We start from the raw sequence: 56065 nt of genomic DNA, 5'->3' as shown, positions 1-56065 counted from the left end.
TGTCGTCTGCGCACCACGCCCATCCTCACCTTCATCAATAAGATGGACCGCGACGTGCGCGACCCCGTCGAGGTGATGGACGAGGTCGAGGAGGTGCTCAACATCCAGTGTGCGCCCATGACCTGGCCGATCGGCATGGGCCGTCACTTCAAGGGCGTCTATCACCTCTACAACGACGTGATCCACCTCTATACCCAGGGGCAGGGCAGCCGCATCCCCGAGGACCACCGCATCGAGGGGCTCGACAACCCCGAGGTGGAGGCAGTGCTTGGCGAGGAGCTGGCCGAGGAGTTGCGCATGGAGGTGGAGCTGGTGCGTGGCGCCTCCCACGCCTTCGACCACGAGGCCTACCTGCGGGGCGAGCTGTCGCCGGTCTACTTCGGGACCGCCATGGGCAACTTCGGGGTGCGCGAGATGCTTGACGGCTTCGTCGAGTTTGCACCGCCGCCCCAGCCGCGAGAGACTGATACCCGCACGGTGGCGGCCGAGGACGAGCGTTTCACCGGCTTCGTCTTCAAGATCCAGGCCAACATGGATCCCAACCACCGCGACCGCATCGCCTTCCTGCGGGTCTGTTCGGGCAAGTACGAGAAGAACATGAAGATGCGTCACGTGCGCATCGGCAAGGACGTCAAGATCGCCGATGCCCTGACCTTCATGGCCTCGGACCGCTCTCATGTGGAGGAGGCCTGGCCCGGCGACATCATCGGCCTGCACAATCACGGCACCATCCAGATCGGCGATACCTTCACCCAGGGCGAGGATATGCGTTTCACCGGCATTCCGCACTTTGCCCCGGAGCTGTTCAAGCGCGTGCGCCTCAAGGATCCGCTGAAGATGAAGGCGCTGCAGAAGGGCCTGCAGCAGCTCTCCGAGGAGGGGGCCACCCAGGTGTTCATGCCACTGGACAACAATGACCTGATCCTCGGTGCCGTGGGGACCCTGCAGTTCGACGTGGTCGCCCACCGCCTCAAGGAGGAGTACAAGGTCGACTGTGTCTACGAGGGGGTGAACGTCAACACCGCCCGCTGGATCTACAGCGACGACGCCAAGAAGCTCGAGGAGTTCAAGCGCAAGGCCAGCACCAACCTGGCCATCGACGGGGGTGGCTACCTGACCTACATCGCCCCTACGCGCGTGAATCTGCAGATGACCCAGGAGCGCTGGCCGGAGATCCGCTTCCAGCCCACCCGGGAGCATTGAAGCTTTGGCTGCATGTCGCCGGATCGCTCGTGGCTGATCCGGCGGCGGGCCCTTCGAGGAGGCGCTGTGAACCCCTCCCTGGGCGCTACCGATGCCATCCCTGGCATAGGACCTCCTCTTCGGCCCGCCCCCGGGCGCCCCTCGCTTCGAGCGCTCAACAAGGCCGGTGTTTTTTCCTTGCTCCTTGCTCCTTGTAGCTTGTGCCCATGCTTATCGACGCCCACTGCCATCTGGACTTCCCCGACTTCGATGCCGACCGCGAGGCGGTGATCGCGCGTGCCCGGGCGGCGGGCGTCGCGCGTTTCGTGGTACCCGGGACCACCCGGGCGCGCTGGCCCAATGTGCTGGCGCTGGGCGAGCGCGACGACGTCAGCGTCTGCCTGGGGCTGCATCCCTACTTCATGGCGGAGCACCGGGAGGAGGACCTGGAGGCACTGGACGCAGCGCTCGATGCCAATCCGCAGGTCGTGGCGGTGGGGGAGTGCGGCATCGATGCGCGTTTCGAGGCGAGCTGGGACGCCCAATGGCACTATTTCGATGCCCAGCTCAGGCTGGCCAAGGCGCGCGAGCTGCCGGTGGTGATCCACTGCGTGCAAGCCAACGACAAGGTGGCCAAGCGACTGCGACAGCTCGATCTGCCGGCCGGCGGGCTGATCCACGCCTTCGCCGGCTCTCCCGAGCAGGCGCGCAAGTTTCTTGACCTGGGCTTCACGCTGGGCCTTGGCGGGGCGGTCACCTTCGACCGGGCCAAGCGGCTTCACCGGGCCGTGGCGACCCTGCCCGACGACGGCTATGTGCTGGAGACGGATAGCCCCGACATGCCGCTGGCCGGCTGTCAGGGCCAGCGTAACGAGCCGGCCAGGGTCGCCGAGGTCTGTCGCGCGGTGGCCAGGCTGCGGGACGAGGCGACAGCGCAGGTGGCGGCGGCCAGCACCGCCACTGCTCACCGCCTGTTCGGCGGGTGATCGACTCACCTACTCCCTGGTCGCGAGGCTCTCGGGGTCCAGGCGCTCGACGAGGTAGGGCAGCTTGAGCAGCTTGAGCTTCTGGCCGGCGCAGCGCAGGGGCAGGGCGGGCTCCCGGGTGCTCATCACCGCCAGCACCTCGGCCTCCCCGTAGGCGTCGAGCTCAGCACACAGCACCTCGCCGAGCCGCTTGTCGTTGGCGTCCTCGATGGCGCTGCCGGGTTCCGGCAGCAGGCCGCCGTCGAGCTGGGCGCGCACCAGCCGCTTCTTCACCTGGCCGCGGAAGTGCGCACGGGCGACCACTTCCTGGCCGGTATAGCAGCCCTTCTTGAAACTGATGCCGCCGAGCGCCTCCCAGTTGATCATCTGCGGCAGGTAGGTGTCGCGCTGGTCGGCCTCGAGCCAGGCCAGCCCCGCCTGGATGTCGTGCAGTCGCCACACGGCGTTGTCGACCGGTGTGGCGTGCGCCGCAAGCCAATTCCAGGCCGCCTCGACCCGCTCGGCCGGCAGGCAGACCAGCAGGCGCGGGCGCGGCCCGGGGTGGGCCAGCAGCTGGATCGTCTCGTCGCCGGCCTGGTGCCAGGGCCGGGGCGGCAGGACATCGAAGTGCACCTCGGCGAGCGCGGCGGCCTCGTGGCCGATCAGCCCCAGCAGCGCCAGGTCGTCGCGCTCGCGCAGTTCGACCTTGTAGAAAGGAGCGAACTTCTTCAGGTGCTCGGCCAGCGAGGCCACCAGGCTGGCGTGCATCAGCAGGCGGAAGTGCCCCGGGGCGACGCGCAACAGCTGGGCGTTGGCCAGCATCCGGCCCTTGGGCGTGCAGAAGCAGGTCAGCGGGGCCAGGTCGCCGTCGGCCAGCGAGACCTGGGCGCTGGTCTGGCCCTGCAGGAACCGCTCGGCATCGGGGCCCTCGACGTCGAGGGCCCCGAGATGGGCGAGCGGGGTCATCACGGTGGCATCCAGGGCCAGCCGCGGCGCATCGGGGGTATCGAACGTCACCCGGTATTCGGCCTCCTGCCGACCGCCGGTGGCAGCGATCCAATCCAACATCTCCGGGCTCCTCGTGGTTCGGGTTCTGGCATGCTCATGTGCACTAGGTGCGGGCGGGGAGGCGGCATTGCAAGCGCTGCTCGGCGCCCGGGTGGCATGCTAGACTCGTCGGGCCTTCCCTCTCATCCATGCCAGGTCAGGAGCCGCCCATGGTCCACCAGTCACTGAGTTTTCAGGGCGTCGAGAGCGCCGATCAGGTCAACCGCATCACCACTGCCCTGATGATGCTGGACGGCGTCGACAGTGTCGAGGTCGGCCGCCACGGGGCCGAGGTGGAGGGGCGCGCCAGGCGCGAGGCGCTGATCGAGGCGGTGCAATCTCTCAAGCTGGGTATCGAGGTCAAGTGATGAAGAAGACCATTGAAGTCGTCAGCGAACGCAACCATATCTACCGCCAGCGGGTCGAACTGGACGGCTTCGACGACCTCTTCGTCGACGTGCCCGAGGCCTATGGCGGTGAGGGGAGTGCCCCGGACCCTCATGACTACTTCGACCTCTCGCTGGGTGCCTGCAAGGCGATCACCTCGATGATGTATGCCCGGCGCAAGCAGTGGCCGCTGACGGGGGTGAGCGTCACGGTCAATCGGGACGACAGCCAGGAGCGCCACGGGACCTACCGGCTCGACGTGGCGATGACCTTTCATGGCATCGAGGCTCCCGAGCAGCAGGCCCGCCTGGAGGAGATCAGCCACAAGTGCCCGATCCACCGGCTGATGACCACCTCCACCGTGGAGGTGACCACCCGCACCGCTGACCTCAGCGTCAACAACAGCGCCGACGCCTGAATCCCGCGCCCGGCGTCGTTTCACCCCCGGGCGCCGACGGCGCCCGGTTCGTCATTGGAGCCGCCATGAGCAAGCCCTTCCGTCTGCAGTCCAAGTTCCAGCCCGCCGGCGACCAGCCCACTGCCATCCGGGATCTGGTCAGCGGACTGGAGTCGGGGCTGGCGCATCAGACGCTGCTCGGCGTGACCGGCTCCGGAAAGACCTTCACCATGGCCAACGTGGTCGAGCGCCTGCAGCGTCCGACCATCGTCATGGCGCCCAACAAGACCCTGGCGGCCCAGCTCTATGGCGAGTTCAAGGCGTTCTTTCCCGACAACGCCGTGGAGTACTTCGTCTCCTATTACGACTACTACCAGCCCGAGGCGTACGTGCCCTCGTCGGATACCTTCATCGAGAAGGACGCCTCGATCAACGACCACATCGAGCAGATGCGCCTCTCGGCGACCAAGGCCTTGCTGGAGCGCCGCGACGCGATCATCGTGGTCTCGGTGTCGGCGATCTACGGCCTGGGCGATCCCGACCAGTACCTGAAGATGCGCCTGCACGTCACCCGCGGCGAACTGATCGACCAGCGCAAGTTCCTGCGCCGCCTGGCGGAACTGCAGTACACGCGCAACGACATGGACTTCAAGCGTGGCACCTATCGGGTGCGTGGCGACGTCATCGACATCTTCCCGGCCGACGCCGAGGACGAGGCGGTTCGCGTCGAGCTCTTCGACGACGAGATCGATACCATCAGCCTCTTCGACCCGCTTACCGGCGAGGTGCGGGGCCGAGTGCCGCGCATGACCATCTACCCCAAGTCACACTATGTCACGCCCCGGGAGACCATCCTCGGTGCCATCGACGAGATCAAGGCGGAACTGGTGGAGCGCCTCGACTGGCTGCGCAAGCACGACCGACTGGTCGAAGCCCAGCGCCTGGAGCAGCGCACCCTCTACGACATCGAGATGATGCTCGAACTCGGCTACTGCAACGGCATCGAGAACTATTCGCGTTACCTCTCCGGTCGCAACCCGGGCGAGCCGCCACCGACCTTCTTCGATTACCTGCCCAATGACGCTCTGCTGTTCATCGACGAGAGCCACGTCAGCGTTCCTCAGGTGGGCGGCATGTACAAGGGCGACCGCTCACGCAAGGAGACCCTGGTGGAGTACGGTTTCCGGCTGCCCTCGGCGCTGGACAACCGCCCGATGACTTTCCAGGAGTGGGAGCGTATCTGTCCGCAGACGATCTTCGTCTCGGCCACCCCGGGGCCCTATGAGGCCGAGCATGCCGGCCAGGTGGTCGAGCAGGTGGTGCGTCCCACCGGGCTGGTCGATCCGGAGATCGAGGTACGCCCGGCGACCACCCAGGTGGACGACCTGCTCTCGGAGATTGGCCTGCGCAGCGAGGTGGGCGAACGGGTGTTGGTGACCACCCTGACCAAGCGCATGGCCGAGGATCTCACCGAGTACCTGGATGAGCACGGCGTGCGAGTACGCTACCTGCACTCCGATATCGACACCGTGGAGCGGGTGGAGATCATCCGCGACCTGCGCCTGGGCAAGTTCGACGTCCTGGTGGGGATCAACCTGCTGCGCGAGGGGCTCGACATCCCCGAGGTGTCGCTGGTGGCGATCCTCGATGCCGACAAGGAAGGCTTCCTGCGCAACGAGCGCTCGCTGATCCAGACCATGGGCCGTGCCGCGCGCAACGCCCACGGCAAGGCGATCCTCTACGGCGACCGGATCACCGACTCCATGCACCGCGCCATGGACGAGACCCGGCGGCGTCGCGACAAGCAGATCGCCCATAACGAGGCCCACGGCATCACGCCGACGACGGTGACGCGCTCGGTGGCCGACATCATGGAGGCCGCCCAGGCCCCGGGCAAGAAGGGCAAGGGGCGCCGCGGCGAGCGCAAGGTGGCCGAGCGCGAGGCCCTTTACGACCCCGCCGAACTGTCGCCAAGCGAGCTGCTCAAGGAGATCTCGCGGGTCGAGGACGGGATGCATGAGGCGGCGCAGAACCTGGAGTTCGAGGCCGCCGCCCGTCTGCGCGACCGCCTGCACGAGCTCAAGGAGCGCCAGCTGCTGCTGGGCTCCGCCTGACGGCGCCTGCCATGCCCGGAAAGGTCCGGCGATCCTCCTGCCGCCCGCTCCCGCGGGCATTGGCGTCAGCCGGTGAGATGTTTGGCATACCAGTTTATACCGTTATCTTCACTTTGTACTATATTCGCATGATCAGGCCTTGAGCGAGGGGAATGTCGACAGCGGGGAGGCTAGGGTATAATGCTCGCCGTTCAAGCCCGCCGCTGCGCCCTTCGATCGCCTCGCCGCGGGCATGCCGACAACGCCTAGGAGCTCCTTGCCCATGACCGTGATTCGCCAGGACGACCTGATTCAGAGCGTCGCCGATGCCCTGCAGTACATCTCCTACTACCACCCGAAGGACTTCATCGACGCCATGGCGGCCGCCTACGAGCGCGAGGAGAACCCGGCGGCCAAGGACGCCATCGCCCAGATCCTGATCAACTCGCGGATGTGTGCCTTCGGCAAGCGCCCGATCTGCCAGGACACCGGCATCGTCACGGTCTTCGTGCATGTGGGCATGAACGTGCGTTTCGAGGCCGACATGAGCCTCGACGACATGATCAACGAGGGCGTGCGCCGCGCCTATCAGCTGCCCGACAACGTGCTGCGCGCCTCGGTGCTGGCCGACCCGGACGGCACCCGCAAGAACACCGGCGACAACACCCCGGCCGTCATCCACCACAAGCTGGTGCCCGGCGACAGCGTCGAGGTGCATGTGGCGGCCAAGGGCGGCGGCAGCGAGGCGAAGTCGAAGTTCGCCATGCTCAACCCCTCCGACAGCGTGGTCGACTGGGTGCTGGAGCAGCTGCCCAAGATGGGCGCCGGCTGGTGCCCGCCGGGCATGCTCGGCATCGGCATCGGCGGTACCGCCGAGAAGGCCATGGAGATCGCCAAGGAGGCGCTGCTCGACCCCATCGACATCCAGGAGCTCCAGGCTCGCGGCCCCGCCAATCGTGCCGAGGAGCTGCGTCTGGAACTGTTCGACAAGGTCAACAGGAGCGGCATCGGCGCCCAGGGTCTCGGTGGTCTGACCACGGTGCTCGATATCAAGGTCAAGGAGTTTCCGACCCACGCCGCCAACAAGCCGGTGGCGATCATTCCCAACTGCGCCGCCACCCGCCACGCCCACTTTACTCTCGATGGCTCCGGGCCCGCAGCCCTGCCGGCGCCGAAGCTCGAGGACTGGCCGGCGGTCACCCGCGAGGCGGGCGACAACGTCAAGCGCGTCGACCTCGACAGCGTGACCCCGGAAGAGGTCAAGACCTGGCAGCCCGGCGACACCCTGCTGCTCAACGGCAAGCTGCTCACCGGCCGTGACGCCGCGCACAAGCGCATGGTCGACATGATCGCCAAGGGCGAGCCGCTGCCCGTGGACATGCAGGGGCGCTTCATCTACTACGTGGGGCCGGTGGATCCGGTGCGCGACGAGGTGGTGGGGCCGGCCGGCCCCACCACGGCGACCCGCATGGACAAGTTCACCCGCACCATGCTCGAGGAGACCGGCCTGCTGGGCATGGTCGGCAAGGCCGAGCGAGGCGAGGCAGCCATCGAGGCGATCCGCGATAACCAGGCGGTCTACCTGATGGCCGTGGGGGGCTCCGCCTACCTGGTCGCCCAGGCGATCAAGAAGGCTCGCGTGGTGGGCTTTGAGGATCTGGGCATGGAAGCCATCTACGAGTTCGAGGTGGAGGACATGCCGGTGACCGTGGCCGTGGACAGCCAGGGCACCTCGGTGCACCAGACCGGCCCCGCCAAGTGGAAGGAGATCATCGCCGAGCGCGCCTGAGCGTCCCGTGCTGACGACGGCCCCGCCATCTGGTGGGGCCGTCGTCGTTGGGCGTATGCTGGGCGGGTGCGTTAGGGCATTGTTTTCACGGACGGCCACGCCGTCGTCCCACGGAACGGGGATCCGACCATGACCTCCTGGCTGATCGGCCTGGCGATCTTCCTGACTTACCTGCTGGGCTTCGTCTCGGCGGTGCTGGCCCTGATGTCCAGCCGTACCTCCCAGGGGGCCATCGCCTGGATCATCTCGCTGATCACCATGCCCTACGTGGCAGTACCGGCCTACTGGATCTTCGGCCGGCCGCGCTTCTACGGCTATGTCTCGGCCCGCGGCGAGCGCGATACCGTGCTGCGCCGACAGCTGGAACGCTACCGCGACCGCTTCGATCCCTATCTGTCTGACAACGTTGATGCGAACATCCGCGCCGTGGAACAGCTGGCGATGATGCCGTTGACCCGCGGCAATCGGGCGGAGCTGCTGATCGATGGCCAGGTAGCCTTCGACAGCATCTTCGCCGGCATCGATCAGGCAGAAGAGTACGTGCTGGTACAGTTCTTTATCGTCCGTGACGATGCCCTGGGCATCGAGCTCAAGCATCGGCTGCAACGGGCCGCCGAGCGCAATGTGCGCATCTACTTTCTGTATGACGAGATCGGCAGTCGCGGGCTCGGTGACCGCTTCCTCCGCGACCTCGCCGAGGGCGGCGTGGAGGTCAGCGCCTTCCGCTCCTCCCGCGGTTTCAAGCATCGCTTTCAGCTCAACTTCCGCAACCATCGCAAGGTACTGGTGGTCGACGGCCGGGAAGGGTGGCTGGGAGGCTTCAACGTCGGCACCGAATACCTCGGGCAGCATCCCCGCCATGGCCACTGGCGCGACACCCATCTCAAGCTCACCGGCCCCAGCGTGCTGGGCCTGCAGGAGGCCTTCTGGGAGGACTGGCACTGGGCCACCGGCGAAATGATCTGCCTGACCTGGACGCCCCGGCCGAGCGGGGACGCCAACCAGAACGTGGTGATCGTGCCCTCCGGGCCGGCGGACTCGCAGGAGACGGCGAGCCTGCTGGTGCAGCATGCAATCCACAGCTCCCACGAGCGCTTCTGGGTCACCAGCCCCTATTTCGTGCCCGATCAGGGGGTACAGGATGCCCTGCGCCTGGCGGCGATGCGCGGCGTGGATGTGCGCATCATGATGCCCGAACGCCCCGATCACCTGCTGGTCTTCCTCTCGACCTTCTCCTTCCTGCCCGACATGCTGCGCGCCGGGGTCAGGGTCTATCGCTACCAACCAGGGTTCCTGCACCAGAAGGTGATGCTGATCGACGATGCCGCCGCCAGCGTGGGTACGGTCAACCTGGACAACCGCTCCTTCCGGCTCAATTTCGAAATCACCGCCGTGGTGCCCGACCGGCAGTTCGCCGCCGAGGTGCGTCTGATGCTCGAGCATGACTTCACCGACTGCCGTCGCGTGGCCCTGGAAGAGCTGACCCGCCGCCCTCTGTGGCGCAAGCTGCTTTCCCGGGCGGCCTACCTGCTCTCGCCGATTCAGTGAGGCGGCTTGGGTCCCGCCCGTCGCTGGGGTACATTAGCGGTCTTCGAAGGCTCCCCGGCGGGAGTCGTGGACGCAGACATCCGGGGGAGTCCTGGTGAACCTCGAGACCAAGTGGCTGGAAGACTTCGTCGCCTTGGCCAGTACGCGCAGCTTTTCCGCCTCGGCCCGTCAGCGGCATGTCACCCAACCGGCCTTCAGTCGCCGCATCCGTTCCCTGGAGCAGGCGGTCGGCGTGACCCTGGTCGACCGCTCGACCACCCCCGTGGACCTGACGCCCGAAGGGCAGCTGTTCCTGGTCACTGCCCGCAACATCGTCGAGCAGCTCAACGAGAGCCTCGGCCACCTGCGTGGCCTGGCCATGGCCAACGAGGCGCTGGATATCGTCGCCGCCCACTCCCTGGCGCTGAGTTTCTACCCCCAGTGGATCTCCCGTCTGCAGAAGGGCCTGGGTGAGCTGCCGACCCGGTTGGTGGCCATGAACGTGGGCGACGCGATCCATGTGCTACGCGAGGGCAACTGCGACCTGATGCTGGCCTACTACGATCCCTACGCCAGCATGCAGCTCGATGCCGAGGTCTTTCCCTCCTTCTCCATCGGCCAGGTCAAGATGCTGCCGGTCTGCCTGCCCGACGAGCAGGGTAGACCACGCTTCCCGCTGGAGGGCCAGGAATCGCTTCCCTACCTGGCCTATACCCAGGGCGCCTTCCTGGGGCGCAGCGTGCGCATGCTGCTCAAGAACGATCCGGTACGCATGCGCCTGAGAACCGTCTATGAAACGGCCATGGCCGAGGGCCTCAAGGGCATGGTGATGCAGGGCATGGGCCTGGCCTGGATCCCCGACTTCTGCATTCGTCAGGAGCTCAAGGATGGGCGCCTGATGCGGGCCGGTGGCGAGAAGTGGGACGTGCCGCTGGAGATTCGTCTCTATCGCTGTTCGCTGGTGCACAAGCCGGGCGTCGAGAAGCTGTGGCGGCAGATGATGAAGTTGCCCCGCGACTTCCTCCAGGCCTGATGGCGCCGGCTTGCGGCGCGTGGCCATGTCGCATCAGGCGCGATCGAAATCCGCCGGCAGTCCCAGGAAGTCCTGGATGATGAAGAAGTGGTCCTCGAACAGTCCTTCGGGGTCGAGGTCGGCCAGGGGGACCCAGCGCGCATGGTCACCGCCCCGCACCGGCTTGAGCTGGGGCAGCTGCTGCTCGGGACGCAGGGCGAAGTAGAAGGCCTCTGCCAGGGTGCGTCCCCGCCAGCTGCGATGGGGTTCGTCGAACAGCCGCTGGCCGCGCAGCGAGCCCTTGAGCACGGCCTCGGGCACCTTGAGGCGGACCCGCTCGCGCAGCTCCCTCAAACAGGCGTCCATCAGCCGTTCATGGGGACTGATGAAGCCGCCGGGCAGGGCGTAGAGCCCCTTGCCGGGCGCGGCCGTGCGCCTGACCAGCAGCACGTGGCCGGATTGCACCACGACGGCATTCACGGTGACGAAGATCGGCGGGTAGGGGGCCTGGGCCCATGCCTGGCGGTACTGGTCCAGCAACTGCTGTTCCTCGACCAGCTGACCATAGGGCGCCTCCTCCAGGAAGTCGCGGATCCACGCCACCACGCCGGGGGGCAGGTCATGGGTAGCGTGGGTGCTCAGGTAGTCCTCCGCCGAGGAGCCGGAACGGAACAGCCGTTCACGGATGCGGCTGGCCGAGATGCCCTCCACCAGGGGCACGCTGACCGATTCCCACTGCGGGAAGAGGGCGAGGTAGTAGCTGGACTGCCCCCGACTGGCGCCGATCAGGCCGATGCGCGGCAGCCGGGCGCGCTCGGGGGAGGCGATATCACGCACCTTGCGCTGGACGTCGCGCACCCAGACGTCGTTGTTGTAGAGGGCGTCGAGCAGCGGCACGACCTCGAGCCGGGCATTCTCCTCCTCCTCGAAGGCGCTGCGCAGCATGCGCAGGCGCTCCTCGTAGCGCCAAGGGTTGCGCAGCGAGCGGGCCTGCCAGGCGGAACCTACCAGCACGATGACCTGGCGCGCGTGGCGCAGGGCCTCGCGGATCACCGCCAGGTGCCCCAGGTGGGGAGGCTGGAAGCGGCCGATGAACACCAGACAATCGAAGTCAGGCGTGTTGTCGGCGTCCGGTGGTGCGGTCATGAGCACTCCTGTCAGAGAGGGGCAGGGAGGGGCGGTGTCCATTATGGTCAGGCCCGCCGGCCGCTGCAATTGGGTCTGGTCTCGGCGAATACGGCTATATTTGGGTATGCTGAAGGAAACGACAGGAACGCGGGGAACGGGATGATCACGGCGAGCATGACGACGATCCAGCAAGCAGCGTTGTTCTGGTGGGGGGTAGTGCGGGACGCAATGAAACTCTGGCTCGAGCGCAACGCCTTCAGTTATGCCGGCTCGCTGGCCTTTTACACGCTCTTCTCCCTGGCGCCCATCATGATCATCGCCGTCACGGTGATTGGCGTGGTGCTTGGCGAGGAGGCCGCCCAGGGACAGGTCGTCGCCCAACTGCAGGGCACCATGGGTCATGACGCCGCCGCCGCCATCGAGCGAGCGGTTGCCCAGTCACGCATTGAGGAGTCCGGCCTGCTGCCGACCCTGCTCGGGGTGGGGGCCCTGCTGGTCGGTGCCACCACCGTCTTCGCCCAGATGCAGTTTTCGCTGAATACCCTCTGGGGCGTGACGGCCAGGCCCAGCAGCAACAGTGCCCTCAAATTCCTCAAGAACCGCCTGCTGTCGCTGACCGTGGTGCTGTCCATCGGCTTCATCCTGCTGGTGTCGCTGGTGCTCGGGGTGGTGATACGGGCCATGCTGCAGGCCGCCGATGACCTGCTGCCCTTCGTCGGGCTGCTGACCACTGGTGCCGAGTTCCTGGTCTCGCTGGCGGTGATCGCCGCGCTCTTCGCCACCATTTTCAAGGTATTGCCGGACGTGGTGCTGCGCTGGCAGGACGTGCTGGTCGGTGCCGTGGTCACCGCCGTGCTGTTCGCCATCGGCCGTTCGGGCATCGCCATCTATCTGGCCTATACGGCCACGGCCTCCACCTACGGCGCGGCCGGTTCGGTGGTGATGATCCTGCTGTGGGTCTACTACAGCTCGCTGATCCTGCTGTTCGGCGCCGCCTTCACCAAGTGCCACCTGCTGGCGTCGGGCAAGGCGGTGGTGCCGCGCAATTCCGCGGTTCTGGTGCGCCACGAACTGCTCGATCACCACGACCCCGTCGAGACCTGAACCGCCCCTCACCCGCGAACACGAGGAAGGCCGGCGATCGCCGGCCTTCTGCATCGTGCCCACGGGCGGGATCAGCCGGCGGGACGGAAACGCTCCCGGGCCAGGTCGTTGGCCACGGTGGCAGGACTGAGGCCCTCGCGGTCGGCGCGGGCGAAGATCTGGTCCAGGGTGGCCCCGATCCCCTCGATATGCCCCATGACGGCATCGCGGCGATAGTCGTCGCGACGCTGCCAGGCGATCTCGATCACCCCGCCCGCGTTGGCCACGTAGTCCGGGGTATAGAGGATGCCGCGGGCCATCAGGCGCTCGGCGATCGCCGGAGCGGCCAGCTGGTTGTTGGCGGCGCCGCAGACCACCCTGGCCTTCAGCCGGTCGACCACCGATTCCGAGAGGGCGGCCCCCAGGGCGCAGGGCGCGAAGACGTCGACCTCGGCATCGGCGATCACGGCCGGCGCCACGGCCTCGGCGCCGAGCTCCTCGGCGAGGTGGGCCAGGGCGGCGGTATCGACATCGGTCAGCACCAGCCGGGCGCCGGCGGCGTGGAGATGGCGTGCCAGGTGGGCCCCGACGTTGCCGACCCCCTGCACCGCTACCCGCACGCCCGCCAGGTCGTCGCGCCCCAGGCCATGGCGGACGGCACTCTTGAGGGCGCAGAACACTCCCCAGGCCGTGAACGGCGAGGGATCGCCCGAGGCGGCGCCGTGGCGTGGCAGGCCGCCGACGTGCTCGGTGACCTCGGCGATGCGTCGCATGTCGGCCTCGCTGCTGCCCGAGTCCTCGGCGGTGATGTAGGCGCCGCCCAGGCCGTCGACCAGCCGGCCCATGGCGCGCAGCAGCTCGGGGGTCTTGTCGCGGCGCGGGTCGGCGATGATCACCGCCTTGCCGCCGCCCAGCGGCAGGTCGGCCAGCGCCGACTTGTAGGTCATGCCGTGGGAGAGGCGCAGCACGTCGGTGAGTGCCTCGGCGTCGCTTGCATAGGGGAAGATGCGCAGGCCGCCCAGGGCCGGGCCGCGGGTGGTGTCGTGGATGGCGATGATGGCGCGCAGGCCGCTCGCCTCGTCGCTGCCGAAGACGATCTGCTGATGGTGGTCGAACTCGGGGTGGTCGAAGACCGGCATGGCGGAACTCCCTCGTGAGGATGATCATTGTGGTTGTGTCGGCCCGGGTAGGGCGATCCTCGGCCGCGGAGGGCTTGTGGCCGTGTGGCGTCCGGGGATAGTGACAAGACTAGGGCATCGGCCCCGGGACGGGAAGGCCTGGGGGCTGGCCCCCTGCCTGGCGCGGCTGGTAGAAAGGGGCACGTGATCGATCGCGACCGACAGAGGAGATGGCCATGGACAAGTGCTGCGCGAGAGCGCTGGTGACCGGCAAGGTGCAGGGCGTCTGGTACCGCCGCGCGACCCAGGAGCAGGCCCTCAGGGCCGGGATCACCGGCCATGCGATCAACCTGCCGGACGGCCGGGTCGAGGTGCTGATGTGCGGCGAGCGCGAGGCGGTCAAGCGCCTCGCTGAGTGGCTGTGGAAGGGGCCGGACGGGGCTCGGGTCACCCATGTGGAGTTCGAGGTGATCGAGACCCACGCGCCGGACGATTTCCGCACCCGCTAGCGGTGCCGATGAACCGGCAGGGCCCGGAGCACGTGCCCTGCCGGTGCTTTTCGGCCGTCAGGCCAGAGTGTCGGCGATCCAGTCGCTGACGGCCTCGCCGTCGACGCCCAGGCAGACCTCCACCAACGGGGTATGGGACCAGCGCGCCTCGATGAAGCCGCGTCCCTCGGGGGCGAAGATCGTCTGGCCCTCGGCATCGCCGGACGTCGCCACGCTCAGATGGCCGCGGCCCGTGGTGAAGAGCTCCGGGCGCAGCAGCCAGGCCAGAGCGCAGCTGTCGTGGGGGCAGCAACCATCGATGCCCAGGAACTCCCGGTAGAAGTCCCGGTAGAAGTCGTAGCTGCCCGCCAGCACCTTGCCGAGCGCGCCCTGGCCGGCCTCGATGCGCGCCATGTGCTCGCCGGTGAGCACACAGCGATGGGTGACGTCCAGCCCCACCAGGGTCAGCGGCCAGCCGGCGGTGAGCACCCGCGCGGCGGCGTCCGGGTCATTGAACATGTTGGCCTCGGCCACCGGGGTGACGTTGCCCCCCTCACGGATCGAGCCGCCCATGATCACCACCCGCTTGACCTTCCCGGTGATCGCCGGGTCGAGCTGCAGGGCCGCGGCGAGGTTGCCCACCGGGCCCACCGCCACCAGGGTGACCTCGCCGGGCCGGGCATTCAGGGTGTCGACGATGAATTGCGGCGCGCTGCGGGAATCGGCCTTGCCCTCGACCGGCGGCAGCGCGATATCGCCCAGGCCGTTGGCGCCATGGATGTGGGCGGGCGGCGGATGACGCGCCTTGACCAGCGGTGCCGCGGCGCCCTGGGCCACGGGAACCTCTCGCCCGGCAAGCTCGGAGAGCAGCAGGGCATTGTGGGTGGCGGTCTCCACGTCGACGTTGCCGTAGGTGGTGGTCAGCCCCAGCAGCTCGAGCTCGGGATGGCGCAGGGCGATGGCGATGGCTTGGGCGTCGTCGACGCCCGGGTCGGTGTCGAAGATGATCGGATGGCTCACGGTGCCTCCTCGTCGTGGCGGTGGGGCGCGGGAAGGCCGTCGCACAGGGCGCGCTCGACCGCCGTCGCCTCGGGGATGCTCTCGGTGGCGCCGGCGACCTGGACGCTCAGGGCGGCGGCGGTGGCGGCCCGTGTCAGGCAGTCGGTCACCGGCCGTCCCTGCTGCAGGGCGGCCAGATAGTAGCCGATGAAGGTGTCGCCGGCCGCCGTGGTGTCCCGCGGCGTGACCGGCAGGGCCGGCTGGAAGTGGCGTTCGTCGTCGGACTGGTACCAGGCGCCGTCGCCGCCCAGGGTCAGCACCGTCTCGCCGCCGGGCAGGCGGCGGGCGAGGCCGTCCAGCAGGGCCTCGGGCGGGGCGGCCTCGTCCAGGCCGGCCAGCCAGGCGGCCTCGCCGCGATTGACGAACAGCAGCCGGCAGTGGGCCAGGGGCAACGCCAGCACCGCATCGCTCATCGGTGCCGGGTTGAGGGCGATGTTCAGGCCCGCCTCCACGGCGCGTTCCAGCACCCGGGGCAAAGCATTGCACTCGTTCTGGGCCAGCAGCCAGTCCCCGGGCGAGGCCGCGGCGAAATGCGCGTCGAGATCCTGTTCTGTATAGCCATGGTTGGCGCCCGGAAAGAGGAGGATGGCGTTCTCGCCCCGGTCGTCCACCTGGATGATGGCGTGGCCGCTGGGCTCGTCGACCAGGCCGATCGCCTCCACTGCCACCCCGGCACGCGCCAGCCACTCACGGGCCCAGGCGTCCTGGCGCCCCAGGCGCCCCCAGTGGCGGACCCGCCCGCCGGCGCGTGCCATGGCCAGCGACTGGTTGGCCCCCTTGCCCCCCAGGCCGACCCGGTAGTCGCGGCTGGACAGGGTCTCGCCGGGACGCACCAGATGGGGGACGCGGTAGAAGTGGTCGAGATTGATGGAACCGAAGTTGTGCAGCATGCGAGCCTCCGCGCTCAGCCTTCCTGCCAGCTACGCAGGTTGTCGGCGGTGAGGGCCACGATGCGCTGGCGGGCCTCGGGGGTGATCCAGGCGTTGTGGGGCGTGACGATCAGGTTGAGCGGCTCGCCCAGTGCATCGAGCAGCGGGTGTCCGTCGCGGGGCGGCTCCACCGGCAGCACGTCGACGCCGAGCCCGCCCAGGTGGCCCTGGCGCAGGGCCTCGAGCGCGGCCTGCTCGTCGATGATCCCGCCCCGGGCACAGTTGACCAGCAGGGCGCCGGGCTTGAGGGCGGCCAGCAGGGCAGTGTCGACCAGGTGGCGGGTGGCCTCGGTGAGGGGGCAGTGCAGGCTGATCACGTCCGCCTCGGGCGCCAGGTCGCGCAGTCCGGGGCGGCTATCATGGGCCTCATTGCCGGGGCGCGCGGCGAAGTCGACGTGCATGCCGAAGGCCTGGGCCAGCCGCGCCACCTTCGAGCCCAGTTCGCCCTGGCCGACGATCACCAGCCGCTTGCCCTCCAGCTGCAGGGTCGTGTGATCCATCAGGCAGAAGAAGGGGCTTTCATTCCAGCGTCCCTCGGCCACGTCGCGCTGGTAGCAGGGCAGCCGGGTGGCCAGGGCCAGCATCAGCATCAGTGTGTGCTGGGCCACGCTGGCCGTGCCGTAGGCGGTCACGTTCTTCACGGTGATGCCCAGGCGCTTGGCCGCGGCCATGTCGATATTGTTGGTGCCGGTGGCCAGCACGCAGATCAGCCTGAGTGAGGGCAGAGCATCGAGGGTACCGGCATCGAGTACCACCTTGTTGACGATGGCCACCTCGGCACCGGCCAGCCGCTCGGCGGCCTGGTCGCGCGTGCTCTGGTCATGCACGTCCAGGGTGTCGAGGTGCTGGCGGATCGGGGCCAGGTCGATGTCGGGACCCAGGCTGGCGGCGTCGAGAATGACGGCTTTCATGCGATTTTCCTTGTCGATGCAGGCGAGTCGGGCAACAGGCCGTGGCAGGGGTGGGCCTTGCCCGGCGCGACAGGCTATAATGGCTGGCTTTCGAGGCAGGCTTGGATTATCCGCGGGCCGGCCCTATATCATCATCGCACCACGGTAGCGCGAGGCGGTGGGTGCCCCTGCTCGTGCTTGACCCATGGGTTATGTCATTACATCGGGAGTGATCAAACCATGCCCATCTACGAATACGAGTGCAAGGCCTGCGGCCACCGCCTGGAGAAGCTTCAGAAGATCAGCGCCGAGCCGCTGAGGGACTGCCCGGCCTGCGAGGCGGCCGAGCTCAATCGCCTGGTCTCCGCGGCCGGGTTCCGGCTGGCCGGCGGCGGCTGGTACGAGACCGATTTCAAGACCGGCAACAAGAAGAACCTGGCCGGCGGCGAGGGCGGTAAGGCCGACAAGACGCCGAGCAAGGACGGGACGGCGGCCTGAGCCGCCCGACGTTGCCTTTCACCCTTTCATGCAACAGAACAGGATTTGACATGCGCAGCCATTATTGCGGCCAGCTGAACGAGACCCTGGTGGATCAGACGGTCACCCTGTGCGGCTGGGTCCACCGCCGTCGTGACCATGGGGGCGTGATCTTCCTCGACATGCGCGATCGCGATGGCATCGCCCAGGTCGTGGTCGACCCCGATACCGCCGAGGCCTTCGCCAATGCCGACCGCGTCCGCAGCGAGTATGTGCTGCGCATCGTCGGTCGCGTCAGACTGCGCCCCGAGGGCACCCAGAATCCCAACATGCCCACCGGCATGATCGAGGTGCTGGCCAAGCAGGTCGAGGTCCTCAACACCGCCGCCACGCCGCCCTTCCAGCTCGACGAGCACGGCAAGGTCGGCGAGGAGGTGCGCCTCAAGCATCGCTACATCGACCTGCGTCGCCCGGAGATGATCGAGAAGCTGCGCCTGCGCTCGCGTATCTCCCACAGCGTGCGCGCCTTCCTCGAGGGCCAGGGCTTCCTGGACATCGAGACTCCGATCCTGACCCGCGCCACTCCCGAAGGCGCCCGTGACTACCTGGTGCCGAGCCGCACCCATCCGGGCAGCTTCTTCGCGCTGCCGCAGTCGCCGCAGCTGTTCAAGCAGCTGCTGATGGTGTCGGGCTTCGACCGCTACTACCAGATCGCCAAGTGCTTCCGTGACGAGGACCTGCGCGCCGACCGCCAGCCCGAGTTCACCCAGATCGACCTCGAGGCCTCCTTCGTCGAGGAGGAGGACATCATGGCGATCACCGAGTCGATGATCCGCCAGCTGTTCCAGGAGGTGCTCGACGTCGAGCTGCCCGCCTTCCCGCGCATGCCCTATGCCGAGGCCATGAGCCGCTTCGGTTCCGACAAGCCGGACCTGCGCATCCCGCTCGAGCTCACCGACGTCGACGACCTGATGAAGGACGTCGACTTCAAGGTCTTCTCCGGCCCGGCCAACGCCGACGATGGTCGCGTGGCCGCGCTGAAGGTCACGGGCGGGGCCAGCCTGTCGCGCAAGGAGATCGACGAGTACACCCGGTTCGTCGGCATCTACGGTGCCCGCGGGCTGGCCTGGATCAAGGTCAACGACCGAGCCAGGGGCCTCGAGGGCCTGCAGTCGCCCATCGTCAAGTTCATGGAGGGCGTGGTCGAACAGCTGCTGGACCGGGTGGGCGCCGAGGACGGTGACATCATCTTCTTCGGTGCCGACAAGGCGCGCATCGTCAACGAGGCGCTGGGGGCGCTGCGCGTGCGCCTCGGCGAGGACCTCGACCTCTATACCGCCGACTGGGCCCCGCTGTGGGTGGTCGACTTCCCGATGTTCGAGGAGGATGGCAGCGCCCGCCTGCAGGCCCTGCACCATCCCTTCACTGCCCCTTCCTGCGACGCCGAGACCCTCAAGGCTCATCCGGCCTCCGCGCTCTCGCGGGCCTATGACATGGTGCTCAACGGCACCGAGCTGGGTGGCGGTTCGATCCGTATCCACGACCAGGCGATGCAGCAGACCGTGCTCGAGGTGCTGGGCATCGGCGAAGAGGAGGCCCGGGAGAAGTTCGGCTTCCTGCTCGACGCCCTGCAGTACGGTGCGCCGCCCCATGGCGGCCTGGCCTTCGGCCTCGACCGCCTGGTGATGCTGATGAGCGGGGCGCGAAGCATCCGCGAGGTGATCGCCTTCCCCAAGACCCAGAGCGCCGCCTGCCTGCTGACCGACGCGCCCAGCGAGGTCGATGCCGAGCAGCTCAAGGAGCTCAACATCCGCCTGCGCCAGAAGGCCAAGGCGGAGACCGCCGGCGAGTGACGGCGACCCCGCTCCAATGAGATCCCACCGGCGCCCCAGGGCGCCGGTGGCGTCTCGAAACCTTGAGGAGGGGAGGCGCGGTTTTACCCGATACGAGAGGCGCCGGGGACAGGGCGAAGAGGAGGTCCTACGCCAGGGATGGCGTCGGTAGCGCCCAGGGAAGGGTTTACAGCGCCTCCTCATAGCCCTGTCGCCGGAACAGCCTCGAGCAGAGATAGAGCTACCACGGGAGGTTGCCATGGCAGGCCATAGCAAGTGGGCCAATATCAAGCACCGCAAGGCGGCCCAGGACGCCCGGCGGGGCAAGATCTTCAACAAGCTGATCCGTGAGCTGAGCGTGGCCGCCCGCCAGGGCGGCGGCGAGGCGGCCGACAATCCACGGCTGCGCGCCGCCATCGACAAGGCGCTGGCCAACAACATGACCAAGGAGACCATCCAGCGGGCGGTGGACCGGGGGGCCGGCAATGCCGAGGGCGACGCCATGGAGGAGTGCGTCTACGAGGGCTATGGCCCCGAGGGCGTGGCGGTGATGGTCGAATGCCTGACCGATAACCGCAATCGGACTGTCTCCGAGGTGCGACACGCCTTCGGCAAGCATGGCGGCAACCTCGGCACCACCGGCTCGGTGGCCTTCATGTTCCACCGCCAGGGTCGCCTGGCGCTGCCCGAGGGGGTCACCGAGGAGGCCGCCATCGAGGCCACTCTGGAGGCGGAACCCGAGGAGATCGAGGTCCGGGACGATGGCCGCCTCGAGGTGGTCACCACGCCCGAGTCCTTCAGCCGGGTGAAGGATGCGCTCATCGCGGCGAGGCTCGATCCCGAGCACAGCGACGTGGGGCTGTATCCGCAAACCACCACCCCCATCGCCGAGGCGGAACTCGCCGGCAAGGTCCTCAAGCTGCTCGACATGCTCGAGGACCTGGACGATGTCCAGAACGTCACCACCAACGCGGAGTTCGCCGACGATGTCCTCGACCAGCTCGATTGAAACTTACCGATGCTGATCCTCGGCATCGACCCCGGATCGCGGATCACCGGCTACGGGGTGCTGGACGTCACCACGCCCACACCGCGCTACGTGGCCAGCGGCTGCATCCGTATCCAGGCCGACGACCTCGCCCAGCGCCTGGCCCAGGTCTATGCCGGGGTCAGCGAGCTGATCGCGGTGCATGGCCCCGGGGAGTTCGCCATCGAGCAGGTGTTCATGTCGAAGAATGCCGACTCCGCCCTCAAGCTCGGCCAGGCCCGCGGCACGGCCATCGTCTGCGCTGCCAACCATGGGCTGCCGGTCAGCGAGTACGGCCCCCGTCAGATCAAGCAGGCGGTGACCGGCAGTGGCAGCGCCGACAAGGCCCAGGTACAGCACATGGTGACGGCGATCCTCGGCCTCTCGGCCACGCCCCAGGCGGATGCCGCCGACGCCCTGGCCATCGCGCTCACCCATGCCCATGCGCGCATGGGGCTGGTGCGCGTGGGCAGCTATGGTGGGCATCGCAGCCGCCGCAAGGGGGGCTCCTGGCGTGACTTCCGCCCGTGATGCTGTCGCCGTGTGGCGACGGGACACATTGTCGAACGCTGTTCCCGCGGGCTGGCATGCGGCTCGGACGAACAGTATAGTGGCCCGTGACGGCCCTGCGGGCCGTGATGGACTCCAACCCAAGGGACAGCGAATTTCCATGATAGGACGCCTGCGAGGCACCCTGCTCGAGAAACAGCCCCCCTGGATGGTGGTGGAGGTGGCCGGCGTCGGCTACGAGCTGGAAGCCTCCATGACCACCCTGGTGGCCATGCCCGGCACCGGGGAGCCGGTATCGCTCTATACCCACCTGACCATCCGGGAGGACGCTCACCTGCTCTACGGCTTCGCCCGAGAGCAGGAGCGCGCGCTCTTCCGTGCCCTGATCAAGGTCAATGGCATCGGCCCCAAGCTGGCCCTGGGCATCCTCTCCGGCATGGACGAGGAGGCCTTCGTGCGCTGCGTGATGGACGACGACGTCAAGGCGCTGACCCGGCTGCCCGGGGTAGGCAAGAAGACCGCCGAGCGGCTGATCATCGAGATGCGCGACCGCTTTCCCCACTGGGAGCAGCCGGGCGAACGGGTCATCGGCACGCACGCTGTCGCGGGCAGCGTGTCGTCCGGCGCCACGGATCCCGTCGCCGATGCCGAGGCGGCCCTGGTCAGCCTGGGCTACAAGCCCGCCGAGGCGGCCCGCATGCTGGTCGGCCTCGAGGCGTCCGGTTCCACCGAGGCCATGATCAAGGCGGCGCTGACCCGCCGCCTCGCGGGGTGAATCGATGACACCTCCATGCTTCCACCTGATGCCGGATGGCCGCCATGCTCGAGACTGATCGCTTGATCGCCGCCGACCCGCGCGACGGGGAGGGCGGTGTCGACCATGGCGGCGTCGACCATGCCATTCGTCCCAAGCGGCTGGCCGACTACATCGGCCAGCCGCGGGTGCGCGAGCAGCTCGACATCTTCATCAGCGCCGCCCGCGGCCGCGAGGAGAGCCTCGACCATACCCTGGTGTTCGGCCCGCCGGGGCTCGGCAAGACGACGCTCGCCAACATCGTCGCCGCCGAGATGGGCGTGGGGCTCAAGTCCACCTCGGGGCCGGTGCTCGAGCGGGCCGGCGACCTCGCCGCCATGCTCACCAACCTGCAGCCCGGCGACGTGCTCTTCATCGACGAGATCCACCGCCTGTCGCCGGTGGTGGAAGAGATCCTCTATCCCGCCATGGAGGACTTCCAGCTCGACATCGTCATTGGCGAGGGGCCGGCGGCGCGCTCGATCAAGCTCGACCTCCCCCCCTTCACGCTGGTCGGCGCCACCACCCGGGCGGGCCTTCTGACCTCGCCGCTGCGCGACCGCTTCGGCATTGTCCAGCGCCTGGAGTTCTACAGCATCGACGAGCTCACCGAGATCGTCGTGCGCTCCGCGCGGCTGCTGGGGGTCGAGTGTGACCGGGAGGGCGCCCGGGAAATCGCGCGCCGTTCTCGGGGCACCCCGCGCATCGCCAACCGGCTGCTGCGCCGGGTGCGCGACTTCGCCGAGGTGCGCGCCCAGGGCCGCGTGAATGCCGAGATCGCCGACCTGGCCTTGAATATGCTCCATGTGGACCACCAAGGCCTCGATCACATGGATCGACGCCTGCTGCTGGCGATGATCGAGAAGTTCGACGGCGGTCCGGTGGGCATCGACTCCCTGGCCGCGGCGATCGGCGAGGAGCGCGACACCATCGAGGACGTCATCGAACCCTATCTGATCCAGCAGGGTCTGATGATGCGCACCGCCCGCGGCCGGGTGGTGACCCGTCAGGCCTGGGAACACTTCGACCTGGCGCCCCATGAGCGGGCGCCCCACTAACGGAACCCCCACTCCCGTGACGACTGACCAAGACCGACGAGGATGCCCGTGAACGACTCCCTGTCCCTACCCCATCTGATCATGAACGCCAGCGGCGTGGTGCAGGTGGTGATGCTGATCCTGGTGATCGCCTCCATCCTCTCCTGGGTGGTGATCTTCCAGCGCACCTTCGTGATGCGTCGGGCGCGCAAGGCACACCGTGCCTTCGAGGACCGTTTCTGGTCCGGCGTCGACCTCAACGAGCTCTATCGCGAGACGCCTGCCGAGCAGGAGACCCAGGGCGCCGAGCACGTCTTCCGTGCCGGCTTCCGCGAGTTCAACCGCCTGCTGGCCAAGACCCGCAGCCCCCAGGCGATCCTCGAGGGCGTCCAGCGCAGCATGCGCGTGGCCTGGTCCCGCGAGGAAGACCGCCTGAGCCTGCACCTGGTGTTCCTGGCCACGGTCGCCTCGGCCAGCCCCTACATCGGCCTGTTCGGGACCGTCTGGGGCATCATGGGCTCCTTCCAGTCGCTCTCCATGGCCCAGCAGGCGACCCTGGCCACGGTGGCCCCGTGGATCGCAGAGGCCCTGATCGCCACCGCCATGGGACTGTTCGCGGCCATTCCCGCGGTGATCTTCTACAATCGGCTCTCCGCCGAGTCCGGGCGCCTGCTGGGCAAGTACGAGGACTTCGCCGAAGAGTTTCACTCCATCCTGCACCGCAACCTGCAGGGCCGGACCGACCCCGGCGCCGACTGAAGGAGAGGCCGTCATGCTAGGACCCTTCAATCGTGGCGGGCGCCGCAAGCCCATGGCCGAGATCAACGTGGTGCCCTTCATTGACGTCATGCTGGTGCTGCTGGTGATCTTCATGATCACCGCGCCCATGCTCACCCAGGGCGTGCAGGTCGATCTGCCCCAGGTCAGCTCCGAACCCATCGAGGACATTGATGATCAGGAACCCATCATAGCCACGGTAGATAAAGAGGGACGTTACTACCTCTCTATAGGTGGTGAAGATGAAGACCCAATGACTCTCGATGGAATCTCTGACCGAGTGATCATCCTGCTGGAGCGTCGTCCTGGCACTCAAGTCCTGGTCAAGGGCCATCGTGAAGTGGGTTATGGTGCTGTTGTGACGCTGATGAGCACCCTGCAGGCCGCCGGGGTGAACAATGTCGGGCTGATCTCCGAACCGCCCCCCGGGGACCGTTGAGGAGCCCACATGGCCAGACATGACCGACGCGTGGGCTATGGCCTGCCGCTGGTGCTCGCCGTCGCCCTGCACCTGGCGATCCTGGTGGCCAGCGTGATCCGCTTTCCCGAGCGGGAGACCGAGCCGCCAAGTACCAATATCGTCCAGGCGACGCTGGTCAGCACCGAGACCACCACCGACCAGGCCCAGCGCGCCGAGGAGGCCCAGGCCCGGGCGGCGGCCCGCCAGGCCGAGGAGGAGGCCGCGGCGCGTGCCGAGGAACAAGACGCTCGCCAGGAAGAGGCCAAGGCCGTCGAGGAGGCCGCCCGTCAGGCCGAGGAGGCCGAACGCCAGCGTCAGGAAGAGGCCCAGGCTCGGGAAGAGGCGCGCCGGGCCGCCGAGGAGGAGGCCGCCCGTCGCGCCGAACAGGCCGAGCAACAGGCCCGTGAGCGGGAGGACCAGGCCGAGCGTCGCCGCCAGGCCGAGGCGGAAGCCGAACGGAAGCGCCAGGCCGAAGCGGAAGCCGAACGGAAGCGTCAGGCCGAGGCGGAAGCCGAACGGAAGCGTCAGGCCGAGGCGGAAGCCGAACGGAAGCGTCAGGCCGAGGCGGAAGCCGAACGGAAGCGCCAGGCCGAGGCGGAAGCCGAACGGAAGCGCCAGGACGAGGCGGAAGCCGAACGGAAGCGTCAGGCCGAGGCGGAAGCCGAACGGAAGCGCCAGGCCGAGGAACAGGCCCGTCGCGCCGCCGAGGCGGCCAACCAGGGTCTGGATCGTGCCATCGAGGGCGAAGCCGACAACGTGGCCAATGCCCGCCAGGCCACAGAAGCGGCCAACAGCTTCATCAACCTTGTGCGCCGGGCGGTGGAGCAGGCCTGGGTGATTCCGCCCAACGTGCCCGACGGTGCCAGCGCCGAGGTCTCGGTGCAACTGGGCCCCTCAGGGGAGCTGTTCGCGGCTACCATTGGTCAGAGCAGTGGCAACAGCGCCTTCGACCGCTCCGCGGTCCAGGCCGTGGAGGCCGCCGCGCCCTTCGCCGAGCTGCGCCAGTTGCCGGCGTCGGCCCAGCGCGACTACCGTCAATTCAACCTGCGATTCCGACCGGGGGATATACGCTGATGAATGTCCTGAAGACCACCTGGCTGGCCGCCATGCTGATGCTGTTCACCAGCCTGGCCCAGGCCGCCGACCTGACCATCGAGATCACCCGTGGCAATGAACGCGCCACGCCCATCGCCATCGTGCCCTTCGTCGACGGCGAGGACCTGCCCCAGGACATTGCCCAGATCGTCTCCGACGACCTGGAGCGCAGCGGCTATTTCGAGCCACTGGAACGTCGCGCCATGTTCGAGCGCCCCGCCTCGAGCGACGAGGTTCGCTACGGCGACTGGCGCGCCCTGGACGTTCGCTACCTGGTGGCGGGTCGGATCAGCCGCGAGGGCGATCAGTACCGCATTCGCTACGACCTGGTGGATATCAGCGGCGAACGCCGCATGCTCGCCGAGACCGTGACCGCCGGCCGCCAGGGGCTGCGTGACGCCGCGCACTACATCAGCGACCAGATCTTCGAGGCGATCACCGACATCCGGGGGGCCTTTTCGACCCGCATCGCCTACGTGACCTCCAGCGGCATCGGCGGAGACACCCAGTATGCCCTCCACGTCTCCGATGCCGACGGGCGCAACAGCCAGCAGATCCTCTCGTCCGACGAGCCGATCATGTCGCCGGCCTGGGCGCCGGATGGCGGCAAGCTGGCCTATGTCTCCTTCGAGACCGAGCGTCCGGCGATCTATATCCAGGATCTCTCCTCCGGCCGGCGCGTGCGTGCCACCTCCTTCGAGGGGCTGAACAGCGCCCCGACCTGGTCACCCGATGGCCGCCGTCTGGCGATGGCGCTCTCCAAGGATGGCCAGCCCGAGATCTACGTGATGGACATCGGCTCGCGGGACGTGCGGCGCGTCACCAACAATTCCAGCATCGACACCGAGCCCGCCTGGTCGCCGGATGGTCGCAGCCTGCTGTTCACCTCGGACCGCAGCGGTGGCCCCCAGATCTACCGCCTCGCCCTGGGCAGCGGGGAGGAGGAACGCCTCACCTTCACCGGTGACTACAATGCCCGGGCGCGCTTCGCGCCGGACGGTGAGGCGATCTTCCTGATCCATCGCGGCAGCAACGGCTACCAGGTGGCGCGCCAGGACCTGGAAAGCGGCCGCCTGGTGGCCCTGAGCGATACCGGGCAGGCCGAATCGCCCAGTGTCGCGCCCAATGGCACCATGGTAATCTTCGCCACCCAGCAGGGCGGCAACGGCGTGCTGGGCGGGGTCTCCGCCGATGGGCGCGCCTCCTTCCGGCTGCCGGCGGCGCAGGGTGATGTCCGCGAACCCGCGTGGTCACCGTTTCTGAACTGATGTATCCAGCACGATATATCCAACGAGGAGTTTCACGATGCAGCTCAAGCCCTATGCCAGAACCCTGGCCATTGCCCTGTCCCTGGCCTTCGTGGCCGGCTGTTCAAGCACGGGTGGCGGCCAGGACGGTGACCTGACGGGAGGCGCCGGCGGCACCGATCGCGGTGGCGTGTCCACGGGCGGCGTCGATGGCCGCGGCGTCAGCGGCGATCGCGCCGGCCAGATGGCCGATGCCGACGGCCGCATCCCGGAGACCCGCACCATCTACTTCGAGTACGACAGCGATGCCATCCGCAACGAGTTCGAGCCGGTGCTGACCGCCCATGCCCGCTTCCTGCGGAACAATCCCAACGCCAGCGTCGTCCTGCAGGGCCATACCGACGAGCGCGGCACCCGCGAGTACAACCTGGCACTGGGCGAGCGCCGCGCCGGCGCCGTCGAGCGTTACCTCAACGTGCAGGGCGTGTCGCCGTCCCAGGTCGAGGTGGTGAGCTACGGCGAGGAGCGGCCCGCGGCACGTGGCCAGAACGAGCAGGCCTACGCCCAGAACCGTCGGGTGGTCTTCGCTTACTGAGCCGGGCCGACACGACGAGGGAGAAAGCGATGAGACACGGTCTGAAGAGGCTGTGCGGTGCGGGAGCCCTGGTACTCCCGCTGACCGTAGCGATGCCGCTCCTGGCGCAGCAGCCGGTGATCGAGGACCTCACCGGGCGATCCGGGTCCGGTGGCTTCTATGACCAGGCGGCCACCCGCGAGGAGGCCGGCGGCAGCCTGGTGATCTTCAACCAGGTCCAGCAGCACCAGGAGGAGATCCGCCAGCTGCGCGGCCAGGTGGAGGAGCTGCGCCACCAGCTGGAGCAGCTGCGCCGCCAGACCCGCCAGCAATACCTGGACATCGAGGATCGCCTGATGGCGGCGGGCAGTGGCGTCGACCAGGCCGCCTCGGCCGTGGACGAGGAGAGCGCCCGTCAGGTCGCCGAAACCCCCTCGCCGAGCGGTGACGATCCCGGCGCTCAGTCGGCCTACCAGGCGGCCTTCTCGCATGTCCAGGCCCGTGAGTTCGGCGAGGCGATCGGTGCCTTCGAGTCCTTCGTGACCCAGTACCCCGGCAGCCGCCTGACCGCCAATGCCCACTACTGGCTCGGCGAGCTCTACTCGGCCGAGGGCGAGCTGGAGGCCGCCGATGCCGCCTTTCGGCGGGTCCTGCAGGACTTCCCCGAGAGCCGCAAGGTGCCCGACGCCCTCTACAAGCTGGGGCTGCTCGAGGCACGCCAGGGGCGTCCGGAAGAGAGCCGGGCGCTGCTCGACCGCGTGCGCGAGGAGCACCCCGACAGCAGCGCCGCCGGGCTGGCCGACGACTTCCTGCGCCAGGCAGGCAACTGAGGGACAGAGGAGACGTGATGACCTGCAAGATCGACTACCAGCCCGCGGCCAATCTGCTCGAGGGCCGCATCATCCTGGTGACCGGTGCCGGCGACGGCATCGGTCGGGCCGCGGCCCTGGCCTTCGCCGGCCATGGGGCCACCGTGATCCTGCTGGGGCGCACCATCACCAAGCTGGAGAAGGTCTATGACGAGATCGAGGCCGCCGGGGGCCCCCAGCCGGCCATCTTCCCGTTGAACTTCGAGGGGGCCACGCTCAAGGACTACCACGACATGGCCGAGACCCTCGACAAGGAGTTCGGCCAGCTCGACGGTATCCTGCATAATGCCGGCATTCTCGGCCGCATCACGCCCTTCGAGCAGTACAATCCCGAGCTCTGGGAGCAGGTGATGCAGGTCAACATCAACGGGCCGATCTGGATGACCCAGGCCCTGCTGCCGTTGCTGAAGAGCTCGCCGGATGCCTCGGTGGTGTTCACCTCCTCGAGCGTGGGGCGCCGCGGCCGGGCCTACTGGGGGGCCTACGCGGTGTCCAAGTTCGCCACCGAAGGCTTCGTCCAGGTGCTGGCCGACGAGGTCGAGCACCTGGGCACCCTGCGTGTTAACAGCCTCAATCCCGGGGCGACCCGCACCGCCATGCGCAAGACGGCCTACCCCGGGGAGAACGAGATGACGCTGCGCACCCCGGAAGAGATCATGCCCACCTACCTGTGGCTGATGGGGCCGGACAGCCGCGGCCACAACGGCGAGACGTTCGACGCCCAGCCACCGAAACAGGGGTGAGGGCTAAGCCCCGGGGTCGCCCCGGGGCACGCTTTACCCGTCTCACCTGGCGCCCTGCAGTGCCGCCACCAGCGCCTCGGCGGTATCGAACCACAGGTCGGCCGGCCAGCCCCGGTAGTCGTCGCCCTCCTCGATATAGCCATAGCCCACCGCCACCGCGGCCATGCCGGCGGCGCGTGCCGCCTGCATGTCGCGCCGGTGATCGCCGATATACCAGCAGTCTGCCGCTGTCGCCCGTAGGCGCCTCGCGGCCTCCCTCAGCGGCTCGGGATCGGGCTTCTTGACCGGCAGGTCGTCGGCGCAGAGCAGGGCGCCGGGGGCAAGCCCCAGCGCCTCGACCAGGGGCGCGGCATAGGCCCGGGGCTTGTTGGTGACGATCCCCCAGGGGCGGTGGCTGGCCTCCCATTCGGCCAGCAATTGCTCCAGCGGGGAGAAGATGCGGCTCTCCTCGGCCACCGCCCGTCCATAGGCCTCGAGCAGGAAGGTGCGCGCCTCGCCATGGCCTTCGGCCTCCTTGGCGAGACCCAGTGCCAGGGTCACCAGGGCACTGCCGCCGTTGGAGACCTGGGCACGGATCACCGCATAGGGCAGGGCAGGCAGCCCATGGTAGCAACGCAGGGCGTTGGTGGCCCGCGCCAGGTCCGGCGCGGTGTCCACCAGGGTGCCGTCCAGGTCGAAGAGCAGGGCCAGTGGTGGTCGCCCGTCCATCACGTCGCCTCCCGGCGACAGTGCATCAGGTAGTTGACCGAGACATCGCGCGTCGACAGGGCATAGCGACGGGTCAGTGGATGGAAGACCAGGCCGTTCTGCTCGCGCACGTCCAGGCCCGCCTCGCGACACCAGCCCGCCAGTTCCGAGGGGCGGATGAAGCGGCGGTAGTCATGGGTGCCGCGCGGCAACATGCCCAACACGTATTCGGCCCCGAGCACCGCCAGCGCATAGGCCTTGGGATTGCGGTTCAGGGTCGAGAAGAACACCTGGCCACCGGGCTGGACCAGGGCGGCGCAGGCGCGAACGACCGAGCCGGGATCCGGCACGTGCTCGAGCATCTCCAGGCAGGTCACCACGTCGAACTCGCAAGGGTGGGCCGCGGCCATCTCCTCGACGCTGACGTGGCGGTAGCCGATGGCCACCCCGCTCTCCTTGGCGTGTTGCCGGGCCACGGCCAGCGGCGCCTCCCCGAGGTCGATGCCGGTGACCTCGGCCCCCCGGTGGGCCATGGCCTCAGCGAGGATGCCGCCGCCGCAGCCCACATCGAGCACCCGTCGCCCGGCCAGTCCCGCCCGGGCATCGATGAAGTCCAGGCGCAGCGGGTTGATGTCGTGGAGGGGCTTGAACTCGCCTTGCGGATCCCACCAGCGGTCGGCCAGGGCCTCGAACTTGGCGATCTCCGCCTGGTCGACGTTGTCCGCTTCCGGGTGGCTTGCACTCATTGCTGTCTCCAAGGTGTCGCCGAGCCGACACTCCGTGGCAGGCCGGGCTCGGTCCGGTATCATGAGGCATTGTACCCGCTCCCGGGTGGGCATTCCCACGCTTTCCCCAGGGGCCACATCCTCAACAGTGACAGGGACCGCACCATGATCAACAAGGCCGTTCTTCCCGTTGCCGGATTCGGCACGCGCTGTCTCCCGGCCTCCAAGGCCATTCCCAAGGAGATGATCACCATCGTCGACCGGCCGGTGATCCAGTACGTGGTCCAGGAGGCCGTCGCCGCCGGCATTCGCGACATCGTGCTGGTGACCCATGGCACCAAGAGCGCTATCGAGAACCACTTCGACAAGCACTTCGAGCTCGAGGCGAGCCTCGAGGCCAAGGGCAAGACGGAGCTGCTGGAGGAGCTGCGCTCCATCGTGCCCGCCGACGTCAATATCATCAGCGTGCGCCAGCCCGAGCCGCTGGGCCTGGGCCATGCGGTGCTCTGTGCGCGCCCGGTGGTGGGCGACGACGAGCCCTTCGCGGTGCTGCTGCCCGACGTGCTGGTCGATGACGAGGGCATCGAGCCCAACGACCTGGCCGGCATGATCGCCTCCTTCGAGGTCAGCCATCACAGCCAGCTGATGGTCGAGGAGGTACCCCATGACATGGTCCACAAGTACGGCATCGTCGACACCGGCGGCGAGCTCCCCGGCCCCGGCGAGTCGCGGCCGATCGCCGGCGTGGTGGAGAAGCCGGCGGTCGATGAGGCGCCCTCCAACCTGGCGGTGATCGGTCGCTACGTGCTGCCGGGGCGGATCTTCTCGCTGCTGGCCGAGACCCCGCCGGGGGCCGGCAACGAGATCCAGCTCACCGATGCCATCGAGACCCTGCGTCGCGAGGAGGGCGTCGACGCCTGGCGGATGCGCGGCAAGACCTATGACTGCGGCCACCAGCTGGGCTACCTGGAGGCGATCCTTGCCTATGGTCGTCGCCATGCGCGCTACGGCCAGGGGTTCCGTGAGCTGCTGACACGCTACGCCGGAGAGGAGTGAGACCCATGCGGGTACTGATCCACGGCAGCGAGCTGGCCGCCGCCACCGCCGCGGCGGCGCTCTCCTGGGTCGGCCACCGGGTGACCTGGCTGCCCCACGCCTCGGCCGACTGGCCGGCGCTCTCCACCAGCGGCTGGCTGACCAGCGAACCGGAGCTGATGCCCCGGCTCGAGGAGGGGTTGGGCCAGGGCAGCCTGCGCCTGGTCGCCTCTGAGCGAGACGCCGTCGGCCGCGAGCCCTTCGACGTGATCTGGTTGGCCGTCTCCCCGGACCAGCGCCAGGACGCGGCCGACAGCATCGAGCGCCTGATGACCGGCCTCTGCCCCGGAGCGGTGCTGGTCAACAACTCCACCTTCCCGGTGGGGGAGACCGAGCAGCTGGAGTCACGCCTCGATGGCTGCCGGGCGGTGGCCCTGGCCGACCTGCTCGAGGAGGGGCGCGCCTGGGAGACCTTCACCCGGCCCTCCCGCTGGCTGCTGGGCTGTGACGACGACGGGGCGGAGCGTCAGGTGCGCGAGTTGCTGCGCGCCTTCAATCGCCGCCGCGAAGTGTTCCAGCGCATGCCGCGGCGCGCAGCGGAGCTCACCAAGCTAGCCATCAACGGCATGCTCGCCACGCGCATCAGCTATATGAACGATATCGCCGGGCTGGCCGACAGCCTGGGGGTGGACGTGGAATACGTCCGCCAGGGCATGGGGGCCGACTCGCGCATCGGCTACGAGTACCTCTATCCCGGCTGCGGCTTCGGCGGCCCCAACTTCTCCCGCGACCTGATGCGCCTGGCCGATGTCCAGTCGGCGAGCGGGCGCCACTCGGCGCTGCTCGACCAGGTGCTCGACATCAACGAGCACAAGAAGGAGACGCTGTTCCGCAAGCTCTGGGCGCACTTCCACGGCCGCCTGGAGGGCCGGTGCGTGGCGATCTGGGGGGCGGCCTTCAAACCCGGCACCGCCCGCATCGACCAGGCGCCGGTGCTCACGCTGTTGCGCGCCCTCTGGGCTCAGGGCGTGAGGGTTCGCCTGCATGACCCGGCGGCGATCCCTGCCGTGCTGGCCGAGGTCGGCGAGCATCCGCTGCTCGAAGTGTTCCGGGGAGATCCCCTGGAGGCCTGCGAGGGGGCCGATGCACTGATGCTGGTCACCGAGTGGAAGGCCTACTGGAACCCCGACTGGCCGCGGCTGGCCGAGCGGCTCGGCGAGAAGCTGCTGCTCGACGGGCGCAACATCTACGACCCCGCCCATGTCGCCGCCTGTGGCATGCACTATCGGGGGATCGGGCGACGCGCCGACCCCTAGCACGCGCTCGCACAGACAGGGCCCACCAACGCAAGCGGCCCCGCCAGTTGGCGGGGCCGCTTGCGTTCAGCCTGTCGGCGCCTCGGCGCCGGATGATCAGCTGAAGTTCTGGGCGACGAAGTCCCAGTTGAGGACGCTCCAGACGTTCTCGAGGTACTTCGGCCGCGCGTTGCGATAGTCGATGTAGTAGGCGTGTTCCCACACATCGATAGTCAGCAGCGGGGTCTGGCCATGGGCGACGGGCGTGTCGGCATTGCTGGTGTTGACGATGTCGACGCCGCCGTCGTCGGTCTTGATCAGCCAGGTCCAGCCGGAGCCGAAGTTGCCCGCGGCCTGGGCGTTGAAGGTTTCCTTGAACTTGTCGAAGGATCCGAACTTGGCATTAATGGCCTCGGCCAGCGCGCCGCTCGGCTCACCGCCACCATTGGGCGACAGGCAGTGCCAGTAGAAGGTGTGGTTCCAGACCTGGGCCGCCTGGTTGAACAGGCCGCCGGAAGAGGACTGGATGATCTCCTCGAGGGACTTGTTGGCATCGTCGGTGCCGTCGGTCAGCTCGTTGAGCTTGTTCACGTAGGTCTGGTGGTGCTTACCGTAGTGATACTCGAGGGTCTCGGCGGAGATGTGCGGTTCCAGCGCGTTCTTCTCGTAAGGCAGTGCGGGCAGTTCGAATGCCATCGAATCTCTCCTTGTCGTCAGCGGTCTCGGTACAGCACCCCATGGTGCGGCATCGGAGTGGCGGGGTTCAAGGCCCGTCAGCTGGCGTTGACGGGCCCCGTGCGTTCCGATGCTAAAAAACCTTACACTATCAGGACGATGTGTCGGTGCTGTTGCGGCATCATAGCACCCGGCCCCAGGGGCGCCAATCGACCGGACCCCGACCGGCACCACCCATCCCGTTTCCCAGAGAAGGAGTTCGCCATGGCAGAGCGCCCGGATGCCCCCCGGTACAGCCGGCCGATCGTACCGGACCCGGATGCCAGCCTGTCGGCGCCACGCTGGCGTCAGCCCCCACCCCCGCGGGTATGGCCGCTGTGGCTGCTGGTGCTGCTGCTCATCGCCGCCTGTGCCGCCCTCGCCTGGGCCGGCTGGCAGGAGCGCGCTCGCTTCCAGGCCGACCTCACCCGGGTCAGCGGCGAGCTCTCCAATGTGCATGCCCGCTTCGATGCGGAAGAAGGCCGGGGGGACGCCCTCACCACGCTGCAGGCGCGCCTGGACGAGCTGGCCAACCTGGAGGCCGAGGTCGACGCGGTCATCGACCAGCGGTTGGCCGCCTTCGAGGACCGGCAGGCGCAGGGGATGGCGCCCTTGGAGCAGACCCTCGCGACCCAGGAGGACCGGCTCGACTCGCTGGAAGACGAGGCCGAGACCCGGGACGCCACCCTGGCCGCGACCCGAAGCTCCCTGGATGCCCTGGAACGGGGCGGCGAGGAGGGGCGAGCGGCGCTGCGCGAGCAGCTGGCTACCCTGGACGCTGCTCGCGAGGCACAGGTCACGGCGCTGGAGTCGCTCGAAGGTCGCCTCGCGGACCACCGTGATGCCCAGCAGTCGCGCCTGGCGTCCCTGGAAGTGGCGATGTCGGGCCTCGAGACCGACGTTGAAGCCTTGGCAGGATCACGCGATGATGAGCAGCAACGGATAGAGGCGCTGGGCAACCGGCTCCGGGACGTCGAGTCCGGGCTGCGTGAGCTGCGCCAGGCGCAGCTCGCCATGAGCGCTCAGCTCGAGGCCCTGCGCCAGTGACATGTCGCCAGTCAGGAATCGGCAGCAATGGATAATCGTGTGTTCACACACCTGGGAACGGCGGCATTGTGTCTGGGCCTGGCGCCCGGCGCCCTGGCCCTCGAGGCCACCATCGAGGGCATCGAGGATCCGCTGGCGGAGAACGTCCGCCTCTACCTCGACGGACTGGAGGCCGAGCTGTACAGCCCGGCTCGCCTGGAAAGCGAGGTGCTGCGGCGCAGTAGCGAGGCGCTGCGGGTCTATGGCTACTACTCGCCCCGCATCGAGCCGCGTTTCGACGACCCCGAGGCACCGACCCGAGTGACCCTGGCCATCAGTCCAGGGGAACCGGTGCGCATCGAGGTCCTGTCGCTCTCCGTGACCGGCGACGCCGCCGAGGATACCCCCTTCAACGAGGCCATCGCGGCCTTTCCCCTGTCGGAGGGCGATCGCCTGCGCCATGCCCCCTTCGACAGCCTGCGCAGCCGGCTGGCGAACCTCGCCCTCGAGCGCGGCTACTTCGACTGGCGCTTCGCCGATCGGCGCATGGAGGTCAGGCCCTATGCCAACAGCGCCCGGCTCTATCTGGCGCTGGACAGCGGCCGGCGCTATCGCTTCGGCGACGTGACCTTCCAGGGGCATCATATCGAGACATCGCGCCTGGAGGCCTTGGCCCCCTTCGCCAGCGGGGAACCCTACCTGGCGAGCGAGGTGGCCAAGTTCAACCAGCGCCTGGGCCAGACCGAGTGGTTCGCCGCGGTGAACGTGCGCCCGCGCCTCGACCGGGAACTGGCCCGACTGGCCCTTCCGGATGCCGAGACAGGCTGGTGGCAGTCGCTGGACGTCGAGGGCGTGGCGCCCGTCGCCGACCGGGAGCCGCGCATCGCCGCCGAGGCGCTGGTGGCCGCCGCCGGCCTGCAGCGTGCCGCCGTCCCCAAGGTGCCCATCGACGTGGTGGTGACCCCCGCCGATCGTCACCAGTTCGAGGTGGGGGTAGGCTATGCCACCGACGTGGGGCCCCGCCTGCGTTTCTCCTGGGACCAGCCCTGGGTCAACCGCTATGGCCACGGACTGGATCACGACCTCTACCTCTCGGGGCCGGAGCAGAAGTTCAGCGGGGTCTACACCCTGCCGCTGGCGGACCCACTGCGTGACAGCTATCGCTTCCAGTATGGGCTGCGCAACAAGGACAACGAAGACACCCGCACCCTGGAGAGCACGCTGGAAGCATCGCGTCGCTGGACGTTCGACAATGGCTGGCAACAATCCCTCTACGTGCGCGGCACCTACGAGGACTTCACCCAGGCCGGTGTCTCTAACCAGGTACTGCTGCTCTATCCCGGCATCAGCTGGTCGCGCACCCGCACCCGCACCCCCACCTTTCCCACTTGGGGCGATCGCCAGCGACTGTCCGTGGAGTATTCCAGCGACTGGTGGGGCTCGGCCGCCGAGTTCCTGCGCCTCACCGGCGACAGCGAATGGATCCGCATGCTCGGCGACGATACCCGCTTCGTCGGCCGGGTCGGCATCGGCAGCATCACCACCGACGATTTCGAGGACGTGCCGCCCTCGCTACGCTTCTTCACCGGTGGCGATCGCAGCGTGCGCGGCTACGCCTACGAGAGCCTCGCCCCCGAGGACGACGAGGGCCGCCTGGTGGGCGGCGAGCAGCTGCTCACCGCCAGCCTCGAGGCCCAGCGTCGCATCACCGGCAAGTGGTGGGCGGCGAGCTTCATCGACACCGGTGATGCCTTCAGCGACTGGGGCCCGAGCGCGCTCAAGACCGGCGCTGGCCTGGGGGTGCGCTGGATCTCCCCGGTCGGCCCCATTCGCCTCGATGTCGCCCATCCCTTCGACGTGGAGGATGCCTTCCGCATCCACTTCGCCATCGGTCCGGAATTCTGAGAGTCCCCATCTTGCGAACCCGTGCATTGACCTGGGCCCTGGCCCGACTGCTGATCGTCCTGCCCCTCTGGTTGCTGGGCCTGGTGGTGCTGCTGCTGGGCCTGGCGCTCTCGCCCTGGGGCACCGGCGTGCTGCTCGAGCAGGGTGCCAAGCGCGGGTTCTACGAGCTGGGCGCCGTGGAGGGGGCCCCGCTGGATCGCCTGGTGCTGCATGACCTCCGTCTGGAAGCCGGGGTGACCCGCATCGCACTGACCCGCCTCGAACTGGCGTGGTCCGAGGAGTGCGTCCTGCAGGGCCGGCTGTGTCTCGACCGGCTGGCCGTGGAAGGCGCCGATATCCGCCTGGCCGGCTCGGACGCCGAGCCGGAGGTGGCGTCGCAGGAGGAGGCCGGCGCGCCCCTCGAGGATATCCAGCTGCCGTTCCCGGTGGAACTGCGCGAGCTGTCATTGAACGACGTGCATTTACGGCTCGCCGATGGCACGCAGCTGGCCTGGGCCTCCTTCACCACCGGTGTCCGCGCCGAGGCGAGCACCCTGACCCTGCTACCCACCCGCCTGGCCGGCACGCGCCTGACCCTGCCGCTCTCGGCGGGCACCCGCCTGGCCTTGAGCGAGGCTGAGCAGGAGGGTCCCCGGCTCTCGGCGGCGGCCATCGATGCGGCCATCGCCATGCGCTCGCCGCTGCCGGCCCGGGCCGCCGCCGAGCTGGAAGGGCTCGCCGACCTGCCGCTCGACGAGCAGCCGCGTCGTGTGCTCCCCGAGGTGACCCTGCCGATGGCAGTGGAGGTGCCGGAACTGGTCATCGACGACTTCGCGATCGCCGGGTCGGTCGAGTACGGCGTCGAGCGGCTGCTGCTGCGCCTCAGCGCCCGCGGCCAGGAGGTCGAGATCGACACCCTGGCGGTCGCCACCGCCGATGCGGATGCCGAGCTGAAGGCCCGCGTGACGCTTCGTGACGACTATCCCCTGCAGGCCCGGCTGGCCGCCGACCTCTACCTGCCGCAACGGATGCCGGCGCTGGCGGGGGAGCGCATCGAGCTCGCCCTGGCCGGCAGCCTGGCCGACCTCGAGGTCGACCTGGTCACCCGGGGGCCAGTGGAGGCCCAGCTGGTGGCCCGACTCGACGCCCTCGACCCGACCCTGCCGTTTACCGCCTCGCTGGAAAGCGATGCCCTCCAGTGGCCTCTGCCCGGGGCCGAGGACACGCCGGCCAGCGAGGGGGAAGCCGCGCCGGACCAGACACAAGAAAAGACGGCGCCGGTCGAGCCGAAAGAGGAAGCAACCGACCCGTCCGCCGAGCCCTGGCAGGTCGAGGCGCTCGCGGTGCACCTGGAGGGCAGCCTGATCGACTATCGCAGCCGGGTATCGCTCACTGCCCGGGGCCCGGGGCTGCCGCCCACCGACCTGCTGGTCACTGGCAGCGGCGACCTCGAGCACTTCCGCTGGTCACCGCTGACGGTCAACCAGCAGGGTGCCGTGCTGGTCAGCCGCGGCCAGGCCGCCTGGCGCGACGGCCTCGACGTGAAGGCCACGCTGTCGCTTGACAACCTGGACCCCGGCCGTTTCGTCGAGGGCCTCGACGGTCGCCTGGGCGGCGGCGCCGAGCTGGCCTTCGTCCAGGACGAGGCGGGCTGGCGGCTCGAGGTCCCGGGGCTGGATCTCCAGGGCGTGCTGGACAATCGGCCGCTGAGCCTCGAGGCCGTCCTCGCCGGGGACAGCGAGATGCGCTGGAACATCGAGACCCTGGACTTCCGCCAGGGTGTCAACCGTGTCAGCGTGGCCGGGCGAGTGACTCGCGAGGTCCTGGACCTGGCCGGTGACCTGGACATGCCCGCGCTGGACAGCCTCTACCCCGGCCTCGGCGGGACCCTGGCCGGACGCTTCTCCACGGCGGGCAGCCTGGAGGCGCCGGAGCTCGATCTCGCCCTGACCGGCCGCTCGCTGGCCTTCGCCGGCAATGCCGTGGAGGCGCTCGACCTGACGGCCCGGGTCGCCGGCCTGGATGACCCCGACCTGGCAGTGGCCCTGGAGGTCAGCCGCCTAGAGACCGGCGGGCAGCGTCTCGACGCCCTCACCCTGGACCTCGACGGGCGACTCTCCGAGCACCGTCTGCGCCTGGCCGCGGAGGGCGGCGACGAGATGCCGCTGTCGCGGCTGGCCCTGGCCCTGGAGGGCGGGCTCGACGCCGCCCGGGAGCGCTATCGCGGGGCCCTGACACCGCTCGAGGTCGACAGCGACTACGGGGATATCCGCCTCGCCGAGGCGCTGACCTTCGACGCCGACCTACCCGCGGGCTCGGCGCGCGTGGCGCCGTTCTGCCTGACTCGCCGCCAGGGGGGCGAGGTGTGCCTGAGCGAGCCGCTGGAGGCCTCGGCCGAGGCCGGTCGGGCGGCGCTCGCGATCCGCGACCTGCCCATGGACCTGGCCGACGCCGCCATGCCGCCGGGGTGGCGTATCAGCGGCGAGAGCGCCGGCACGCTGGCGGCCGGCTGGTCTGCCGGCGGAGCGCGCTGGGAGGTGGCCGCCGACCTCGACAGCCGCGCCGAGGTCACCGGTGAGGACGCTTATGGTCGGCCCTGGTCGGTCCCCGGCACCACGCTGGGAGTGTCGCTGGAGGCCAGCGAGGCGCAAGCGGAGCTTGACCTGGTGCTGGGGCTGGCCGACAGCGGCGAGCTGCGCCTGGCCCTGGGCATCGTCGAGCCGCTGGGGGAGGGCGTCCTCGATGGCCGGCTGCGCATCGAGGACCTGCGCCTGGCCCCCTATCGGCCCCTGGCGGCCGGCCTGGAGACGCTGCAAGGGGGGCTGGACGGCGATATCCGCATCGGCGGCACCCGCGCGTCGCCCCGGCTCGACGGCCGGCTCGCCCTGGCGGGGCTGAGAGCCGGCGGCCTGGACCTGCCGCTGGAGGTGCGCGACGGGGAGCTGGTCGTGGAACTGGCCGGCGACCGCGCCGACATCGACGGCTTCCTGGCCGCCGACGAGGGGCGCCTGGGGATCGCGGGTACTGCGCGCTGGCCGGCGTCGGGCAGCTGGCAGGCCGCCGTCGACTTGCAGGCCGTCGACGAGCCGCTGCTGGCGGTGCTGCCCGAGTTTGGCCGCCTGCGCCTGGCCCCGGACCTGAGAATCCGCGCCACCCCGGAGCGGCTGCGGGTCCGTGGGGCGGTCGATATCCCCTGGGCGCGGCTCAAGGTGGGGGAAGTGCCCGACTCGGCCATGGCCCCGAGTCCGGATGAGGTGATCATCACCGAGGAGCAGGACCGCCAGGCCGCCCAGGCCGAGGCTGCTGCAGGCGACCAGCCCGGTGCCTCCACCGCCGAGGCGATGGCCCAGGCCGGCATGGCCACCGATATCCGCATCACCCTCTCCCTTGGGCCCGACATGCAGCTGGAGGCCTTTGGCCTGGAGTCGGGGCTCTCGGGTAACCTCGAGGTCCGCCAGCAGAACGGGCCGGTCCAGCTGTTCGGTGACGTCAGCCTGGTCGACGGACGCTTCCGGGCCTTCGGCCAGGACCTGCTGATCCGGGAGGGGATCATCTTCTTCAGCGGCCCCCCGGGACAGCCGCTGCTCGACTTCGAGGCGATCCGCAATCCCGCGGCGACCCAGGACGAGGTGATCGCCGGCCTGCGCGTCACCGGCTCCGCGGACGCCCCGACCCTGGAAATCTTCTCCGAACCGGCCATGGACGAGGCCAGCGCGCTCTCCTACCTGCTGCGCGGCCGTGCCCGGGACAGCAGCGGCGGGGCCGACGGGGCCCTGACCTCGGCGCTGATCGGCCTCACCCTGGGGCAGACCGGCGGCGCCGTGGGCGCCATCGGCGAGGCCTTCGGCATCGACGACCTGGCTCTCGACACCGCCGGGGCCGGAGAGGAGAGCCAAGTGAGGGTCACCGGCAACCTCACCGACCGCCTGAGCATCGGCTACGGGGTGGGCGTCTTCTCGCCCATTGCCGAGCTCACCCTGCGCTATCAACTGTGGCGCAGCCTCTATCTCGAGGCGGTCTCGGGGGCGGCCCAGGCGGTCGATCTGGTCTACAGTTTCAGCCTGCCGGGCAATCCCCCGAGCCCATGAGACGCCCCCGCCATGCTAGCTAGGCGGACAAGCCACCGGACGATGGAGCCTCACCATGCCACTGCATCCCGACCATGCGCCCCAAGGGCGCGACACGCCGCTGCCGATCCGCGGCACCCACCGGGTCAACGGCCACGCCATGCAGCCCCCCTGGCCCGAGGGCATGGCAGAGATCGTGCTGGGTCTGGGCTGCTTCTGGGGGGCCGAGCGGCTCTTCTGGCAGCTGCCGGGCGTGCATGTCACCGCGGTGGGCTATGCCGGCGGCGTGACCCCGAATCCCACCTACGCGGAGACCTGCAGCGGCCGAACCGGACACGCGGAGGTGGTGCGCGTGGTCTTCGACCCGGACGAGATCGATCTGGAAGCCCTATTGCGCGTGTTCTGGGAAGCCCATGATCCGACGCAGGGCAACCGCCAGGGCAATGACATCGGCAGCCAGTACCGCTCGATCATCCTCACCACCAAGCCGGCCCAGCGCGAGGCGGCCGAACGCAGCCGCGACGCCTATGCCGAGGCCCTGTCGCGCAGCGGCAGGGACCCGGTGACCACCGAGATCGAGCCTCTCGAGGCCTTCTACGTTGCCGAGGAGTACCATCAGCAGTACCTGGCGAAGAACCCCGGGGGTTACTGCGGCCTGAAGGGGACCGGCATCAGCTGCCCGATCGGCTGATCGCGCGCCCGGTGGGCGAGTTCCCCCCGCAGCGAAGGGGAAGTCGCCGGCCGCCTCGCGAACAGCGCCAGCGGGCGGTCGTCGGCAGTCGCGCCCATCGGGGTGTCACTCCGGCGGGGTGAGGTTGTCATGACCGCTGGGCGTGATCACCAGGTTATCCTCGATGCGGATGCCGCCGTGGTCGGCCAGGCGCTCGACGAGCGACCAGTCGATGTCGCGGCCTGCCGCGCCCTCCCTGAACGATGCCAGCAGCATGGGGATCACGTAGAGCCCGGGTTCCATGGTGACCACCATGCCGGCCTCCAGTTCCCGGGTCAGGCGCAGGGCCGGGTCCGCCTCGGGCGGCGGCAGCGGCCGCCCCGCGCCGTCCACCCGGCCTGCCACGTCATGCACCTGCAGGCCCAGCGAATGGCCCAGGCCATGGGGACAGAAGGCCCGGGTGATGCCCTGAGCCACCGCCGCCTCGGGCGAGCAGCGGATCAGCCCTTGATCGGCCAGCAGCTCTGCCAGGCCCCGGTGCATACCCTGATGCAGCTTGACATAGTCGACCCCCGGCGCCAGCTCGCCGATCAGCTGGCGCTGCAGCGCCGTGACGCCCTCGATCAGCGCCGCGAAGGTGGGGTCGGCATCGGACCCCGCCCAGGTGCGGGTAATGTCGGCGCAATACCCGCGCTGGCGGTGGCCGCCGTCGAGCAGCAGGCTGCGCCGGCTATTCGGGGCGACGCTGTCGTAGTGCTGGTAGTGCAGCACGCCGCCGTGGTCATTGAGCCCGACGATGCTGGCGTAGGGCAGGGCCGTCTCGCGCTGGCGGGAGGCGCGCAGGTAGGCGAGCTGGATGTCGAGCTCGGCGCCGCCGTCCAGGAACGCCTCCCGGGCGGCGCGATGGCCGGCCATGGCCTGCCGGTTGGCGTCACCCAGGCAGGCGATCTCGTAGTCGCTCTTGCAGACGCGGCCCTCGTCCAGGGCAGCCACCAGGGCCGTCGGGTTGCAGGCGGCGCCGAGCGCCTCGGCGAGCGCCGCGGACACCTCGCCGAGCACGGCGAAGCGACCGGCCGGCAGGGCGGGCGGAGCGTCGTCGCGGCCCATCTCGATCTCGAAGGTTTCCACCCAAGACTCGTCGGGCAGGCGGGCCGGCAGGTGCCAGAAGTCGTCCGGGGCATGGACCTTGAGCCTCGGTCGCTGACCCGGGCGGATAAGCAGCCAGCTGCGCGCGAGGTCGGCCTGGCCGGTCCAGTGCATGAAGTGGCCGTAGGCGGCGAAGCTCGCCTCCTGGTCATCGGCGAAGTGACGGCGGGGGTGGCCGCTGTAGAGGAGTACGCCGTCGAGCCCCAGGTGCGTCAACACCTCGTCGTAGGCCCGTTGCAGGGACTCCAGGTGGCGCAGTTGCAGGGTGGCGAGCGACGAGGGCATGGCAGTGGCGGTCATGGGGACTCCGGTGAGGGGATCGGCGTGTGACGAGGATGGACGGCGCCGCTGGACAGCGCTTCCCAGAGGGCCTCGAGGGCGGGTTGGCCGCGATCGCGACGGCGGTAGAGCCGGATCTCCAGGGGCACCTCCCAGCGCGCATCGCCGGCCCGTACCAGGCGGCCGGCGGCCAGGTCGCCGCGCACGGTGCGTTCGGGCAGCCAGCCCAGGCCGTAGCCCAGGCCGACCAGCTCGCGGATGTTGCCGCTCTGGATGCTCTCGTGGAGCACCCGGAAGCCCGGTGCCCCGGGCAGTGCATCCAGGTGGGTACGCAGGGCCAGGTCGATCAGCCCGCGGGGGTGGTAGGCGATCAGTGGCAGGGTGAAGCGGCCCCTGGCCTCGAGCGCGAAACGGGGGCGGCCGTCGGCCTCGGGCAGCGAGGTCGGGATCATCCTCTCGTGGCCCAGGCAGTGATGGGCGAGCCCTTCGGTCTCGGGCATGAGCGGGCAGGCGCCGGCCGGCCAGTAGCAGAGGACCAGATCACACTCGTCGCGGGCCAGGGCCTCGAAGAAGTCGCTGGCCAGCCAGCCAGTGGCACGCAGGTAGGGCGTCAGCGGGGGCGGCGAGGCCCAGCCGGCCAGCCATTCGGGGAGGAAGTGCGCCAGCAGGCTCTGCGGCGCCGCCAGCCGCAGCTGTCCGGCCTGTTCCTCGGCCAGGTGAACCAGCCGCTGCCGGGTCGCCGCCACCCGTCGGGTGACCTCCTGGCAGAGACCGAGGAACTCCTCCCCGGCCGGGGTCAGCGACAGCGGCAGGGTCTGGCGGTTGATCAGGGTGGTGCCCATCTCTTCCTCGAGCAGCTTGATGCGTCGCGAGAAGGTCGGCTGGGTGACGTTCTGCTCCTCCGCCGCCCGGGAGAAGTGCTGGCTCCGGGCCAGGGCGATGAAGTCTTCCAGCCAGCGCAGTTCCATGTCGATCCTCGTGCGAGCCGCGGCCGTGTCTCGGCCTCGGCATTGTGCCATAGCGCGGCGGGCCTCAGTCGATGCGCCCTTCCTCCACGGCGTGACAGGCCACCTGGCCGCTATCGGCGGTGGCGATCAGCGCCGGGACCTCGCGTCGGCAGCGCTCGTTCGCATGGGGGCAGCGGCCGTGGAAGACGCAGCCCGAGGGCAGGTTGACCGGTGTGGGCACTTCGCCCTGCAGGCGGATGTGCTGCGGCCGGTCGTCCTCGAGGCGCGGGATCGCCGACATCAGGGCCTGGGTGTAGGGGTGTCGCGGCCGGGCGAAGAGCGTTGCCGTCGGCGCCACCTCGCAGACCCGGCCCAGATACATCACCGCCACCCGGGTACCGAAGTGCTCCACCACCGCCAGGTCGTGGGTGATGAACAGGTAGGTCAGGTTGCGCTGCTGCTGGGCCTCCATCAGCAGGTTCAACACCTGGGCCTGGATCGACACATCCAGCGCCGAGATCGGCTCGTCGGCCACGATGAACTCGGGGTCCACCGCCAGGGCGCGGGCGATGGCGATGCGCTGACGCTGGCCGCCGGAGAACTCGTGCCCATAGCGGCCACCCCAGTCGGCCGCGATGCCCACCGAGGTCATCACCTCGGCCACCTGCTCCTTGATGCGCTGCGGCGACCAGTCCGGGTGGTGCAGGCGGATCGGCTCCTCCAGGGTCTGCTGGATGGTCATCCGCGGGTTCAGCGAGGCATAGGGGTTCTGGAAGATCATCTGCATGCGGCGGCGGTAGGGCATCAGCGCCTTGTGGGAAAGATCGTCGATGCGCTGGCCGTCATAGTGGATCTCGCCGGCAGTGGGGTGGAGCAGGCCCATTACGGTGCGGGCCACCGTGGACTTGCCGCAGCCGGACTCGCCGACCACGCAGAGCGCTTCACCACGCTGGATATCCAGGTCGACGCCGTTGATGGCATGCACGTGCTGCTGTTCGCGGACGATCCTGCCCCCCTTGAACTTCAGCTGCTCGAGGAAATCTCCGGAGAGCGAGAAGTGCTTCTCCAGTCCGCGGATTTCCAGCAGGGGGGAAGCCGCCTCTGGCGAAAGGGCCTGGGCTTTGGCGGTGGCACTCATCAGCGAATCTCCTCGGCCGGGATGCGTTCGCGCTCGAGCATCTCGGCGACCATGTGGCAGGCGACCCGGCAGTTGCCGGAGGTCACGAAACCGGGGGCCTCGTCGATGCAGGCGCGGCGGGGGGTGCCGTCGGCGCGCTCGACGAAGCCGCAGCGCGGGTGGAAGGCGCAGCCGCTCGGCAGGTTGTCCAGCGAGGGCATGCTGCCGGGGATCTGGTTCAGCCGGCTGCCCGGGGTGGCCATCTGGGGCAGGGCGTTGATCAGCCCCTGGGTGTAGGGATGCTGGGGGTCGTTGATGATCTCCCGGGTCGGGCCCTGCTCGATCACCCGGCCGGCGTACATCACCAGCATGCGCTGGGTGACCTGGCTGACCACGCCCAGGTCGTGGGTGATCAGGATCAGGCCGACATTGTGCTTCTCGCAGAGCTCCAGCAACAGCGCCATGATCTCGGCCTGGATGGTCACGTCCAGCGCCGTGGTGGGCTCGTCGGCAATGATGATGTCCGGGTCGAGCAGCAGCGCGATGGCGATGATCACCCGTTGGCGCATGCCGCCGGAGAGCTCGTGGGGATACTGGTCCAGGCGTGCCGCGGGTGAGGGGATCTGCACCTGCTCGAGCTTGCGCAGCGAGATCGCCCGGGCCTCACGGTTCGAGATGCGCCGGTGGGCCTTGAGGCATTCGACCATCTGTTCGCCGATGGAGAGCACCGGGTTCAGGGTCATCATCGGATCCTGGAAGATCATCGACATGCGATGGCCGCGGACATGGCGCAGCGCCCGGTCGCTCATTTGGGTCAGGTCACGGCCGTCGAAGTGGATGCTGCCGCCGGCGATATAGCCCGGCTTGGCGATCAGGTTGAGCAGGCTGAAGGCCGCCACCGACTTTCCGGCGCCGGACTCGCCCACGATCCCCAGGCGCTCGCCGCGCTCGAGGCTGAAGCTGACATCGCGCAGCGCCTGGACATCGCCGCGGCGAAGGGCAAAGCGCACGTCGAGATGGTTTACGTCGAGGAGTGCCATGGGATCAGCCCTTGTAGAGTCGCGGGTTGAGGACGTCGCGCAGCCAGTCGCCGAGCAGGTTGATCACCAGCACCAGCACCACCAGCACCAGGCCGGGGATCAGGGTGATCCACCAGGAGCCCGACTGCAGGTAGTCGAAGCCGGACTTGATCAGCGAGCCCAGCGACGGGTGCGTTTCCGGCATGCCCAGTCCCAGGAAGGAGAGCGCCGCCTCGGAGATGATGGCGTTGGCCACCTGGACCGTGGAGATGACGAAGATCGGCGACAGGGTATTGGGCAGGATATGGCGGAACATGATCCGCCGGCTGGTAAAGCCCATCACTCGGGCCGCATCGACGTATTCCTTGCTGCGCTCGGCCAGCACCGAGGCGCGCACCGTGCGTGCGTACTGGGGCCATTCGGCCAGGCCGATGATCAGCACCAGCAGTGGCACCGCATAGGCACTGAAGGTGGCGCCACCGAACGCCGCCTTGACTAACGCGCCCACCACGATGGCCACCATCAGGGTGGAGAACGACAGCTGGATGTCGGCCAGGCGCATCAGGAAGGCATCCACGCGCCCCCCCAGATAGCCGGCGAGCAGCCCGAAGCTGACGCCCAGCAGTGCCTGTAAGGCCACCGCGCCGAAGCCGATGATCAGCGACACCCGGGCGCCATAGAGGAGGGTGGAGAGCAGGTCGCGGCCCTGGGCGTCGGTGCCCATCGGGTAGGTCGGGTCGCTGCCCTCGACCCAAAAGGGCGGCAGTTCCGAGGCCATGATATCGATCTGCGCCAGGTCATAGGGGTTCATGGGCGCCAGCCACGGTGCCAGTACCGCCACGGCGACCAGGGCGATGAAGACCACCAGGCTGAGCTGGGCGATCGGGTCACGCTTGAAGCTGTAGAGCAAGTAGGAGCCGCGAAAGCGTGACCAGCGGCTCGCCACGGGGGCGCTTGCCATGGAAGAGTTCGTGGTTGTCATGCGGGTTTCCCTGTCAGCTTGACGGTGGGGTTGACCAGGCCATAGATCAGGTCGACCAGGGTGTTGGTGATCACGAAGATCAGCCCCACGATCATCAGGTAGGTGATGATCAGCGGCACGTCGGAGCGCTGGATGGCATTGAGGAACATCAGCCCCATGCCTGGCCACTGGAAGACCGTCTCGGTGAGGATGGTGTAGGCCACCAGGGTGCCGATCTGCACCCCGCCCATGGTGATCACCGGCAGCATGGTGTTCTTCAGGGCGTGCAAGAAGTAGATGCGGCGCAGCGATATGCCCTTGGCGCGGGCGAACTTCACGTACTCGGACTGCAATACTTCGAGCATCTCGGCGCGGATCAGGCGGATGAACAGCGGCAGCATGATCGAGGCCAGCGAGATGGCCGGCAGCACCAGGTAGGTGAGGCCTTCGAGGGAGGCGAAGTTGGTCGCCCAGGTGCCGAAGACGGGCACCGGGTTGCCGCGTCCGTAGGCCGGCATGCCGCCCTCGGTACTGACCAGGTCGTTGAGCCAGGCCCCCCAGCCAGTATCGGCGGGGAAGGGCGACCAGCTCACCCCGATGGCGAACAGCTGGATCAGCATGATGGCGGTGAGAAAGACTGGGATGGAGATGCCGATGATCGACACCCCCATGAAGAAACGCGACAGCCACGCCCGGGGCCGAATCGCGCTATAGACGCCGATCGGCACCGAGAGCAGCACGATCAGCAGGGTCGTGGCGAAGACCAGCTCCAGGGTCGCCGGCAGGTGGCGCAGGATCACCTCGGTGGTGGGCTGGTTGAAGATGTAGGAGTAGCCGAAGTCCAGCTGCAGGGCATTGCCCGCGAAGCGCAGGTACTGGACCAGGAAGGGGTCGTTGAGGCCCAGCTGCTCGCGCAGGGCCTCGCGCTCGCTCTCTGGGACCGACTGGCCGACCATCTGCTGGATGGGGTCGCCCAGGTTGTCCTGGATGGCGAAGGCGATGATGCTGATGATGAACATCACCAGCAGGGCATGGAAGAGGCGCTTGATCAAAAAGGCGATCATGGCTGGCGTCCCGTGTGCAACACGCGGCGACGCACTCGCCGGGCGAGCGCGTCGCAGAGGTCAAGGTTTCGGATGACCGGCCCGTGCGGGCCGGTGCGGGGCAGGCTTACTCGCCCTCGATGACCAGGTCCCCGAGGTAGGGGAAGTTCATCACGTTGAGGATCGGCTCGATATCGATGTTGGACGCCGAGGCCCAGGCCAGATCCTGCCAGTGCAGGGGCACCACGGCCGCCTCGTCATAGAGGGTCTGCTCGACCTGCTGCAGCATCTCGGCCCGCTTCTCGAGGTCGACCTCCAGGTTGGCCTCGGCCACCAGCTTGTCGAGCGCCGGGTTGCAGTAGTTGCCGGCGTTGTATTGGCCGGCGCCGCTGTCGGCATCCGGGCAGGCCGTCAGGTACTCGTGGAAGTTGGCGCTGTCCTCGGTGTCGGCGTGCCAGCCGATCAGCATCATGTCGGCGGCGCGGTCATCGTACTCCCCCCAGTACTGGGCCTTGGGTAGCGTCTTGAGGTCCACGGTGACGTTGATGCGCGCCAGCATGGCGGCGACCGCCTGGGCGATCTTGGCATCGTTCACGTAGCGGTTGTTGGGCGCCATCATGGAGATCTCGAAGCCATCCTCGTAGCCGGCATCAGCCATCAGCTGCTTGGCCTTCTCCAGATCGTAGCGCGGCTCGAGACTCTCGACATGGCCGGCATAGCCCTTTGGCGAGAACTGCGCCGCCGGGGTGGCGAAGCCCTTCATCAGGCGGTCGGCGATGCCCTCCTGATTGACGGCATAGGCGAAGGCCTGGCGGACCCGCGGGTCCTGGAAGGCCTCGACGCGCTCCTGGTTCATGTGGAAGAAGATGATCCGCGTGCCGGACATGGTGACCAGCTGGACATCCTCGTCCTCGCGCACCCGCTCCAGGTCGTTGGGCGGCACCGGGGCGATGAAGTCCACGTCCCCGGAGAGCAGGGCGGCCACCCGGGTGGCGTTCTCGCTGATCGGGGTCAGCACGATGCGCTCCACGTTGCCCGGGGACTCGTCGTCCCAGTAGTCGTCGAAGCGGTCGAACTCCATGCGGGTGCCTTTCTGGTGCTCGACCACGGTGAAGGGGCCGGTGCCGGAGAGGTGGGTCGAGGCGAAGGAGTTGCCGTTCTTGACAATCTCGTCCTTGGGGTCGCCGTCCGCGTCGGTGCCGCTGTAGAACTCGCTGTCCAGCGGGAAGATGTAGGTGGCGAGGTTGAGCAGCAGCGGATAGGGCTTGGCAGTCTTGAACTCCACGGTGGTGTCGTCGATGGCCGTGACGCTCTCGATGGGCTCGAAGATCGCCTTGAAGTCCGAGCTGCGCTTGAGGCGCTCGACGGTCCACACCACATCTTCGGCACTGAAGGCATTGCCGCTGTGAAACGCCACGTCATCACGCAGGGTCATGCGCATGGTGGTGTCGTCGACCTGCTCCCAGCCGGTGGCCAGGCGCGGCTCGAAGGCCAGGTCCTTGTTCCAGCGCACCAGGGGGTCGAAGGTCATGTGGGAGAGCTGGAGGATCCCCCCGGAGAGCTGCTCGTGGATGTCCAGCGAGACCGGGTCGGCATCGTAGGCCATGCGCAGGGTGGTCTCGGCGCTGGCCACGGAGGGCAGCACGGCGGTGGTCATGGCGGCGCCGATCACGCTCGCCAGTAGGGTCTTCTTGAGAGTCATGTGTCGTTCCATGCTGGTTGGCTTGTTGTTGATGTGATGACCGCGAAGGTCCAGCCAACAACATAGTGAGCTCGGCCACGCAGGCACAATCGAAATTGTGAGAGGGCTCATGCGCCCGGCGAATGAGCCCCGCCGGATGGGGCCTGGCTCAGTCTCCGGCGGGGGTGATGCGGTCGATGCGATAGAGGGTGGCGACCTGGTCGAGGCCATGGACGCTGCAGTCGAGATCGGAGACCCGGCCGTCGCTCAGCCCGTAGACCCAGCCGTGCACGGAGAGCGCCTGGCCGCGCTGCCAGGCCCGCTGGACGATCTTGGTCCGGCACAGGTTGTTGACCTGGGCCTCGACGTTGAGCTCGCACATGCGGTCGACCTGCTCCTCGAGGGGCAGTGTTTCCAGGGCTCCACGATGACGACTGTAGAGCTCGCGGACCGAATGCAGCCAGTAGTCGACCATGCCACACTCACCGCCGGCGACAGCGGCGCGCACGCCGCCGCAGCCATAGTGGCCGACCACCATGATGTGGCGCACCTTGAGCACGTCCACGGCGAACTGCACCACCGAGAGGGCGTTCATGTCATTGTGGTGGAGCAGGTTGGCCACGTTGCGGTGGACGAAGACCTCGCCCGGCGGCAGGTCGATGATCTGATTGGCCGGCACTCGGGAGTCGGAACAGCCGATCCACAAGTACTCGGGGCTCTGCTGGCGGGCGAGGCGAGCGAAGTAGTCCGGATCGTCCTGGCACATCTTCTCCGCCCAGCGGCGGTTGTTGGCCAGCAGTCTCTCGATCTCTTGTTTCATGGCGGGCTCCGGTTGGCTCGGTCGGGGTTGTAGGGTGAACCCTTGTAACTTCACCCGCCGAGGCGGTCAACCGCTCTCCCAGGGCCCCGTCTCGGCTGGTATGATCCGTCTCGAGATTCACTGGCGGGCCGATGCGGCTCGACCCTTCGACAGGAGATTTGCGTGTCAGATTTCGACTATGACCTCTTCGTGATCGGGGCGGGGTCCGGCGGGGTCCGCGCCGCCCGTACCGCCGCCGCCAGCGGCGCGCGGGTCGCCGTGGCGGAGGATCGCTACCTGGGCGGCACCTGCGTCAACGTGGGCTGCGTGCCCAAGAAGCTCTACTCCCATGCGGCGCACTTCCACGAGGCCTTCGAGGACGCCGGCGGCTTCGGCTGGCACCTGTCCGAGGCCCCGCGCTTCGAGTGGACCACACTGCGTGACAACAAGATCGGCGAGATCAAGCGGCTCAACGACATCTATGGGCGCCTGCTGGACACTGCCGGTGTGCGCCTGATCAACGGCCGCGCCCGGGTGCTGGATGCGCACCATGTCAGCGTCAACGACGAGACCCTGAGCGCGGCGAATATCCTGGTAGCGGTGGGGGGCTGGCCCTGGGTGCCGGACTTCCCGGGCAACGAGCACGTGGTCGATTCCAACCGTGTCTTCGACCTCGAGCGCTTTCCCGAGCGCTTCCTGGTCCTCGGCGGCGGTTATATCGCCGTGGAGTTCGCCAGCATCTTCAATGGCCTGGGCAGCGAGGCCCACCTGGTCTACCGCGGCGAGCTCTTCCTGCGCGGCTTCGACCAGCAGGTGCGCGAGTTCACCCGCGACGAGATGGCCAAGAAGGGCGTCCAGCTGCACTTCGAGGCCAACATAGCCTCCATCGAGAAGGTCGAAGGGGGACTGCGGGTGAGCCTCACCAACGGCGAGCAGCTCGAGGTGGATGCCGTCCTGTCCGCCACCGGTCGCCGCCCCCATCTCGAGGGGCTGGGCCTCGACCGCCTCGACATCGCGCTGACCGACAGCGGCCACCTGCGTGTCAACGAGCGCTTCGAGACCTCAGTGCCCTCCATCCTGGCCCTGGGCGACGTGACTGGCGGGCCCGAACTGACGCCGGTGGCGCTCGCCGAGGCGATGCAGATGGTCAGGCACCACTTCGACGAGGCCGAGCCGGCCGCGCTGGACTACCGCAACATCCCCACCGCGGTGTTCTGTCACCCCAACATCGGCACGGTGGGGCTCTCCGAGGAGCAGGCCCGCGAGGCGTGCGGCGAGATCCGCGTCTATGTCGCCGACTTCCGCCCCCTGAAGCACACCCTCTCCGGCAGCAGCGAGCGCTGCCTGATAAAGCTGGTCGTCGACGACCAGCGCGATGTGGTGGTGGGGGCCCACATGGTGGGCGAGGAGGCCGGCGAGGTGATTCAGGGCATCGCCGTGGCGGTGCGCGCGGGCCTCACCAAGGCCGATTTCGACGCCACCGTGGGCATCCACCCCACCGGTGCCGAGGAGTTCGTCACCATGCCCGTGCCGACACGGCGCTGAGCCCATGCCGGCTGCAGGCACCGCAGTGGTCTATTATCGAAGATACGCGGCTCGACTGACGAGCGGGGATCACGCAGCATAATTTTCCATTATGGATCCGTGGCGCCAGGATAATCATGGTTTTGAATTGCCGATTAGCCGCTGTTATACTCCTCCCCAAATTCGCTACAGCGAACCATGACAATGAACGCAACCACCGAGCCCTTCACGCCCTCCGCCGACCTGGCCCGCCCCACCGTAGCGGATGCCGTGGTCGGTCACGAGGCCTACCCGTTGTTCATCCGCAAGCCCAATCCGGATGACGGCTGGGGGATCTACGAACTGGTCAAGTCCTGCCCCCCGCTGGACGTCAATTCCGCCTATGCCTACCTGCTGCTGGCGACCCAGTTCCGCGACAGTTGCGCTGTGGCTACCAACGAGGAGGGCGAGATTGTCGGCTTCGTCTCCGGCTATGTGAAGAGCAACGCCCCGGATACCTATTTCCTGTGGCAGGTGGCGGTCGGCGAGAAGGCGCGCGGCACCGGTCTGGCCCGCCGCCTGGTGGAAGCCGTCATGACCCGCCCGGAGATGGCCGAGGTCTACCATCTCGAGACCACCATCACGCCCGACAACCAGGCCTCCTGGGGCCTGTTTCGGCGGCTTGCCGAACGCTGGCAGGCGCCGCTCAACAGCCGCGAGTACTTCTCCACCGACCAGCTCGGTGGCGAGCACGACCCGGAAAACCTCGTGCGCATTGGCCCCTTCCAGACCGATCGTATCTGAGGGTCCCGCTTCACTGGTCCTACCGCTCCAGGGCGGCAGGCGACCCCACACTTCTTCAGCCGCGCTAGCACGTCCTGATCCCTTTCTATTGCCAACAGGAGGTCGCACATGCAGACCCAGATCCTCGAACGCATGGAGTCCGACGTTCGGACCTATTCCCGCTCCTTTCCGGTGGTCTTCACCAAGGCCCAGAATGCACGCCTGACCGTCGAGAACGGCCGCGAATACATCGACTTCCTGGCCGGCGCCGGCACCCTCAACTACGGCCACAACAACCCGCACATCAAGCAGGCGCTGCTCGACTACCTGGCCGAGGACAACATCATCCACGGCCTGGACTTCTGGACCGCCGCCAAGCGTGACTACCTCGAGGCCCTCGAAGAGGTGATCCTCAAGCCGCGCGGCCTGGACTATAAGGTCCAGTTCCCCGGACCGACCGGCACCAATGCCGTCGAGGCAGCCATCCGCCTGGCGCGCCATGCCAAGGGCCGCTACAACATCGTCAGCTTCACCAACGGCTTCCACGGCGTGACCATGGGGGCGCTGGCCGCCACCGGCAACCGTAAGTTCCGCGAGGCCACCGGCGGTGTGCCCACCCAGGGCGCCAGCTTCATCCCCTTCGACGGCTACCTGGGCGAGGGCACCGACACTCTGGACTACTTCGAGAAGCTGCTCGGCGATAAGTCCGGCGGACTAGACATCCCGGCCGGTGTCATCGTCGAGACCGTGCAGGGCGAGGGCGGCATCAACGTCGCCGGCCTCGACTGGCTCAAGCGCCTCGAGGGCATCTGCCGCGCCCATGATATCCTGCTGATCGTCGACGATATCCAGGCCGGCTGCGGTCGCACCGGCAAGTTCTTCAGCTTCGAGCATGCCGACGTCGTCCCCGATATCGTCACCAACTCCAAGTCGCTCTCCGGTCTGGGCCTGCCGTTCTCCCAGGTGCTGATGCGCCCCGAGCTCGACGTCTGGAAACCGGGCCAGTACAACGGCACCTTCCGCGGCTTCGCACTGGCCTTCACCACCGCGGCCGCCGCCCTGCGCCAGTACTGGAGCGACGACGCGCTGGAGCAGGACGTGGCGCGCAAGGGCGAGGTGGTCGCCAAGCGCTTCCAGAAAATCGCCGGCATGCTCCGTGAGCTGGGCATTGAGGCCTCCGAGCGTGGCCGTGGCCTGATGCGTGGCATCGACGTTGGCAGCGGCGAGATTGCCGACAAGATCACCCACAAGGCCTTCGAGAATGGCCTGGTCATCGAGACCAGTGGTCAGGACGGCGAGGTGGTCAAGTGCCTCTGCCCGCTGACCATCACCGACGAAGAGCTGGAGAAGGGCCTCGATATCCTCGAGACTAGTACCAAGCAGGCGCTTAGCTGATAGTCTGAGGGTGTCGCCCCATGTGGGTGGCCCGGTCATCGACCGGTCGGCAGGGGCTGACCGGTCCGTCACTGACACCACTGGAGAGCAACCATGATCGTTCGCAACCTCGAGGAAACCCGCAAGACCGACCGCCTGGTCAAGGCCGAGAACGGCAACTGGGACAGCACCCGCCTGAGCCTGGCTGATGATGGCGGCAACTGCTCCTTCCATATCACGCGTATCTTCGAAGGCACCGAGACCCACATCCACTACAAGCATCACTTCGAGGCGGTCTACTGCATCGAGGGCGAAGGCGAGGTGGAGACCCTGGCCGACGGCAAGATCTGGCCGATCAAGCCGGGTGACATCTACATCCTCGACCAGCACGACGAGCACCTGCTGCGCGCCAGCAAGACCATGCACCTGGCCTGCGTGTTCACGCCGGGCCTGACCGGCAACGAAGTGCACCGCGAGGATGGTTCCTACGCGCCGGCCGAGGCCGACGACAAGAAGCCGCTCTGATCGACCAGCGCTGTCGAGATGATTCTCCGACGCCCCCGGCTCCCGCGAGCCGGGGGCGTTTTGTCACGGCGTCCGGTCGAAGACGATAGTGATCTCGGCAAGGGTGACCCCGAATTTCTTCATCGCCGTGCGATTGAGGACGCTGAAATGGCTTATCTCCTTAAGTTCGTATAATGTATATTATGTTAAATCATGGCCGGGGATATGGTCGGGGATGATGCCGTCAGGACCGTCTATAATCATGCTGTCGCACCCCGTCGACGTTGGACAAGGCTGGAGGCGACTCCTTATCATCACGCATCATCCCGATGCTCGAGCTCTGTTCATGCGCCATCGCCTGCCGTTCGCCGGCACCCTGATCGTTGCCACCGTGCTGCTGAGCGGCTGCACCCTGTTGCCCGAGCGCGAGCCCCCACCGCCGCCCGTCACCAGCGCAGAGTTCCAGGCACGTATCGAGCGGCTGGAAGGCGCCGTCACCTCCATCTGCGTGACCGACCAGCAGACGAGGCTCGATCAGCAGTTGCAACGCCAGCAGGCGCTGTCGGCGGACGTGCGCGAGGTCGGCAGCCTGCTGCGGCAACTGCGTGGCGAGGTGGCGCGCCTCGACCGCGATGACGACGCACCGGAGGTGACCCGCCAGTGCCGTGACAGCCAGACTCGCCTGGACAACAAGGAGATCCTGGGGCGCAGCGAATGGATCGGCTTGCCCGGTGTCGGCACCTACCTCAAGGCGCGCATCGATTCCGGTGCCACCACCTCGTCGCTGTCGGCCACCAAGATCACCCGCTTCGAGCGTGATGGCGAGAACTGGGTGCGCTTCAAGCTGGGGCTCAATGACGATGATAGCCTGGTCGAGAGCGTGCGCGGCGAGTGGATCGAGGCCCCGGTGGAGCGCCGGGTGCGCATCATCCAGGCTTCCGGCGAGGATTCGCGTCCGGTGATCAGCCTGCTGATGACCCTGGGGCCGCTGCGCGAGACGGTGCAGTTCAGCCTCAATGACCGCACCCACCTGGACCATCCGGTACTGCTGGGTCGCCGTTTCCTGATGGACATCGCCGTCATCGACGTGGCCGAGCAATACCTGCATGAACGCCCCGAGTTCCCGGGCGGGCGTCCGGCAGCGGAAGCCGGCGCCGACGAGGCCGCTGATCGCGAGGAAGCAGCCGATGAGTGACGTTCGTTACGTCGCCTGACCCAAGCCCCATCAAGGAAGACCCATGTCACGACTGCCCTTCTACCTGATCGTCGCCTTCCTGCTGGTGGCCGGTGTTGCCCTGAGCATCCACCGCCACGTGCAGTTCGAGGTGCCCTGGACACCGGGCGAACAACGCCAGGTCTGGGAGATCGAGGCCCAGGTCAACTTCACCGCCGAGGGCGGCCCGGCCAAGGTCAACATGGCGCTGCCCTCGAGTCAGCAGGGGTATCGCATCCTCACCGAACACACCGCCTCGCCCGGCTACGGGCTGGCCTTCCTCGAGGAGAACGGCGGCCGTCGCGCCGAATGGTCCACCCGCGAGGCCATCGGCGACCAGCAGCTCTATTACAGCGTCCAGGCGCTGGTGGCCCCGGAGTCGCGCAACCCGAAGGTCGAGGCCCCTCCCCTGCGGCGTGACATCGTCTGGGAAAGCCCCTACGACACCGCGGCCAGCCAGGTGATCGAGCGGGCCTGGACGCGCAGCGCCGACCCCTTCACCTTCGCGCGCGAGCTGATCACCGACTTCACAGAGGAGCGCCAGGGCGAGAATGCTCGCCTCCTGCTGACCCAATTCGATCGCACCCCGCTGCTGGCGCGCCTGCTCAACCAGGCCGGCGTGCCGGCCCGCGAGGTCAGCGGCCTGCTGCTCGAGCACGGCCGCCGGCGGCAGAGCCTGACACCCTGGATCCAGGTCTTCGATGACCAGGAGTGGGCGCTGTTCGATCCTCGCACCGGTGCCCGGGGCCGGCCGGACAACCTGCTCCTCTGGGAGTCCGCCGGACAGGCGGTACTCGAGGTCCAGGGCGGCAGCAACTCGCGGATCGGTTTCTCGATGCTCTCCCGCAACCAGCCGGCGGCGGCGGCGGTGCGCAGCGAGCTGGCCGATGACACCCTGCTCAACTTCTCGATCCACAGCCTGCCCCTGGAAGACCAGGCGCTGTTCCAGACCATCCTGCTGATCCCCATCGGCGCACTGATGGTCGTGATCCTCCGGGTGCTGGTGGGCATCAAGACCTCGGGCACCTTCATGCCCGTGCTGATCGCGCTGGCCTTCA

52 protein-coding genes (2 of these 52 running past the window's edge) are annotated in these 56065 nt (G+C 68.2%); 35 read left to right on the top strand and 17 right to left on the bottom strand.

Annotation, left to right across the window (positions count from 1 at the left end):
• Window positions 1–1203 carry the 3' portion of a peptide chain release factor 3 gene (locus OP497_RS01060; protein WP_280545916.1) on the top strand. Its footprint begins 387 nt before the window's first position, so the window shows 1203 of its 1590 coding nt (coding positions 388–1590); the start codon falls outside the window, past its left edge; it ends in the stop codon at window positions 1201–1203.
• A 206-nt stretch (window positions 1204–1409) separates the two neighbouring features.
• Complete coding sequence (locus OP497_RS01055; RefSeq protein ID WP_280545914.1) at window positions 1410–2168, top strand: TatD family hydrolase; 759 nt, start codon at window positions 1410–1412, stop codon at window positions 2166–2168.
• Window positions 2169–2177: 9 nt separating this feature from the next.
• Here the strand turns inward: OP497_RS01055 and OP497_RS01050 are convergent, their stop codons facing one another.
• Window positions 2178–3215, bottom strand: a complete 1038-nt coding sequence (locus OP497_RS01050; protein ID WP_280545913.1) for a folate-binding protein — start codon at window positions 3213–3215, stop codon at window positions 2178–2180.
• A gap of 149 nt (window positions 3216–3364) precedes the next feature.
• Between OP497_RS01050 and OP497_RS01045 the strand changes: the two genes are divergently transcribed.
• The 6 genes from OP497_RS01045 to OP497_RS01020 all read left to right on the top strand — a co-directional run bounded on the left by OP497_RS01045 (window position 3365) and on the right by OP497_RS01020 (window position 10420).
• Window positions 3365–3562, top strand: coding sequence for a hypothetical protein (locus OP497_RS01045; RefSeq protein ID WP_280545912.1), 198 nt, complete (start codon window positions 3365–3367; stop codon window positions 3560–3562).
• Window positions 3562–3999: an OsmC family protein gene (locus tag OP497_RS01040; protein ID WP_280545911.1), complete on the top strand. Its 438-nt coding sequence runs from the start codon at window positions 3562–3564 to the stop codon at window positions 3997–3999. Before OP497_RS01045 ends, OP497_RS01040 begins: the two co-directional genes overlap by 1 nt.
• Window positions 4000–4064: 65 nt before the next feature.
• Window positions 4065–6092 carry an excinuclease ABC subunit UvrB gene (uvrB, locus tag OP497_RS01035; protein ID WP_280545910.1) on the top strand — a complete coding sequence of 676 codons (2028 nt, stop codon included), beginning with the start codon at window positions 4065–4067 and terminating at the stop codon, window positions 6090–6092.
• A gap of 262 nt (window positions 6093–6354) precedes the next feature.
• On the top strand, window positions 6355–7860 hold the full coding sequence (locus OP497_RS01030; protein WP_280545909.1) for a fumarate hydratase: 1506 nt from the start codon (window positions 6355–6357) through the stop codon (window positions 7858–7860).
• A gap of 129 nt (window positions 7861–7989) precedes the next feature.
• On the top strand, window positions 7990–9408 hold the full coding sequence (gene cls, locus OP497_RS01025) for a cardiolipin synthase (protein ID WP_280545907.1): 1419 nt from the start codon (window positions 7990–7992) through the stop codon (window positions 9406–9408).
• A gap of 94 nt (window positions 9409–9502) precedes the next feature.
• Window positions 9503–10420 (top strand): LysR substrate-binding domain-containing protein, encoded by a 918-nt coding sequence (locus OP497_RS01020; protein ID WP_280545905.1) that lies wholly within the window; start codon window positions 9503–9505, stop codon window positions 10418–10420.
• Window positions 10421–10453: 33 nt separating this feature from the next.
• Here the strand turns inward: OP497_RS01020 and OP497_RS01015 are convergent, their stop codons facing one another.
• Window positions 10454–11545 (bottom strand): bifunctional nicotinamide-nucleotide adenylyltransferase/Nudix hydroxylase, encoded by a 1092-nt coding sequence (locus tag OP497_RS01015; protein WP_280545903.1) that lies wholly within the window; start codon window positions 11543–11545, stop codon window positions 10454–10456.
• 156 nt (window positions 11546–11701) lie between these two features.
• On the opposite strand from OP497_RS01015, the gene OP497_RS01010 reads away from it, so the two are divergent.
• Window positions 11702–12631 carry a YihY/virulence factor BrkB family protein gene (locus OP497_RS01010; protein ID WP_280545902.1) on the top strand — a complete coding sequence of 310 codons (930 nt, stop codon included), beginning with the start codon at window positions 11702–11704 and terminating at the stop codon, window positions 12629–12631.
• Window positions 12632–12702: 71 nt separating this feature from the next.
• On the opposite strand, the gene OP497_RS01005 is transcribed toward OP497_RS01010, so the two are convergent.
• Window positions 12703–13749, bottom strand: coding sequence for a Glu/Leu/Phe/Val dehydrogenase dimerization domain-containing protein (locus OP497_RS01005; RefSeq protein ID WP_280545901.1), 1047 nt, complete (start codon window positions 13747–13749; stop codon window positions 12703–12705).
• Window positions 13750–13964: 215 nt separating this feature from the next.
• On the opposite strand from OP497_RS01005, the gene OP497_RS01000 reads away from it, so the two are divergent.
• Window positions 13965–14237, top strand: coding sequence for an acylphosphatase (locus OP497_RS01000; RefSeq protein WP_280545900.1), 273 nt, complete (start codon window positions 13965–13967; stop codon window positions 14235–14237).
• A 57-nt stretch (window positions 14238–14294) separates the two neighbouring features.
• Here the strand turns inward: OP497_RS01000 and OP497_RS00995 are convergent, their stop codons facing one another.
• Genes OP497_RS00995 through OP497_RS00985 form a run of 3 tightly spaced genes read right to left on the bottom strand, consistent with a single transcriptional unit; the run spans window position 14295 to window position 17115 of the window.
• Complete coding sequence (locus tag OP497_RS00995) at window positions 14295–15236, bottom strand: nucleoside hydrolase (protein WP_280545899.1); 942 nt, start codon at window positions 15234–15236, stop codon at window positions 14295–14297.
• Window positions 15233–16165 (bottom strand): ribokinase, encoded by a 933-nt coding sequence (locus tag OP497_RS00990; protein ID WP_280545898.1) that lies wholly within the window; start codon window positions 16163–16165, stop codon window positions 15233–15235. The genes OP497_RS00995 and OP497_RS00990 overlap by 4 nt, the downstream gene beginning before the upstream one ends.
• A 14-nt stretch (window positions 16166–16179) precedes the next feature.
• Window positions 16180–17115 (bottom strand): D-2-hydroxyacid dehydrogenase, encoded by a 936-nt coding sequence (locus tag OP497_RS00985; protein WP_280545897.1) that lies wholly within the window; start codon window positions 17113–17115, stop codon window positions 16180–16182.
• A 219-nt stretch (window positions 17116–17334) separates the two neighbouring features.
• On the opposite strand from OP497_RS00985, the gene OP497_RS00980 reads away from it, so the two are divergent.
• The 13 genes from OP497_RS00980 (at window position 17335) to OP497_RS00920 (ending at window position 28535) form a co-directional block, all read left to right on the top strand.
• Window positions 17335–17592 carry a zinc ribbon domain-containing protein gene (locus tag OP497_RS00980; protein ID WP_280545896.1) on the top strand — a complete coding sequence of 86 codons (258 nt, stop codon included), beginning with the start codon at window positions 17335–17337 and terminating at the stop codon, window positions 17590–17592.
• Window positions 17593–17642: 50 nt separating this feature from the next.
• Window positions 17643–19424 (top strand): aspartate--tRNA ligase, encoded by a 1782-nt coding sequence (aspS, locus tag OP497_RS00975; protein WP_280545895.1) that lies wholly within the window; start codon window positions 17643–17645, stop codon window positions 19422–19424.
• Between the two features lie 238 nt (window positions 19425–19662).
• The gene (locus tag OP497_RS00970; protein ID WP_280545894.1) at window positions 19663–20412 is read left to right on the top strand and encodes a YebC/PmpR family DNA-binding transcriptional regulator; all 750 of its coding nucleotides are present in this window, start codon (window positions 19663–19665) and stop codon (window positions 20410–20412) included.
• 9 nt (window positions 20413–20421) lie between these two features.
• Entirely contained in the window at window positions 20422–20961 is a 540-nt protein-coding gene (gene ruvC / locus OP497_RS00965) for a crossover junction endodeoxyribonuclease RuvC (protein WP_280545892.1), read from the top strand.
• Between the two features lie 139 nt (window positions 20962–21100).
• Complete coding sequence (ruvA, locus tag OP497_RS00960) at window positions 21101–21715, top strand: Holliday junction branch migration protein RuvA (RefSeq protein ID WP_280545890.1); 615 nt, start codon at window positions 21101–21103, stop codon at window positions 21713–21715.
• A gap of 44 nt (window positions 21716–21759) precedes the next feature.
• Window positions 21760–22791 (top strand): Holliday junction branch migration DNA helicase RuvB, encoded by a 1032-nt coding sequence (gene ruvB / locus OP497_RS00955; protein WP_280545889.1) that lies wholly within the window; start codon window positions 21760–21762, stop codon window positions 22789–22791.
• 48 nt (window positions 22792–22839) lie between these two features.
• Window positions 22840–23529: a protein TolQ gene (gene tolQ / locus OP497_RS00950; RefSeq protein WP_280545888.1), complete on the top strand. Its 690-nt coding sequence runs from the start codon at window positions 22840–22842 to the stop codon at window positions 23527–23529.
• A 13-nt stretch (window positions 23530–23542) separates the two neighbouring features.
• Window positions 23543–23986: a protein TolR gene (gene tolR / locus OP497_RS00945; RefSeq protein ID WP_280545887.1), complete on the top strand. Its 444-nt coding sequence runs from the start codon at window positions 23543–23545 to the stop codon at window positions 23984–23986.
• A gap of 9 nt (window positions 23987–23995) precedes the next feature.
• Window positions 23996–25081 carry a cell envelope integrity protein TolA gene (tolA, locus tag OP497_RS00940; RefSeq protein WP_280545886.1) on the top strand — a complete coding sequence of 362 codons (1086 nt, stop codon included), beginning with the start codon at window positions 23996–23998 and terminating at the stop codon, window positions 25079–25081.
• Window positions 25081–26370, top strand: coding sequence for a Tol-Pal system beta propeller repeat protein TolB (tolB, locus tag OP497_RS00935; RefSeq protein ID WP_280545885.1), 1290 nt, complete (start codon window positions 25081–25083; stop codon window positions 26368–26370). Before tolA ends, tolB begins: the two co-directional genes overlap by 1 nt.
• 37 nt (window positions 26371–26407) lie before the next feature.
• Window positions 26408–26944: a peptidoglycan-associated lipoprotein Pal gene (gene pal, locus OP497_RS00930; protein WP_280545884.1), complete on the top strand. Its 537-nt coding sequence runs from the start codon at window positions 26408–26410 to the stop codon at window positions 26942–26944.
• Between the two features lie 29 nt (window positions 26945–26973).
• A complete protein-coding gene (ybgF, locus tag OP497_RS00925) occupies window positions 26974–27753 on the top strand; it encodes a tol-pal system protein YbgF (protein ID WP_280545883.1) in 780 nt (259 codons plus the stop codon).
• A gap of 17 nt (window positions 27754–27770) precedes the next feature.
• Complete coding sequence (locus tag OP497_RS00920) at window positions 27771–28535, top strand: YciK family oxidoreductase (RefSeq protein WP_280545882.1); 765 nt, start codon at window positions 27771–27773, stop codon at window positions 28533–28535.
• A 42-nt stretch (window positions 28536–28577) separates the two neighbouring features.
• Here OP497_RS00920 and OP497_RS00915 read toward each other — a convergent pair whose 3' ends face one another.
• On the bottom strand, window positions 28578–29243 hold the full coding sequence (locus tag OP497_RS00915; RefSeq protein ID WP_280545881.1) for an HAD-IA family hydrolase: 666 nt from the start codon (window positions 29241–29243) through the stop codon (window positions 28578–28580).
• Window positions 29243–29968, bottom strand: coding sequence for a bifunctional 2-polyprenyl-6-hydroxyphenol methylase/3-demethylubiquinol 3-O-methyltransferase UbiG (gene ubiG / locus OP497_RS00910; RefSeq protein ID WP_280545880.1), 726 nt, complete (start codon window positions 29966–29968; stop codon window positions 29243–29245). The genes OP497_RS00915 and ubiG overlap by 1 nt, the downstream gene beginning before the upstream one ends.
• Before the next feature lie 144 nt (window positions 29969–30112).
• Here ubiG and galU point away from each other — a divergent pair, with 144 nt between their 5' ends.
• Complete coding sequence (galU, locus tag OP497_RS00905; protein ID WP_280545879.1) at window positions 30113–31003, top strand: UTP--glucose-1-phosphate uridylyltransferase GalU; 891 nt, start codon at window positions 30113–30115, stop codon at window positions 31001–31003.
• A 5-nt stretch (window positions 31004–31008) separates the two neighbouring features.
• Window positions 31009–32298 carry a UDP binding domain-containing protein gene (locus tag OP497_RS00900; protein WP_280545877.1) on the top strand — a complete coding sequence of 430 codons (1290 nt, stop codon included), beginning with the start codon at window positions 31009–31011 and terminating at the stop codon, window positions 32296–32298.
• A 96-nt stretch (window positions 32299–32394) separates the two neighbouring features.
• Here OP497_RS00900 and OP497_RS00895 read toward each other — a convergent pair whose 3' ends face one another.
• Window positions 32395–32973 carry a Fe-Mn family superoxide dismutase gene (locus OP497_RS00895; RefSeq protein ID WP_280545875.1) on the bottom strand — a complete coding sequence of 193 codons (579 nt, stop codon included), beginning with the start codon at window positions 32971–32973 and terminating at the stop codon, window positions 32395–32397.
• A gap of 243 nt (window positions 32974–33216) precedes the next feature.
• Between OP497_RS00895 and OP497_RS00890 the strand changes: the two genes are divergently transcribed.
• Genes OP497_RS00890 through msrA form a run of 4 tightly spaced genes read left to right on the top strand, consistent with a single transcriptional unit; the run spans window position 33217 to window position 40659 of the window.
• Window positions 33217–34038 carry a hypothetical protein gene (locus OP497_RS00890; RefSeq protein WP_280545874.1) on the top strand — a complete coding sequence of 274 codons (822 nt, stop codon included), beginning with the start codon at window positions 33217–33219 and terminating at the stop codon, window positions 34036–34038.
• A gap of 39 nt (window positions 34039–34077) precedes the next feature.
• A complete protein-coding gene (locus OP497_RS00885; RefSeq protein ID WP_348533103.1) occupies window positions 34078–35922 on the top strand; it encodes an autotransporter assembly complex family protein in 1845 nt (614 codons plus the stop codon).
• 11 nt (window positions 35923–35933) lie between these two features.
• Window positions 35934–39989, top strand: coding sequence for a translocation/assembly module TamB domain-containing protein (locus tag OP497_RS00880; RefSeq protein WP_280545872.1), 4056 nt, complete (start codon window positions 35934–35936; stop codon window positions 39987–39989).
• A 55-nt stretch (window positions 39990–40044) separates the two neighbouring features.
• On the top strand, window positions 40045–40659 hold the full coding sequence (gene msrA / locus OP497_RS00875) for a peptide-methionine (S)-S-oxide reductase MsrA (RefSeq protein WP_280545871.1): 615 nt from the start codon (window positions 40045–40047) through the stop codon (window positions 40657–40659).
• Window positions 40660–40764: 105 nt separating this feature from the next.
• On the opposite strand, the gene pepQ is transcribed toward msrA, so the two are convergent.
• From pepQ to can, 8 genes are all read right to left on the bottom strand, one after another.
• Window positions 40765–42084: a Xaa-Pro dipeptidase gene (pepQ, locus tag OP497_RS00870; protein ID WP_348533102.1), complete on the bottom strand. Its 1320-nt coding sequence runs from the start codon at window positions 42082–42084 to the stop codon at window positions 40765–40767.
• Complete coding sequence (locus tag OP497_RS00865; RefSeq protein ID WP_280545869.1) at window positions 42081–43031, bottom strand: LysR family transcriptional regulator; 951 nt, start codon at window positions 43029–43031, stop codon at window positions 42081–42083. The genes pepQ and OP497_RS00865 overlap by 4 nt, the downstream gene beginning before the upstream one ends.
• Before the next feature lie 64 nt (window positions 43032–43095).
• Window positions 43096–44148 carry an oligopeptide/dipeptide ABC transporter ATP-binding protein gene (locus OP497_RS00860; protein WP_280545868.1) on the bottom strand — a complete coding sequence of 351 codons (1053 nt, stop codon included), beginning with the start codon at window positions 44146–44148 and terminating at the stop codon, window positions 43096–43098.
• Window positions 44148–45167 (bottom strand): ABC transporter ATP-binding protein, encoded by a 1020-nt coding sequence (locus tag OP497_RS00855; protein WP_280545867.1) that lies wholly within the window; start codon window positions 45165–45167, stop codon window positions 44148–44150. The genes OP497_RS00860 and OP497_RS00855 overlap by 1 nt, the downstream gene beginning before the upstream one ends.
• Before the next feature lie 4 nt (window positions 45168–45171).
• Window positions 45172–46128 carry an ABC transporter permease gene (locus OP497_RS00850; protein WP_280545866.1) on the bottom strand — a complete coding sequence of 319 codons (957 nt, stop codon included), beginning with the start codon at window positions 46126–46128 and terminating at the stop codon, window positions 45172–45174.
• Window positions 46125–47171, bottom strand: coding sequence for an ABC transporter permease (locus tag OP497_RS00845; protein ID WP_280545865.1), 1047 nt, complete (start codon window positions 47169–47171; stop codon window positions 46125–46127). The genes OP497_RS00850 and OP497_RS00845 overlap by 4 nt, the downstream gene beginning before the upstream one ends.
• A gap of 106 nt (window positions 47172–47277) precedes the next feature.
• On the bottom strand, window positions 47278–48852 hold the full coding sequence (locus OP497_RS00840; RefSeq protein WP_280545864.1) for an ABC transporter substrate-binding protein: 1575 nt from the start codon (window positions 48850–48852) through the stop codon (window positions 47278–47280).
• Window positions 48853–49000: 148 nt separating this feature from the next.
• On the bottom strand, window positions 49001–49651 hold the full coding sequence (gene can / locus OP497_RS00835; protein WP_280545862.1) for a carbonate dehydratase: 651 nt from the start codon (window positions 49649–49651) through the stop codon (window positions 49001–49003).
• 162 nt (window positions 49652–49813) lie between these two features.
• Here can and gorA point away from each other — a divergent pair, with 162 nt between their 5' ends.
• From gorA to OP497_RS00805, 6 genes are all read left to right on the top strand, one after another.
• Window positions 49814–51175 carry a glutathione-disulfide reductase gene (gorA, locus tag OP497_RS00830; RefSeq protein ID WP_280545860.1) on the top strand — a complete coding sequence of 454 codons (1362 nt, stop codon included), beginning with the start codon at window positions 49814–49816 and terminating at the stop codon, window positions 51173–51175.
• Between the two features lie 183 nt (window positions 51176–51358).
• Window positions 51359–51937 (top strand): diaminobutyrate acetyltransferase, encoded by a 579-nt coding sequence (gene ectA / locus OP497_RS00825; RefSeq protein WP_280546024.1) that lies wholly within the window; start codon window positions 51359–51361, stop codon window positions 51935–51937.
• 108 nt (window positions 51938–52045) lie between these two features.
• Window positions 52046–53311, top strand: coding sequence for a diaminobutyrate--2-oxoglutarate transaminase (gene ectB, locus OP497_RS00820; RefSeq protein WP_280545858.1), 1266 nt, complete (start codon window positions 52046–52048; stop codon window positions 53309–53311).
• Between the two features lie 93 nt (window positions 53312–53404).
• Window positions 53405–53815: an ectoine synthase gene (locus OP497_RS00815; protein ID WP_280545856.1), complete on the top strand. Its 411-nt coding sequence runs from the start codon at window positions 53405–53407 to the stop codon at window positions 53813–53815.
• Window positions 53816–54140: 325 nt separating this feature from the next.
• Window positions 54141–54989 carry an ATP-dependent zinc protease gene (locus tag OP497_RS00810; RefSeq protein ID WP_280545855.1) on the top strand — a complete coding sequence of 283 codons (849 nt, stop codon included), beginning with the start codon at window positions 54141–54143 and terminating at the stop codon, window positions 54987–54989.
• A gap of 43 nt (window positions 54990–55032) precedes the next feature.
• Window positions 55033–56065 carry the 5' portion of a UUP1 family membrane protein gene (locus tag OP497_RS00805; RefSeq protein WP_280545853.1) on the top strand. 473 nt of this gene lie beyond the right edge of the window, so the window shows 1033 of its 1506 coding nt (coding positions 1–1033); its start codon is at window positions 55033–55035; its stop codon lies off the right edge, out of view.

Source organism: Halomonas sp. 11-S5, assembly GCF_029889825.1.
Taxonomy (GTDB): domain Bacteria; phylum Pseudomonadota; class Gammaproteobacteria; order Pseudomonadales; family Halomonadaceae; genus Halomonas.
This window is presented reverse-complemented; position numbering and strand designations above follow the sequence as displayed.

What these genes read in the sequence shown, in the direction of transcription:
- OP497_RS01055 (WP_280545914.1), top strand. Translation starts at nt 1,410, where the DNA reads ATGCTTATCGACGCCCACTGCCATCTGGACTTCCCCGACTTCGATGCC.
- OP497_RS01050 (WP_280545913.1), bottom strand. Translation starts at nt 3,215, where the DNA reads ATGTTGGATTGGATCGCTGCCACCGGCGGTCGGCAGGAGGCCGAATAC.
- OP497_RS01045 (WP_280545912.1), top strand. Translation starts at nt 3,365, where the DNA reads ATGGTCCACCAGTCACTGAGTTTTCAGGGCGTCGAGAGCGCCGATCAG.
- OP497_RS01040 (WP_280545911.1), top strand. Translation starts at nt 3,562, where the DNA reads ATGAAGAAGACCATTGAAGTCGTCAGCGAACGCAACCATATCTACCGC.
- uvrB (WP_280545910.1), top strand. Translation starts at nt 4,065, where the DNA reads ATGAGCAAGCCCTTCCGTCTGCAGTCCAAGTTCCAGCCCGCCGGCGAC.
- OP497_RS01030 (WP_280545909.1), top strand. Translation starts at nt 6,355, where the DNA reads ATGACCGTGATTCGCCAGGACGACCTGATTCAGAGCGTCGCCGATGCC.
- cls (WP_280545907.1), top strand. Translation starts at nt 7,990, where the DNA reads ATGACCTCCTGGCTGATCGGCCTGGCGATCTTCCTGACTTACCTGCTG.
- OP497_RS01015 (WP_280545903.1), bottom strand. Translation starts at nt 11,545, where the DNA reads ATGACCGCACCACCGGACGCCGACAACACGCCTGACTTCGATTGTCTG.
- OP497_RS01010 (WP_280545902.1), top strand. Translation starts at nt 11,702, where the DNA reads ATGACGACGATCCAGCAAGCAGCGTTGTTCTGGTGGGGGGTAGTGCGG.
- OP497_RS01005 (WP_280545901.1), bottom strand. Translation starts at nt 13,749, where the DNA reads ATGCCGGTCTTCGACCACCCCGAGTTCGACCACCATCAGCAGATCGTC.
- OP497_RS01000 (WP_280545900.1), top strand. Translation starts at nt 13,965, where the DNA reads ATGGACAAGTGCTGCGCGAGAGCGCTGGTGACCGGCAAGGTGCAGGGC.
- OP497_RS00990 (WP_280545898.1), bottom strand. Translation starts at nt 16,165, where the DNA reads ATGCTGCACAACTTCGGTTCCATCAATCTCGACCACTTCTACCGCGTC.
- OP497_RS00985 (WP_280545897.1), bottom strand. Translation starts at nt 17,115, where the DNA reads ATGAAAGCCGTCATTCTCGACGCCGCCAGCCTGGGTCCCGACATCGAC.
- OP497_RS00980 (WP_280545896.1), top strand. Translation starts at nt 17,335, where the DNA reads ATGCCCATCTACGAATACGAGTGCAAGGCCTGCGGCCACCGCCTGGAG.
- aspS (WP_280545895.1), top strand. Translation starts at nt 17,643, where the DNA reads ATGCGCAGCCATTATTGCGGCCAGCTGAACGAGACCCTGGTGGATCAG.
- OP497_RS00970 (WP_280545894.1), top strand. Translation starts at nt 19,663, where the DNA reads ATGGCAGGCCATAGCAAGTGGGCCAATATCAAGCACCGCAAGGCGGCC.
- ruvC (WP_280545892.1), top strand. Translation starts at nt 20,422, where the DNA reads ATGCTGATCCTCGGCATCGACCCCGGATCGCGGATCACCGGCTACGGG.
- ruvA (WP_280545890.1), top strand. Translation starts at nt 21,101, where the DNA reads ATGATAGGACGCCTGCGAGGCACCCTGCTCGAGAAACAGCCCCCCTGG.
- ruvB (WP_280545889.1), top strand. Translation starts at nt 21,760, where the DNA reads ATGCTCGAGACTGATCGCTTGATCGCCGCCGACCCGCGCGACGGGGAG.
- tolR (WP_280545887.1), top strand. Translation starts at nt 23,543, where the DNA reads ATGCTAGGACCCTTCAATCGTGGCGGGCGCCGCAAGCCCATGGCCGAG.
- tolA (WP_280545886.1), top strand. Translation starts at nt 23,996, where the DNA reads ATGGCCAGACATGACCGACGCGTGGGCTATGGCCTGCCGCTGGTGCTC.
- tolB (WP_280545885.1), top strand. Translation starts at nt 25,081, where the DNA reads ATGAATGTCCTGAAGACCACCTGGCTGGCCGCCATGCTGATGCTGTTC.
- pal (WP_280545884.1), top strand. Translation starts at nt 26,408, where the DNA reads ATGCAGCTCAAGCCCTATGCCAGAACCCTGGCCATTGCCCTGTCCCTG.
- ybgF (WP_280545883.1), top strand. Translation starts at nt 26,974, where the DNA reads ATGAGACACGGTCTGAAGAGGCTGTGCGGTGCGGGAGCCCTGGTACTC.
- OP497_RS00920 (WP_280545882.1), top strand. Translation starts at nt 27,771, where the DNA reads ATGACCTGCAAGATCGACTACCAGCCCGCGGCCAATCTGCTCGAGGGC.
- OP497_RS00915 (WP_280545881.1), bottom strand. Translation starts at nt 29,243, where the DNA reads ATGGACGGGCGACCACCACTGGCCCTGCTCTTCGACCTGGACGGCACC.
- ubiG (WP_280545880.1), bottom strand. Translation starts at nt 29,968, where the DNA reads ATGAGTGCAAGCCACCCGGAAGCGGACAACGTCGACCAGGCGGAGATC.
- galU (WP_280545879.1), top strand. Translation starts at nt 30,113, where the DNA reads ATGATCAACAAGGCCGTTCTTCCCGTTGCCGGATTCGGCACGCGCTGT.
- OP497_RS00900 (WP_280545877.1), top strand. Translation starts at nt 31,009, where the DNA reads ATGCGGGTACTGATCCACGGCAGCGAGCTGGCCGCCGCCACCGCCGCG.
- OP497_RS00895 (WP_280545875.1), bottom strand. Translation starts at nt 32,973, where the DNA reads ATGGCATTCGAACTGCCCGCACTGCCTTACGAGAAGAACGCGCTGGAA.
- OP497_RS00890 (WP_280545874.1), top strand. Translation starts at nt 33,217, where the DNA reads ATGGCAGAGCGCCCGGATGCCCCCCGGTACAGCCGGCCGATCGTACCG.
- msrA (WP_280545871.1), top strand. Translation starts at nt 40,045, where the DNA reads ATGCCACTGCATCCCGACCATGCGCCCCAAGGGCGCGACACGCCGCTG.
- pepQ (WP_348533102.1), bottom strand. Translation starts at nt 42,084, where the DNA reads ATGACCGCCACTGCCATGCCCTCGTCGCTCGCCACCCTGCAACTGCGC.
- OP497_RS00865 (WP_280545869.1), bottom strand. Translation starts at nt 43,031, where the DNA reads ATGGAACTGCGCTGGCTGGAAGACTTCATCGCCCTGGCCCGGAGCCAG.
- OP497_RS00860 (WP_280545868.1), bottom strand. Translation starts at nt 44,148, where the DNA reads ATGAGTGCCACCGCCAAAGCCCAGGCCCTTTCGCCAGAGGCGGCTTCC.
- OP497_RS00855 (WP_280545867.1), bottom strand. Translation starts at nt 45,167, where the DNA reads ATGGCACTCCTCGACGTAAACCATCTCGACGTGCGCTTTGCCCTTCGC.
- OP497_RS00850 (WP_280545866.1), bottom strand. Translation starts at nt 46,128, where the DNA reads ATGACAACCACGAACTCTTCCATGGCAAGCGCCCCCGTGGCGAGCCGC.
- OP497_RS00845 (WP_280545865.1), bottom strand. Translation starts at nt 47,171, where the DNA reads ATGATCGCCTTTTTGATCAAGCGCCTCTTCCATGCCCTGCTGGTGATG.
- OP497_RS00840 (WP_280545864.1), bottom strand. Translation starts at nt 48,852, where the DNA reads ATGACTCTCAAGAAGACCCTACTGGCGAGCGTGATCGGCGCCGCCATG.
- can (WP_280545862.1), bottom strand. Translation starts at nt 49,651, where the DNA reads ATGAAACAAGAGATCGAGAGACTGCTGGCCAACAACCGCCGCTGGGCG.
- ectA (WP_280546024.1), top strand. Translation starts at nt 51,359, where the DNA reads ATGAACGCAACCACCGAGCCCTTCACGCCCTCCGCCGACCTGGCCCGC.
- ectB (WP_280545858.1), top strand. Translation starts at nt 52,046, where the DNA reads ATGCAGACCCAGATCCTCGAACGCATGGAGTCCGACGTTCGGACCTAT.
- OP497_RS00815 (WP_280545856.1), top strand. Translation starts at nt 53,405, where the DNA reads ATGATCGTTCGCAACCTCGAGGAAACCCGCAAGACCGACCGCCTGGTC.
- OP497_RS00810 (WP_280545855.1), top strand. Translation starts at nt 54,141, where the DNA reads ATGCGCCATCGCCTGCCGTTCGCCGGCACCCTGATCGTTGCCACCGTG.